The organism is Actinomycetospora sp. NBC_00405 (genome assembly GCF_036044095.1).
GTDB classification, from domain to species: Bacteria; Actinomycetota; Actinomycetes; order Mycobacteriales; family Pseudonocardiaceae; genus Actinomycetospora; species Actinomycetospora callitridis.
This window is the reverse complement of sequence record NZ_CP107938.1, coordinates 2498256-2555598: the sequence shown is the minus strand read 5'-3', so window position 1 is coordinate 2555598 and position 57343 is coordinate 2498256. Positions and strand designations below refer to the sequence as shown.

At 74.0% G+C, this 57343-nt stretch carries 55 protein-coding genes (2 of these 55 only partly in view); 28 read left to right on the top strand and 27 right to left on the bottom strand.

Annotated elements, in window-relative coordinates; translation table 11 throughout:
• Positions 1-508 carry the 3' portion of an SOS response-associated peptidase gene (locus OG774_RS12575; RefSeq protein ID WP_328309866.1) on the top strand. The gene continues 281 nt to the left of window position 1, outside the view, so only the last 508 of its 789 coding nucleotides appear in the window; its start codon lies off the left edge, out of view; its stop codon occupies positions 506-508.
• A complete protein-coding gene (locus OG774_RS12570; RefSeq protein WP_328309865.1) occupies positions 505-1143 on the top strand; it encodes an alpha/beta hydrolase family protein in 639 nt (212 codons plus the stop codon). The genes OG774_RS12575 and OG774_RS12570 overlap by 4 nt, the downstream gene beginning before the upstream one ends.
• On the opposite strand, the gene OG774_RS12565 is transcribed toward OG774_RS12570, so the two are convergent.
• A complete protein-coding gene (locus OG774_RS12565) occupies positions 1104-2075 on the bottom strand; it encodes a helix-turn-helix transcriptional regulator (protein ID WP_328309864.1) in 972 nt (323 codons plus the stop codon). The two genes, OG774_RS12570 and OG774_RS12565, sit on opposite strands and share 40 nt — an antisense overlap.
• 61 nt (positions 2076-2136) lie before the next feature.
• Here OG774_RS12565 and OG774_RS12560 point away from each other — a divergent pair, with 61 nt between their 5' ends.
• Positions 2137-3282 (top strand): epoxide hydrolase family protein, encoded by a 1146-nt coding sequence (locus OG774_RS12560; RefSeq protein WP_328309863.1) that lies wholly within the window; start codon positions 2137-2139, stop codon positions 3280-3282.
• A gap of 3 nt (positions 3283-3285) precedes the next feature.
• On the opposite strand, the gene ybaK is transcribed toward OG774_RS12560, so the two are convergent.
• Positions 3286-3771 (bottom strand): Cys-tRNA(Pro) deacylase, encoded by a 486-nt coding sequence (gene ybaK, locus OG774_RS12555; protein ID WP_442873982.1) that lies wholly within the window; start codon positions 3769-3771, stop codon positions 3286-3288.
• A gap of 319 nt (positions 3772-4090) precedes the next feature.
• Between ybaK and OG774_RS12550 the strand changes: the two genes are divergently transcribed.
• Both OG774_RS12550 and rsrA read left to right on the top strand, forming a co-directional pair.
• The gene (locus OG774_RS12550; protein ID WP_274193084.1) at positions 4091-4708 is read left to right on the top strand and encodes a sigma-70 family RNA polymerase sigma factor; all 618 of its coding nucleotides are present in this window, start codon (positions 4091-4093) and stop codon (positions 4706-4708) included.
• A complete protein-coding gene (gene rsrA / locus OG774_RS12545) occupies positions 4705-5043 on the top strand; it encodes a mycothiol system anti-sigma-R factor (protein WP_328309862.1) in 339 nt (112 codons plus the stop codon). The genes OG774_RS12550 and rsrA overlap by 4 nt, the downstream gene beginning before the upstream one ends.
• A gap of 104 nt (positions 5044-5147) precedes the next feature.
• Here the strand turns inward: rsrA and OG774_RS29820 are convergent, their stop codons facing one another.
• Positions 5148-5222: a 50S ribosomal protein bL37 gene (locus OG774_RS29820; protein ID WP_378034828.1), complete on the bottom strand. Its 75-nt coding sequence runs from the start codon at positions 5220-5222 to the stop codon at positions 5148-5150.
• Positions 5223-5308: 86 nt separating this feature from the next.
• Here OG774_RS29820 and OG774_RS12540 point away from each other — a divergent pair, with 86 nt between their 5' ends.
• Positions 5309-6823 carry a sensor histidine kinase gene (locus OG774_RS12540; protein ID WP_328310940.1) on the top strand — a complete coding sequence of 505 codons (1515 nt, stop codon included), beginning with the start codon at positions 5309-5311 and terminating at the stop codon, positions 6821-6823.
• A gap of 138 nt (positions 6824-6961) precedes the next feature.
• Here the strand turns inward: OG774_RS12540 and OG774_RS12535 are convergent, their stop codons facing one another.
• Together OG774_RS12535 and OG774_RS12530 are read right to left on the bottom strand one after the other, a co-directional pair.
• Positions 6962-7213, bottom strand: coding sequence for a WhiB family transcriptional regulator (locus OG774_RS12535; RefSeq protein WP_274191547.1), 252 nt, complete (start codon positions 7211-7213; stop codon positions 6962-6964).
• Positions 7214-7739: 526 nt separating this feature from the next.
• On the bottom strand, positions 7740-8660 hold the full coding sequence (locus tag OG774_RS12530; protein WP_328309860.1) for a diacylglycerol/lipid kinase family protein: 921 nt from the start codon (positions 8658-8660) through the stop codon (positions 7740-7742).
• Positions 8661-8771: 111 nt separating this feature from the next.
• Here OG774_RS12530 and OG774_RS12525 point away from each other — a divergent pair, with 111 nt between their 5' ends.
• Positions 8772-9119 carry a hypothetical protein gene (locus OG774_RS12525; RefSeq protein ID WP_328309858.1) on the top strand — a complete coding sequence of 116 codons (348 nt, stop codon included), beginning with the start codon at positions 8772-8774 and terminating at the stop codon, positions 9117-9119.
• Positions 9120-9140: 21 nt separating this feature from the next.
• Here OG774_RS12525 and OG774_RS12520 read toward each other — a convergent pair whose 3' ends face one another.
• Together OG774_RS12520 and sodN are read right to left on the bottom strand one after the other, a co-directional pair.
• Entirely contained in the window at positions 9141-9779 is a 639-nt protein-coding gene (locus tag OG774_RS12520; protein ID WP_328309856.1) for a histidine phosphatase family protein, read from the bottom strand.
• 112 nt (positions 9780-9891) lie between these two features.
• Entirely contained in the window at positions 9892-10305 is a 414-nt protein-coding gene (gene sodN, locus OG774_RS12515; RefSeq protein WP_274193090.1) for a superoxide dismutase, Ni, read from the bottom strand.
• A gap of 92 nt (positions 10306-10397) precedes the next feature.
• Here sodN and OG774_RS12510 point away from each other — a divergent pair, with 92 nt between their 5' ends.
• On the top strand, positions 10398-10739 hold the full coding sequence (locus tag OG774_RS12510) for a S24 family peptidase (RefSeq protein ID WP_328309854.1): 342 nt from the start codon (positions 10398-10400) through the stop codon (positions 10737-10739).
• 27 nt (positions 10740-10766) lie between these two features.
• Here OG774_RS12510 and OG774_RS12505 read toward each other — a convergent pair whose 3' ends face one another.
• Positions 10767-11378, bottom strand: a complete 612-nt coding sequence (locus tag OG774_RS12505; RefSeq protein ID WP_328310936.1) for a dTDP-4-dehydrorhamnose 3,5-epimerase family protein — start codon at positions 11376-11378, stop codon at positions 10767-10769.
• A gap of 132 nt (positions 11379-11510) precedes the next feature.
• Between OG774_RS12505 and OG774_RS12500 the strand changes: the two genes are divergently transcribed.
• The 7 genes from OG774_RS12500 to OG774_RS12470 all read left to right on the top strand — a co-directional run bounded on the left by OG774_RS12500 (position 11511) and on the right by OG774_RS12470 (position 20540).
• On the top strand, positions 11511-12761 hold the full coding sequence (locus tag OG774_RS12500) for an NAD(P)-dependent malic enzyme (RefSeq protein ID WP_328309852.1): 1251 nt from the start codon (positions 11511-11513) through the stop codon (positions 12759-12761).
• A gap of 489 nt (positions 12762-13250) precedes the next feature.
• Positions 13251-15938: a putative bifunctional diguanylate cyclase/phosphodiesterase gene (locus tag OG774_RS12495; RefSeq protein ID WP_328309849.1), complete on the top strand. Its 2688-nt coding sequence runs from the start codon at positions 13251-13253 to the stop codon at positions 15936-15938.
• A gap of 125 nt (positions 15939-16063) precedes the next feature.
• Positions 16064-17158: an ABC transporter ATP-binding protein gene (locus OG774_RS12490; protein ID WP_328309847.1), complete on the top strand. Its 1095-nt coding sequence runs from the start codon at positions 16064-16066 to the stop codon at positions 17156-17158.
• Positions 17155-17790 (top strand): ABC transporter permease, encoded by a 636-nt coding sequence (locus OG774_RS12485; protein WP_328309845.1) that lies wholly within the window; start codon positions 17155-17157, stop codon positions 17788-17790. The genes OG774_RS12490 and OG774_RS12485 overlap by 4 nt, the downstream gene beginning before the upstream one ends.
• A gap of 3 nt (positions 17791-17793) precedes the next feature.
• The gene (locus tag OG774_RS12480; protein WP_328309843.1) at positions 17794-18498 is read left to right on the top strand and encodes an ABC transporter permease; all 705 of its coding nucleotides are present in this window, start codon (positions 17794-17796) and stop codon (positions 18496-18498) included.
• Positions 18495-19421 (top strand): ABC transporter substrate-binding protein, encoded by a 927-nt coding sequence (locus OG774_RS12475; RefSeq protein WP_328309841.1) that lies wholly within the window; start codon positions 18495-18497, stop codon positions 19419-19421. The genes OG774_RS12480 and OG774_RS12475 overlap by 4 nt, the downstream gene beginning before the upstream one ends.
• Before the next feature lie 105 nt (positions 19422-19526).
• Positions 19527-20540 carry a CobW family GTP-binding protein gene (locus OG774_RS12470; protein WP_328309839.1) on the top strand — a complete coding sequence of 338 codons (1014 nt, stop codon included), beginning with the start codon at positions 19527-19529 and terminating at the stop codon, positions 20538-20540.
• Between the two features lie 203 nt (positions 20541-20743).
• Here the strand turns inward: OG774_RS12470 and OG774_RS12465 are convergent, their stop codons facing one another.
• Both OG774_RS12465 and OG774_RS12460 read right to left on the bottom strand, forming a co-directional pair.
• Positions 20744-22378: a flavin-containing monooxygenase gene (locus OG774_RS12465; protein ID WP_328309837.1), complete on the bottom strand. Its 1635-nt coding sequence runs from the start codon at positions 22376-22378 to the stop codon at positions 20744-20746.
• Positions 22379-22405: 27 nt separating this feature from the next.
• The gene (locus OG774_RS12460; protein WP_328309835.1) at positions 22406-23350 is read right to left on the bottom strand and encodes an alpha/beta hydrolase; all 945 of its coding nucleotides are present in this window, start codon (positions 23348-23350) and stop codon (positions 22406-22408) included.
• 213 nt (positions 23351-23563) lie between these two features.
• Here OG774_RS12460 and OG774_RS12455 point away from each other — a divergent pair, with 213 nt between their 5' ends.
• Positions 23564-25291 (top strand): sigma-54-dependent Fis family transcriptional regulator, encoded by a 1728-nt coding sequence (locus OG774_RS12455; RefSeq protein WP_328309833.1) that lies wholly within the window; start codon positions 23564-23566, stop codon positions 25289-25291.
• Positions 25292-25320: 29 nt separating this feature from the next.
• Here OG774_RS12455 and OG774_RS12450 read toward each other — a convergent pair whose 3' ends face one another.
• The 4 genes from OG774_RS12450 to OG774_RS12435 all read right to left on the bottom strand — a co-directional run bounded on the left by OG774_RS12450 (position 25321) and on the right by OG774_RS12435 (position 30813).
• Entirely contained in the window at positions 25321-25497 is a 177-nt protein-coding gene (locus OG774_RS12450; protein WP_274191560.1) for a DUF6104 family protein, read from the bottom strand.
• A gap of 22 nt (positions 25498-25519) precedes the next feature.
• Positions 25520-29386 carry a multifunctional oxoglutarate decarboxylase/oxoglutarate dehydrogenase thiamine pyrophosphate-binding subunit/dihydrolipoyllysine-residue succinyltransferase subunit gene (locus tag OG774_RS12445; protein ID WP_328309830.1) on the bottom strand — a complete coding sequence of 1289 codons (3867 nt, stop codon included), beginning with the start codon at positions 29384-29386 and terminating at the stop codon, positions 25520-25522.
• Between the two features lie 177 nt (positions 29387-29563).
• Positions 29564-30250, bottom strand: a complete 687-nt coding sequence (locus OG774_RS12440; protein ID WP_328309828.1) for a zf-HC2 domain-containing protein — start codon at positions 30248-30250, stop codon at positions 29564-29566.
• Positions 30247-30813: a sigma-70 family RNA polymerase sigma factor gene (locus OG774_RS12435; protein WP_328309826.1), complete on the bottom strand. Its 567-nt coding sequence runs from the start codon at positions 30811-30813 to the stop codon at positions 30247-30249. The genes OG774_RS12440 and OG774_RS12435 overlap by 4 nt, the downstream gene beginning before the upstream one ends.
• A gap of 249 nt (positions 30814-31062) precedes the next feature.
• Here OG774_RS12435 and OG774_RS12430 point away from each other — a divergent pair, with 249 nt between their 5' ends.
• The gene (locus tag OG774_RS12430) at positions 31063-31773 is read left to right on the top strand and encodes a CHRD domain-containing protein (RefSeq protein ID WP_328309824.1); all 711 of its coding nucleotides are present in this window, start codon (positions 31063-31065) and stop codon (positions 31771-31773) included.
• A 2-nt stretch (positions 31774-31775) separates the two neighbouring features.
• The gene (locus OG774_RS12425; protein ID WP_328309822.1) at positions 31776-32387 is read left to right on the top strand and encodes a sortase domain-containing protein; all 612 of its coding nucleotides are present in this window, start codon (positions 31776-31778) and stop codon (positions 32385-32387) included.
• Here OG774_RS12425 and OG774_RS12420 read toward each other — a convergent pair.
• The 3 genes from OG774_RS12420 to OG774_RS12410 all read right to left on the bottom strand — a co-directional run bounded on the left by OG774_RS12420 (position 32380) and on the right by OG774_RS12410 (position 37929).
• A complete protein-coding gene (locus OG774_RS12420; protein WP_328309820.1) occupies positions 32380-33033 on the bottom strand; it encodes a class F sortase in 654 nt (217 codons plus the stop codon). The two genes, OG774_RS12425 and OG774_RS12420, sit on opposite strands and share 8 nt — an antisense overlap.
• A 91-nt stretch (positions 33034-33124) precedes the next feature.
• A complete protein-coding gene (locus OG774_RS12415; RefSeq protein ID WP_328309818.1) occupies positions 33125-33916 on the bottom strand; it encodes a hypothetical protein in 792 nt (263 codons plus the stop codon).
• Between the two features lie 233 nt (positions 33917-34149).
• Positions 34150-37929, bottom strand: coding sequence for an ABC transporter ATP-binding protein (locus OG774_RS12410; RefSeq protein WP_328310934.1), 3780 nt, complete (start codon positions 37927-37929; stop codon positions 34150-34152).
• A 440-nt stretch (positions 37930-38369) separates the two neighbouring features.
• Between OG774_RS12410 and OG774_RS12405 the strand changes: the two genes are divergently transcribed.
• The 7 genes from OG774_RS12405 to OG774_RS12375 all read left to right on the top strand — a co-directional run bounded on the left by OG774_RS12405 (position 38370) and on the right by OG774_RS12375 (position 44503).
• The gene (locus OG774_RS12405) at positions 38370-38975 is read left to right on the top strand and encodes a cysteine dioxygenase (protein WP_328309816.1); all 606 of its coding nucleotides are present in this window, start codon (positions 38370-38372) and stop codon (positions 38973-38975) included.
• Positions 38972-39463 (top strand): rhodanese-like domain-containing protein, encoded by a 492-nt coding sequence (locus tag OG774_RS12400; RefSeq protein ID WP_442873981.1) that lies wholly within the window; start codon positions 38972-38974, stop codon positions 39461-39463. The genes OG774_RS12405 and OG774_RS12400 overlap by 4 nt, the downstream gene beginning before the upstream one ends.
• Positions 39464-39477: 14 nt before the next feature.
• Positions 39478-41157 (top strand): acyl--CoA ligase family protein, encoded by a 1680-nt coding sequence (locus tag OG774_RS12395; protein WP_328309814.1) that lies wholly within the window; start codon positions 39478-39480, stop codon positions 41155-41157.
• A gap of 175 nt (positions 41158-41332) precedes the next feature.
• Positions 41333-41884 (top strand): hypothetical protein, encoded by a 552-nt coding sequence (locus tag OG774_RS12390; RefSeq protein WP_328309812.1) that lies wholly within the window; start codon positions 41333-41335, stop codon positions 41882-41884.
• A gap of 38 nt (positions 41885-41922) precedes the next feature.
• The gene (locus OG774_RS12385) at positions 41923-42453 is read left to right on the top strand and encodes a hypothetical protein (protein WP_328309810.1); all 531 of its coding nucleotides are present in this window, start codon (positions 41923-41925) and stop codon (positions 42451-42453) included.
• A 68-nt stretch (positions 42454-42521) separates the two neighbouring features.
• The gene (locus OG774_RS12380; protein WP_328309809.1) at positions 42522-43862 is read left to right on the top strand and encodes an MFS transporter; all 1341 of its coding nucleotides are present in this window, start codon (positions 42522-42524) and stop codon (positions 43860-43862) included.
• A 20-nt stretch (positions 43863-43882) separates the two neighbouring features.
• Entirely contained in the window at positions 43883-44503 is a 621-nt protein-coding gene (locus OG774_RS12375) for a uridine kinase (RefSeq protein ID WP_328309808.1), read from the top strand.
• Positions 44504-44575: 72 nt separating this feature from the next.
• Here OG774_RS12375 and OG774_RS12370 read toward each other — a convergent pair whose 3' ends face one another.
• From OG774_RS12370 to OG774_RS12360, 3 genes are all read right to left on the bottom strand, one after another.
• Complete coding sequence (locus tag OG774_RS12370) at positions 44576-45571, bottom strand: ERCC4 domain-containing protein (protein ID WP_328309807.1); 996 nt, start codon at positions 45569-45571, stop codon at positions 44576-44578.
• Between the two features lie 92 nt (positions 45572-45663).
• Positions 45664-47277 (bottom strand): flavin-containing monooxygenase, encoded by a 1614-nt coding sequence (locus OG774_RS12365; RefSeq protein WP_328309805.1) that lies wholly within the window; start codon positions 47275-47277, stop codon positions 45664-45666.
• Positions 47278-47316: 39 nt separating this feature from the next.
• Positions 47317-48678, bottom strand: a complete 1362-nt coding sequence (locus OG774_RS12360; RefSeq protein ID WP_328309803.1) for an FAD-binding oxidoreductase — start codon at positions 48676-48678, stop codon at positions 47317-47319.
• Positions 48679-48749: 71 nt separating this feature from the next.
• Between OG774_RS12360 and OG774_RS12355 the strand changes: the two genes are divergently transcribed.
• Complete coding sequence (locus OG774_RS12355) at positions 48750-49304, top strand: dihydrofolate reductase family protein (protein ID WP_328309801.1); 555 nt, start codon at positions 48750-48752, stop codon at positions 49302-49304.
• 11 nt (positions 49305-49315) lie between these two features.
• Positions 49316-50116: a siderophore-interacting protein gene (locus OG774_RS12350; RefSeq protein WP_328309799.1), complete on the top strand. Its 801-nt coding sequence runs from the start codon at positions 49316-49318 to the stop codon at positions 50114-50116.
• A gap of 41 nt (positions 50117-50157) precedes the next feature.
• On the opposite strand, the gene OG774_RS12345 is transcribed toward OG774_RS12350, so the two are convergent.
• From OG774_RS12345 to OG774_RS12315, 7 genes are read right to left on the bottom strand one after another with little or no spacing between them, the layout of a single operon-like run.
• Positions 50158-50544, bottom strand: a complete 387-nt coding sequence (locus OG774_RS12345; protein WP_274193118.1) for a hypothetical protein — start codon at positions 50542-50544, stop codon at positions 50158-50160.
• A complete protein-coding gene (locus tag OG774_RS12340; RefSeq protein ID WP_328309795.1) occupies positions 50537-50908 on the bottom strand; it encodes a hypothetical protein in 372 nt (123 codons plus the stop codon). The genes OG774_RS12345 and OG774_RS12340 overlap by 8 nt, the downstream gene beginning before the upstream one ends.
• A 32-nt stretch (positions 50909-50940) precedes the next feature.
• Complete coding sequence (locus tag OG774_RS12335; RefSeq protein WP_328309793.1) at positions 50941-51198, bottom strand: acyl carrier protein; 258 nt, start codon at positions 51196-51198, stop codon at positions 50941-50943.
• A gap of 2 nt (positions 51199-51200) precedes the next feature.
• Positions 51201-52775 (bottom strand): amino acid adenylation domain-containing protein, encoded by a 1575-nt coding sequence (locus OG774_RS12330; RefSeq protein WP_328309791.1) that lies wholly within the window; start codon positions 52773-52775, stop codon positions 51201-51203.
• On the bottom strand, positions 52772-53815 hold the full coding sequence (locus tag OG774_RS12325; RefSeq protein ID WP_328309789.1) for an LLM class flavin-dependent oxidoreductase: 1044 nt from the start codon (positions 53813-53815) through the stop codon (positions 52772-52774). The genes OG774_RS12330 and OG774_RS12325 overlap by 4 nt, the downstream gene beginning before the upstream one ends.
• Positions 53812-54921 (bottom strand): GNAT family N-acetyltransferase, encoded by a 1110-nt coding sequence (locus tag OG774_RS12320; RefSeq protein WP_328309787.1) that lies wholly within the window; start codon positions 54919-54921, stop codon positions 53812-53814. Before OG774_RS12320 ends, OG774_RS12325 begins: the two co-directional genes overlap by 4 nt.
• Complete coding sequence (locus OG774_RS12315; protein ID WP_328309785.1) at positions 54918-56678, bottom strand: carbamoyltransferase family protein; 1761 nt, start codon at positions 56676-56678, stop codon at positions 54918-54920. The genes OG774_RS12320 and OG774_RS12315 overlap by 4 nt, the downstream gene beginning before the upstream one ends.
• A 276-nt stretch (positions 56679-56954) precedes the next feature.
• Between OG774_RS12315 and OG774_RS12310 the strand changes: the two genes are divergently transcribed.
• A protein-coding gene (locus OG774_RS12310) for an ABC-ATPase domain-containing protein (RefSeq protein ID WP_328309783.1) crosses the window boundary here: on the top strand, positions 56955-57343 show its beginning. Its footprint extends 1264 nt past the window's final position; only the first 389 of its 1653 coding nucleotides appear in the window; the start codon lies at positions 56955-56957; the stop codon falls past the right edge of the window.

The window sequence follows — 57343 nt, the reverse complement described above, 5'->3', positions numbered from 1 at the left end:
CACCAGCAAGCCCGCGTTCCGCCGCGCGGCCAAGGGCCGGCGCTGCCTGCTCCCGGCCGACGGCTGGTTCGAGTGGCAGCGCGACGGACCCGGCGGGCGCAAGGTCCCGTACTTCATCACGCTGCCCGGAGGGCGCTCGATCGCCTTCGCGGGCCTGTGGGAGACGTGGCGGCCGAAGGACGCGGCGAAGGGGACGTCGCCCCTGATCAGCACGACGGTCGTCACCATCGACGCCGCGGGCCCCCTCACCGACATCCACCACCGGATGCCGCTCGTGCTCCCGGCCGAGCGCTGGAAGGCCTGGCTCGACCCGGACCACGACGACCCCACCGACCTCCTCGAGCCGCCCCCGCCCGAGCTGCTGACGTCGTTCGAGCTGCGCCAGGTCTCGACAAAGGTCAACAACGTGAAGAACCACGGGCCGGAGCTGCTCGAGGAGAAGCACGACGAGCCCGAGCAGGTGGGCCTCGACCTGGACCTCGAGGCCGACGTCCCGGCCACGCAGTGATCGCGGTCGAGACCCCGCACGGCCCCGCCCAGGTCCACCTCGACGGGCCCGACACCGGCCCGCGCGCCCTTCTGGTGCTCGGCCACGGCGCCGGCGGCGGTGTCGAGGCGCCCGACCTGCTCGGCGCCCGCACGGCAGCCCTCGACGCGGGCCTGGCGGTCGCCCGCGTCCTCCAGCCCTACCGCGTCGCCGGGCGGAAGGCCCCTGCGCCGGCCGCCCAGCTCGACGAGGCCTGGGCCGCGGTCGTCGCGCACCTGAGCACGGCGTTCCCCGAGGTCCCCCAGGTGCACGGCGGGCGGTCCTCGGGCGCTCGCGTGGCCTGCCGGGGGGCGACGACGCTGGGCGCCGTCGCCGTCCTCGCGCTGGCGTTCCCCCTGCTCGCCCCGCCCCGCCGCGACGGCTCCCGCGCCGACCGGGGCCCCGAGATCGACGCCGTCACGGTGCCGGTGCTCGCGGTCTCCGGCGAGCGCGACCGCTTCGGGATCCCCGCGCCCACGGCCACCCGCGAGGTCGTCGTGCTCGCCGGCGACCACTCGCTCAAGGCCCGCGGGCCGGTCGCCGCGGCGGTGGCGCCCTGGCTGGCGCGCGTGCTCGCTCAGCCCGCCGACGCCGCCCCGGCCACCGCCCGCAGGTAGCGCTCGCCGGTCGTGCGCAGCTGGGCCACGAGCTCGGGCGGGCCGTCGACGTGGAAGTCCATGTCCAGCATCCCGATGTAGGCGGACACGGTGGCGACGCTGTCCGCGCCGGTCACGAGCACGCAGCTGTGCTCGTCGCGCGGCTCGACGACGCCCACCGCGGGGTTGATGTGCGCGAGCACCTCCGCGGCCGGGGCGTGGACCACGATCCGTGCTTGCACCGACCACCCGGACGCCGCGACCTCGCGGAGCACCAGGTCGGTGAGGTCCTCGGGCGGCGCGTCGCGCGTGAAGCGCCCGCCGCCCGGCGTGCGCAGCTCCAGGCCGTCGGCGCGCAGCACCGTCCAGCGGTCGTCCCGGGGGTCGCGCACCACCACGTACCAGCGGCGCTGCCAGCTCACGAGGCGGTAGGGCTCGAGGAGCCGGGTGGGTTCGTCGGCATCCCCGCCGACCCGCAGCGATGTCCGGTCGCGGATCGCCTCGGCGAGCGTGCGCAGCAGCGCCGGGTCGACCTCGGGGTCGGGCGCGTCGGATCCGGTGTTCTCCGGCCCGCGGTCGGTGGCCTCGGTGAGGGCGGCGAGGGTGCGGCGCAGGCGGTGGGGCAGCACCCGGTCGAGCTTGGCGAGCGCGCGGTCCCCGGCCTCCCGGGTCCCGGCGAGCCCGGTGCCGGCGCGCAGCCCGAGGGCGATCGCCACGGCCTCGTCGTCGTCGAGAAGCAGCGGTGGCAGGGAGGCCCCGATCCCGAGCCGGTAGCGCCCGGTCCGGCCCGTCTCCGCGTCGACGGGGTAGCCGAGCTCGCGCAGCCGGGCGACGTCGTTGCGGATCGTCCGGGTGCTCACCCCGAGGCGGGCGGCGAGCTCCGGTCCCGGCCACTCGGGGCGGGACTGCAGCAGCGAGAGGAGGGCCAGCATCCGGGCCGAGGTGTCGCGCACGAGGTCAATCCTGCCGTGAACGAGGAACGAAGCGTGCCTGGTTGGTTCCTATCGTTCTCCCATGAGCAGCGACACCAGCAGCAGCACCGTCATCGGCCGCTTCACCATCGAGGTCCCGCAGGCCGAGCTCGACGACCTCGCCGACCGGCTGGCCCGCACCCGCCTGCCGCGCCCGGCCCCCGGGGACGACTGGGACTACGGCACGCCGAACCACTACCTCGCCGCGATGGTCGAGCGGTGGCGCACGACGTTCGACTGGCGCGCCCAGGAGAAGCGCATGAACGCCGTGCCGAACTTCCTCACCGAGATCGACGGCCAGACGGTCCACTTCGTCCACGTGCCGTCGGCCGAGGCGGACGCGACGCCGCTGCTCCTGCTGCACACCTACCCGGGGTCGTTCGCCGAGTTCCTGGACATGATCGGCCCGCTCACCGACCCCGTCGCCCACGGCGGCCGCGCGCAGGACGCGTTCTCGGTGGTCGTGCCGTCGATGCCGGGATTCGGGTTCTCGACGCCGGTGGCGGACCGCGGCTGGACGATGGCCCGGGTCGCGCGCACCTACGACACCCTCATGCGCCGCCTCGGCTACGAGTCCTACGGCGCCCACGGCAGCGACGGCGGCGCGATGGTCGCCCGCGAGCTCGGCCTGCTCGACCCGCCCGGGTTCCTCGGCCTGCACGTCCTGCACCTGTTCAGCTTCCCGTCGGGCGACCCGACCGAGTTCGAGCGTCTCGAGCCGTCGGACTACGCCGGGCTCGAGCACATGCAGTGGTTCCGGTCGGTGGGCGGCTACAACCAGATGAACGGCTCGCGCCCGCAGACCGTGGCCGTCGGGCTCGCCGACTCCCCGGTCGGTCAGCTCGCCTACAACGAGCTGTTCACCAGCTTCGGCAACGGGACGAGCCTGGTCAGCGAGGAGCAGATCCTCACCCAGGTCTCGCTCTACTGGCTCACCAACACCATGGCGACGGCTGCGCGCTACCACTTCGAGGAGGCGCACTCGGGCGTCGAGCCGCGGGTCAGCGCCGCGCGGACCGGCGTGCAGGTGTTCGCCGACGACTTCCAGACGATCAAGGTGTTCGCCGAGCGCGACAACACGAACATCGTCCACTGGAGCCGTCACGAGCAGGGTGGGCACTTCGCGGCGCTCGAGCTGCCGGAGGTCGTCGCCGCCGACCTGCGGGTGTTCTTCGGTCCGGTGGACTGAGAGCTAGGAAGCCGCGATCTCGGCCATCTCGGCGCCGGTGGCGGTGACGAGGTCGTCGGGGGCCAGCTCCATCTGCAGCCCCCGACGGCCGGCCGAGCAGAACACCGTCCCGTGCTCGGCCACCGAGAGGTCGATCACGACGTCGAGCGGCTGGCGCCCGCCCAGCGGGGCGATGCCGCCGACCACGTAGCCGGTGAGGCGCTGGGCCACCGCGGGGTCGGCCATCACGGCCCGCTTGCCCCCGCACGCCGCCGCGAGCGCCTTGAGGTCGAGCGTCCCGGCGACCGGCACCATCGCCAGCACCGGGCGGCCGTCGACCTCGGCGACCAGCGTCTTGAGCACCCGCCGCGGGTCGAGGCCGAGGGCGTCGGCGGCCTCCGTGCCGTAGGCGGTCCTGCCCGGTGCGGTGTAGGGGTGCGTCGTGTACGGGATGTCCGCGTCGTCGAGCGCCACCAGGGCCGGGGTCGCCGCCGCCGCTCGTCGCGCCACGACCGGCGAGCGTAGCGACGCCCACCCCGCGACCGGCGGGAATCCCGCACCCCGAAACCGCGTTGACGCGGACATGCCAGCAGTGATGACGATGACGGAGGCCGGCACGGCCCCCGTGGCGCCGTTCCCCGGCGTGACGTCGTCCGCAGGGTGGGATGTCCGGGACCTGACGCGGGTAGTCTCCGCGGGATCCGTAGACGTCCCGACCGCGCCCCGGGCGCGGCCCGAAGGGAGCCCCGTGGCCGACGCGGCGAGGGCTGTGCCTGACCAGACCCCCGGCGACACCAGTAGTGACCAGGGGCGACCCGAAGCGGTCGACGTGGCCACCGAGACGCCCGAGGAGCGTGCCGCGCGTTTCGAGCGCGACGCGATGCCCCTGGTGGACCAGCTCTACGCGGCGGCCCTGCGGATGACCCGCAACCCGGCCGACGCCGAGGACCTGGTGCAGGAGACGGTGCTCAAGGCGTACTCCTCGTTCGCCTCGTTCACCCCCGGCACCAACCTCAAGGCCTGGATGTATCGCATCCTGACCAACTCCTACATCAACACCTACCGCAAGCGGCAGCGTCAGCCCCAGCAGTCGCCGACGGACGAGATCAGCGACTGGCAGCTCGCCCAGGCGGGTGAGCACACCTCGCTCGGCCTCCCGTCGGCCGAGGTCGAGGCGATGGAGAACCTGCCCGACACCGACATCCGCGACGCGCTCCAGGCGCTGCCGGACGACTTCCGGATGGCGGTGTATCTCGCGGACGTCGAGGGCTTCGCGTACAAGGAGATCGCCGAGATCATGGGCACCCCGATCGGCACCGTGATGTCGCGGCTGCACCGCGGTCGCAAGCAGCTCCGCGACGCGCTCACCGACACGGCCCGGGACCGCGGCTTCCTGCGGGACGCCGACGGCGCGCGGGTGACGTCCGGAGAGGGGGCGGCACGATGAGCTGCGGTGAGCCCCACGAGACCGACTGCTCCGAGGTGCTGGCCGAGGTCTGGCTGCTGCTCGACCACGAGTGCGACGCCGACCGCGACGCCCAGCTCCGGCGCCATCTCGACGAGTGCGGGCCGTGCCTGGCGCGGTACGGGCTCGAGGAGAAGGTCAAGAGGCTGCTGGGCCGCAGCTGCGGGGGTGAGCACGCGCCGGCGGAGCTGCACCAGCGGCTGCGTGACCAGATCCGGTCGACGGTGCTCGAGCAGGCCGAGGTCACCGTCGAGCGCGGGCCCGGCGGCACGGTCGTCGAGGTCAACCAGACGCGCGTCGAGTCCTGGCGCAGCTAGACGTCCCCCAGCGAGACGTCCCCCCACGAGACACACCGCACGACGCACGAGGGCCCGTCCGCGAATCTCCGCGGACGGGCCCTCGTGCGTGTGCGGGCAGGCGCTCAGGAGTTGGGGCGCTTGCCGTGGTTGCTGGCCTTCTTCTTGCGGTCCCGCTTCTGGCGCGCGCGCTTCGACATGCGTCCATCGTCGCACGTGGGGAGGCCGCGCACGGCGCGGTGGTTGGATGATCGCCATGCAGGGCAGCGGGAACCGCGGGCGGCCGGTGTCGACGCTCTCGAACCTCCTGGCGGCCCACACGGACCTGCCCGGGACGTCCGTGGCCCATCTGCAGCGCATCGTCGCCGAGTGGCAGCTGCTCGCCGACCTGTCGTTCGCGGACTTCCTGCTGTGGGTGCCCGTGACGAGCCCGCAGGGGGCGAGGCGGTTCCTCTGCATGGCGCAGAGCCGCCCGACGACGACGGCGACCGCCCACCCCGAGGACATGGTGGACAGCGCTCCAGCCGAGAGCCTGGTGCCGCAGCTGCAGCGGGCGATGGAGGACACCGCGCTGCGCCGCGAGGACCAGCCGCGGTGGCACCGTGGACGGTCGGTGCGCCGCGAGGTGGTGCCGGTGCGCGCCCCGCAGGCGCGTGAGGCCTCCGGTCGGGGTGAGGTGATCGCCGTCCTGGGGCGCGACACCAACCTCGCCGCCCCCCGGGTGCCGAGCACCCTCGAGATCACCTACCTCGCGGTGGCGGCGGACCTGCTGCAGATGGTCGCCGACGGCACGTTCCCGACGGCGCAGAGCAAGGACGAGGGCCGCTCGACGCCGCGCGTGGGGGACGGGCTGGTGCGCATCAGCTCGACGGGCCGGGTGCTCTACGCCAGCCCGAACGCCGCGTCGGCCTTCCACCGGCTCGGGTGGAGCGACGAGCTGGTCGGCGCGGACCTGGCGGGGGTGGTGCGCGAGGTCGCCGACGACGCCTTCGAGGGCACCGAGGCGGCCGAGCACGTGCGCGGCGCACTGGCGGGCACCCCGTCGCAGCGCGCCGAGCTGGAGGGCCACGGGGCGTCGGCCGTGCTGCGGGCCCTACCGCTGCACCCCCGTGGGGTGCCGTCCGGCGCGGTCGTCCTGGCCCGGGACGTCACCGACGTCCGCCGCCGCGACCGCGCCCTGCTCAGCAAGGACGCCACGATCCGCGAGATCCACCACCGCGTGAAGAACAACCTGCAGACCGTCGCCGCCCTCCTGCGGCTCCAGGCACGCCGTACGCCGCACGCCGAGGCCCAGGAGGCCCTCACGGAGTCCGTGCGGCGGGTGGCGTCCATCGCGCTGGTGCACGAGGCGCTGGCGGCGTCCGTCGACGAGCGGGTCGACATCGACGACGTGCTCGACCGCGTGCTGCCGATGATGAACGACCTCGCCCGCCCCGGCGCCCGGGTGGCCATGAGCCGGGCCGGCGAGGTGGGCGTGCTGCCGGCGGTGATGGCGACGCCGCTGGTCATGGTGCTCACCGAGCTCGTCGCCAACGCCCTCGAGCACGGGTTCGCCGAGCGGGCCTCGGGATCCGTCGTCATCACGGCGACGCGCACCGCCGCGGTGCTGGAGGTGGAGGTCGCCGACGACGGCCGCGGCCTGCCGGAGACGTTCTCGCTGGAGCGGGCCACGGGCCTGGGGCTGCAGATCGTGCGCACGCTCGTCGACTCCGAGCTGGCCGGGGCCCTGAGCATCCGGCCCGCCGAGGACGGCGGCACCCGGGCGGTCCTCAAGGTCCCGCTGCAGCACCGGGGGCGCTAGAGGGCACGGGACGGCCCCGCAGCAGCACGAAGGCCCCGGACCCGTCCGTGGGACGGGGCCGGGGCCCTCGTGGATCTCGGTCGTGGTCGGCCGCCTGGGGAGCGAGCGCCCGGCCACGATGCCGAGGTGTGCCGCCGATCAGGCGGTGTGCACCTCGGGCCGGATGCCGTGACGCTTCAGCGCACGGCGCTCGTCCTCGCTCGCTCCGCCCCAGACACCCGCGTCCTGACCGGACTCCAGCGCCCACGTGAGGCACTCGGTCATCGCGGGGCAACGCCGGCAGACGCTTTTCGCGCGGGCGATCTGAGAGAGAGCGGGGCCACTCGTGCCGACGGGGAAGAACAGTTCCGGGTCCTCGTCGCGGCAAGCAGCGTCGTTCCGCCAGTCCATCGTTCTGAGCTCCTCGGTGGGCGCGCCTCGGGGTGCGCGCCGGTCGTGGTCGTCATCGTCTCGACCTCGTCGTAGGCCCCGTGTAGGGCCCGCGACCTGTCAGGAGAGACTGAGGACGTCAACTCCCGTTCGAACTGTGGCGTCGATGCCACGGACGAATGCGGTGTCGCCGTCCCCTGCCTCGTGCCCGTCGCTCGCACATTCACGAACGTCGGACCCTCCGGTCCGGGTGCACGTCCCTCTCGGGTCGTGCGCCCTTCCCGGTATTCGCGGGGGATGCGACTCAATCTGCAGGACGTGACCAGGGAGATCGAGTGGCAAGCGGCTCGACGGGCGAACTCGGTCGGTGAGTGGAATAGCGCGGACCGTCATGAGCGCCGGGCTGCGACGAGCGACGATTCAGGCACGACGAACCGTCCACCTGTGTGAGCGAGCGCGACGAGCGGTCAGCAGGACGGCTCGATTCAGAACGCCGCCGGCCGCGACGGGATCTCACACGGCCTCCACATCGCGCTCGTCGGCGACCTCAGACGACCACGCGCAGGGCGTCCGGGACGGCCACGAACTCGACGTCGCTGCGTTCTCCGAGGTGGTCGCCGTCGACCTGGAGGTTGACGGGCTCGTCGCTCGTGACGCGGATCGCGGGCACGTCGTCGCGGCGCAGCACCGAGGGCAGCCCGGCGGCCCCGTCGCGGCGCAGGACCTGCCGGACGAGCCGCAGGACGGTCGGCAGCCCCAGGGAGTGCAGGGCGAAGAGCCCGAGGCCGCTGTCGAACGAGCAGCCGGGGTTGGTGCGCACCGGCCGGGCCCCGAGGTAGGTCCACGGGTCGGTGTTCGACACGAGCGCCAGGCGGATCCCGCCGACCGGCTCCTCGCCCTCGACCTCGACGGTGAGGTCCGGCGGGTCGACCCGGGCCCGCGACCAGCGGCGGATCGAGGTGGCCACGTAGCGCGTCGGCGTGGCGTCGTGGCCCCGCCCGCGGGCGCGCTCCATCGACGCGATGACGTCGGCGTCCCAGCCGAGACCGGCGTTGAAGCTGAACCACCGCTCGTCGGCGCGCCCGAGCCCCACGCTGCGCGAGCGGCCCTCGGCGATCGCGCCGAGCAGGGTGTGGGTGGCCTCGAGCGGCTCGCGGGGGACGCCCAGGGCGCGGGCGAAGACGTTCGCCGACCCGCCGGGCACCACGCCGAGCGCGGGCACCTGCTCGCCGGGCCCGTCCGCGAGCAGCCCGTTGAGGGCCTCGTTGACCGTGCCGTCGCCGCCGAGCACGACCACCAGGTCGACGGCCTCGGCCCGCGCCCGGGCGGCGAGCTCGGCGGCGTGGCCCCGGTACCGGGTCACGACGACGTCGAGCTTGATCTCGCTCGCGAGCGCGTGCGCGATGACGTCCTGACCGGCCGCCGTCGTCGTGGTGGCCGAGGGATTGGCCACGAGCAGCGCACGCACGGCCCTCACCGTAGACCGGGTGTCCCGTCCGTCCGGGGGGTGCCGGGTAGGGATGTCGCCGATGTCTCCACCGAGCGGTGGACCGCACACCCCGCCGCCTAGGCTGATCCCGTGACGACGCCACGCCCTGTGCGCCTCGCAGCACTCGGAGTGCTCACCGAGGGTGTCGTCGCGCTCGTCGTGGCGGCGCTGATGGTGGCCGCGGGCCTGACCTTCTCGGTCTGGGGCTTCCTGGTCCTGCTCGGGGTGGGCATCACCGCGGCCGGCGTCGCGCTGCTGCGCGGTGCGCGCGGGGCCCGCGGTCCGTCGATCGTCGTGCAGCTGCTGACCATCGGCTGCGCCTTCTACGCCGCGGTGCCCTCGGGCCGCCCGGACTGGGGCGTGCCGGTGCTCCTGCTGGCCGCAGCCGTGCTGGCCGCGCTGATCTCACGGCCGGCCCGGGAGTGGGCGGGTACCTGAGTTCCGCCGAGGGGACCAGCTCTAGTACCGGTCCGCCGGCGGCGGCGGCGCCTCGACGAGGCCGCCGGGGGCGTTGAGCAGGTCGATGCGCGGCACGCCGCGCTCGTGGCCCAGCACCGTCACCGACGCGGCGTCGAACGCGAAGCCGACCCCGGCCGCCGGCTCCAGGCCGAGATAGCGGGCGATGAGCACGCGCCCGGCGTGGCCGTGCCCGATGAGGACGACGTCGCGGTCGGTGAGCTCACGCTCGGCGTCGGCGAGGACGCGGTCGAGCCGGGCGGCCACCTCGGCGCCGGTCTCACCGCCGGGGCTCGGGTGGGTCCACACCGTCCAGCCCGGCACCTCCTCGCGGATCTCCGGGGTCGTGCGGCCCTCGTAGGCCCCGTAGTCCCACTCGACGAGGTCCTCGCGCACGGCGTCGGGCTCGAGGCCGGCCAGGCGGGCCGTGTCCATCGCCCGCTGACGGGGGCTCGTCCAGACGACCGGCGGCGGCGCGTCGAGCCCGCGCAGCGTGACCAGCAGCCGACCGGCGGTCCGGGCCGCGTCGCGACCCCGCTCGGTCAGGGGCAGGTCGGTGCGGCTGGTGTGCCGTCCCTCGCGGGACCACTCGGTCTCGCCGTGACGCAGCACGAAGATGCGTCCCGCCGGGCTCGCGCTCACCGCAGGCTCCTGGTCATCCGTGACTCCTACCCGCCCGGGGAGACGACGACGCGCCCGCCCCGCACGTGCGGGACGGGCGCGTCGTCGTGAACGGGCGCCGGCGAGGCCGGACTCAGCCCTTCTTGGTCTCCCAGAAGATGTCCGAGATCTCGGCGATGTAGTCGAGCACCTGCTGCCCGGTCTGCGGGTCCATGGACGACTTGGCGCCGTCCGCCCCGCCACCGGCGGCCTTGGTGGCCTTGTTGAACAGCTCGTGGAGCTGCGGGTACTTCTCGAAGTGCGGCGGCTTGAAGTAGTCCGTCCAGAGCACCCAGAGGTGGTGCTTGACGAGGTCCGCCCGCTCCTCCTTGATCAGGATCGCGCGGGTCCGGAAGGCCGGGTCCTCGTTGCTCTGGTACTTCTCCTGGATCGCCTTGACCGACTCGGCCTCGATCCGGGCCTGAGCCGGGTCGTAGACGCCGCAGGGGAGGTCGCAGTGCGCGGTGGCCTCCAGGCGCGGACGGAGGACGCTGGAGAGCAGTCCCATCTCGCCTCCCTCTTCCTCATGGGGAATGGTGATCGTTCCGACGACAGTCAACGTACCCCCGTGGTCGAGCCCCGACACGTGGAGCGCCGCCGGTGAGGACACCCCGTGACCTGCTGATCACGCTGGTGGGACGGCGTCCGCGCCGGGTGCTCGTCCGCGGGCCGTCGATGGCTCCCACGCTGCGCGACGGCGACGTGGTGCTCGCGCTGCCCGGGACGCGGGTGCGACCGGGCGAGGTCGCCCTCGTGCGCTGGGCCTCGCGACCGGGCCAGCTCTCGGTCAAGCGGGCGGCGCTGGAGGACACCGACGGCTGGTTCGCCGTCGGCGACGCCCCGGCGTCCTCCACCGACTCGCGCACCCTGGGGCCCGCGGAGGTGCTCGGTCCGGTGCGCTGGCGGCTCTGGCCGCACCCGGGGCGGGTGCGGGCGCGGTAGGGGCGCGGTGGGGGTCCGACAGCCGGCTCAGGGGGCCAGCAGGGCCCGGTGGCGCTCCCGGCACGCCGTCCAGGTCGGCAGCGTCCCCGCCGCGCGCGCCGCCCCGAGATCGGGGGCCGCCGCGTCCTTGTCCGACAGGACGAGCTCGTCGCGCGGGATCCACCGCTCCCAGGGCAGGGCGAGCACGGGGTCGAGCGGCGAGATGCCGTGCTCGGCGGCCGGCTCGTACTCCCGGGAACAGAGGTACGTCGTCACCGTGCCCTCCTCGAGGGCGAGGAAGGCGTGCCCGAGGCCCTCGGCGAGGTAGACCGCCTGCAGCGTCGCGCCGTCGAGGCGCACCGCGTCCCACGCCCCGAAGGTGGGGGAGCCGATGCGGACGTCGACGACGACGTCGAGCACGGCGCCCGCGCTGCACTGCACGTACTTGGCCTGGCCGGGCGGCACGTCGGCGTAGTGGACCCCGCGCAGCACGCCGCGCCGGGATACGCTCGTGTTCGCCTGCGCAACATGCAGGGGGTGCCCCACCGTGTCGGCGAACACCCCGGCCTGGAACGGCGCCGCGAACGCGCCCCGCGCGTCCGGGAACACCGGCGGGCTGAACAGCCACGCGCCGGGCACACCGAGCTCCCGCGCCTCCACGGACGCCGACCCTAACCTCGGCAGCGCCATGTCCCGTCGCGCGTGCAGCCCGGACCGGTCCGGCGCGACATCGATCCGACGCGGCACCGATCCTGGCTACCTGCCGCGACCCCCGACCCGCTTGGAGCCCCCGTGAGCGACCCCGTGAATGAGGCTGCCGACACGACCCCGTCCCTCGACGGCCGCGACATCACCGAGGAGGAGGTCTTCACCGCCCACGAGGGCGGCAAGCTCTCCGTCGCGCCCACCGTGGGCCTCGCCGGACGACGCGACCTCGCGATCGCCTACACCCCCGGGGTGGCCAAGGTGTGCCGCGCCATCGCCGACGACAAGGCCCTCACCGCCCGCTACACGTGGACGCACCGCCTCGTGGCCGTCGTGTCCGACGGCACCGCCGTCCTCGGCCTGGGCGACATCGGCCCGCGGGCGTCGCTGCCGGTCATGGAGGGCAAGTCCGCGCTATTCAAGGCGTTCGCCGACCTCGACTCGATCCCGCTGGTGCTCGAGACCACCGACGTCGACGAGATCGTCGACACGATCGTCCACCTGCGCCCGAGCTTCGGGGCGGTCAACCTCGAGGACATCGCCGCCCCGCGCTGCTTCGAGATCGAGCGCCGCCTGATCGAGGCGCTCGACTGCCCGGTGATGCACGACGACCAGCACGGCACGGCGATCGTGGTGCTCGCCGCCCTGCGCAACGCCGCCCGCGTCCTCGACCGCGACCTCGCCGGGCTCAAGGTCGTCGTCAGCGGGGCCGGGGCCTCCGGGGTCGCCTGCGCGAAGATCCTGCTGTCGGCCGGGGCGCACGACGTGGTGGTGCTCGACTCCCGCGGCGTCATCCACGCGGGCCGCGACGGCATGAACGTCGAGAAGATGTCCCTCGCCGAGATCACGAACCCCCGCGGCGTGCGCGGCGACCTCGCCGCCGCCCTCGACGGGGCCGACGTCTTCCTGGGCCTGTCGGGCTCGACGGTCCCCGAGTCGGTGATCGCGTCGATGGCCGAGGGCGGCGTCGTCCTCGCGCTGTCCAACCCCGACCCGGAGATCGACCCCGCCGTCGCACGCAAGCACGCCGCGGTCGTCGCCACCGGGCGCAGCGACTACCCGAACCAGATCAACAACGTGCTCGCCTTCCCCGGCGTGTTCGCCGGGGCGCTCGACGCGGCCGCCCGCCGCATCACCGAGGCGATGAAGCTCGCGGCCGCCGAGGCCATCGCGGACATCGCGGCCGGCGACGACGAGTTCGGTCCCGACCACATCGTCCCCAGCGCGCTCGACCCGCGGGTCGCGCCCGCCGTCGCCGAGGCGGTCGCCCGGGCCGCGAGCGAGGAAGGGGTCGTGCGCCGGCACGTCGCCGAGGTCGCCGTCGACGGGCACCACTGACCCCTGCTCCACCGCGAGAAACCCGGTTGGGCATCACGGGAGTGCCCTCCGCGAGAAGTGGGTAAGGCTCAGGCGGCCCTGCGCGCCCGGACGTCGTGTCGCCCGCCCGGAGCAGGGATCGGCCACGTTCGGCGGTGGCACGTCGTTCGTGGCCGGGAACGAACCGTTCGTAGCGGCAAGATCGCACCGACCGTGAGGTGTCGAGCCGCACGTGGGTGATCGTCCGTTCCATCGGTCGAGTCGCGATGGGCCACACGCCGTTCGTCGTGGACTCCGTCTGCTTCGGCGCGACGACCGGTCGGTGGACTCAAGGTTGAACGATCAGGTGATGCAGCACGACGCGTCCCGGGCCACGGTCGCCGCGCGACCTCCCCCACTCCGGTGATGTTGCCGATCCCCGACCGTGTCTCCTTCGTTGCTGAGACAGACGCGGACGGTCCGTTCCTCCCCGGGGAGCGGTGGGGGCCCGCGCGGCGGAGGAGTCGAGACGTGAGCAGTGCGGTGCCGGTGCCGGGCTCGCGGGGCCTTGCCGTCGTCCACGCGACGACGACGCCCCGCCGGCCCGACGCGGCCGCGGCTCCCGACGCCGGCGCCCCGGCCCTGCCGGCCGGTCCCGCGCTGCGCCACGACGCCCAGGGCCGGATCACCGAGGTCCGGGAGCAGGTGGCCCGTCTGGTCGACCCCACGGGAGGCCTCGACACGCGGACGATGCTCGGACGGCCCGTGCGGGAGCTGCTCGCCGACCTCGGCCCGGCCGACCAGGGCGCGGCCGACCAGGGGATCGGGGGCCTCTACACCGCCCGGCTGCGCCGCGTCGCCGGGGCGCCGCTGCCGGTGCGGGTGGTGGCCTGGCCGGACACCCACGGCGGTGCCGCCCTCGTGCTGGTGCCGGACGTGCCGGCCCCCGCGGCTCCCATCGTGCCTCCGGCTCCCGCGGCCCCGTCGCACCCCTCGGCCCCCTCCGCCGCCGACATCGAGCGGATCGCGGGCCTCGGGCACTGGGAGGTCGACCTCGCCACGGGGTCGGCGTGGCTCTCCCCGGTGCTCGCCGAGCTCCTGATGATCGACCCGCACGCCACCCGCAGCGCCGAGACGCTCCTCGCCGCCCTGCACGCCGAGGACCGCGACGGGCTCGCGCGCCGGTGGCAGGCCCTGGTCACCGAGGGTGCCCCGCTCGAGTGCGAGGTGCGCCTCGGCGACGGCAGCGGGCGCATCCTCGCCCTCCACGCCGCCCTTCGGGCCGGCACCGTGCTCGGCACGGCCGCCGACGTCACCGCCCGTCGCCACGCCGAGGAGCGGCTGCGCGCCTCCAACCAGCGCTTCACCGACCTGCTGGCCGTCGCCCCGGTCGGGATCGCGCTCTTCGACGACGACGAGCGGCTCGTCAAGGCGAACCAGGCGCTGTGCCGCCTGCTGGGCCAGGGCCCGGAGGCGCTGCGCGGCCGGCGCGCCGACGAGCTGCTCGACCTCTCGGCCGAGTCGGCCGCGGGCCCCGGCCCGGCGACCCCGCTGCTCGCCCGCCCGGCGGGCTCGGCGGGCTCGGTGAGCTGGTCGTGCACCCCCCGCGCGCTCCTCACCCGGGAGCGCGGCGCCGGTGGTGCGGTCGCCGAGCCCGTGTGGTGCGAGCTGCACGTGTCGGTGTCGGTGCACGAGGACGGCGGTGTCACCCACCTCGTGGTGTTCACCGACGTCACCGACGCGCGCCGGGTCGAGGCGAGCCTGCGCCACCAGGCCATGCACGACGAGCTGACCGGCCTGCCCAACCGCCGCGCGCTCACCACCACGGTCTCGCGGCTGCTGGCCGGCCCGACGTCGCGGCGCACCGGGGTGCTGTTCTGCGACATCGACAACTTCAAGCGCGTCAACGACTCGCTCGGCCACGACGCCGGCGACGAGCTGCTCGTCGAGCTGGCCCAGCGCCTCCGCGACCGCCTGCCCGCCGGCTGCGCGGCCTCACGCAGCGCCGGGGACGAGTTCGTCGTGGTCTGCGCGGACGTCGACCTGCACGGGGGCCTGGACGCCCTGTCAGCGACGGTGGCCGGCATCCTGCGCACCGCCATCCCCGTGCACGGCCAGCTCGTGCGCATCTCGGCGACGGTCGGCGCCGCGGTCGGCGCCACCATCGGGCTCGGTGTCGGGGACCCCGACAGCTACCGCGCCGACCCGTCGGGTCCCGACATCGACCCCACCGACGACCCGGTGGCGCAGGTGCTGCGCCGCGAGCGGGCCACGGAGCTCGCCGGGCTCGAGCCCGCGCCGGGCCACCCGGGCACCGGGGACCTCATGCGCTTCGCCGACGCCGCGCTGTTCGAGGCCAAGAGCGGCGGCAACGGGCGCTTCGCGCTGGCCGACGAGGCGATCATGAAGGGCGCCGACGAGGCGCTGCGCATGGAGACCCAGCTGCGCGAGGCGATGGTCAACGACGAGCTGGTGCTGCACTACCAGCCCGTCGTCGGGGCGGACGGGCGGATCCAGACGGCCGAGGCCCTGGTGCGCTGGCAGCACCCCGAGCACGGCCTGCTCTTCCCGGACAAGTTCCTGCCGGTGGCCGAGGCGGCCGACCTGCTCGGCGACCTCGACCGCTGGGTGCTGCGCGCCGCGGTCCGCGAGGCCGCCACGTGGCCGGGCACCGCGCCCGACGGGGTTCCGCCGTCGGTGGCGGTGAACCTCGCGGGCCTGCTGCCCGGCGACCCGGACTTCCTGCCCGTCGTGCGGGCCACGGTCGCCGAGTCCGGGCTGCCGTGGGACCGCCTGGTCCTCGAGCTGGTCGAGACCTGCCTCGCCGACCTGCCCTCGCACACGCTGCGGGAGATGAACGAGCTCATCGCCGCGGGTGTGCGCTTCGCGGTCGACGACTTCGGCACCGGCTACTCGTCGCTCTCGCGTCTCACCGGCCTGCCCGCGCAGATCGTCAAGCTCGACCGCGCCTTCGTCCGCGGGGTCGCCACCGGGGAGTCCGACCGGGCCGTGGCCCGCGCGGTCGTCGACCTCACCGCCGCGATCGGGCAGGTGTGTGTGGCGGAGGGTGTGGAGGACTCCGACCAGTTCGCGGTGCTGCGCGACCTCGGGGTGCACGCCTATCAGGGCTGGTTGTTCGCCCGCGCGATGCCGGCCGAGGCGTTCACCGAGCTCGTGCGCCGCGGCCCGATCGTCCCGGAGACCCGCGCGGCAGGGTGATCGCCGTCACACCGGGTGGTGGTGGCCGGTCGTGATCGGTCGCGGGTGTCCGGGGGCCGGGCTAGATTCACGCGTCGACTCGGTGGCCTACTCGTGGCCGCCGGCGGATCCCGGGGGCGTCGTACGTGATCGAGTTCCGGGACGTGGGGAAGCGCTTCGCCGACGGCACCGTCGGTCTGGAGTCGCTGTCGCTGACCGCCCGCGAGGGCGAGATCACGGTGCTGGTGGGCCCCTCGGGCTGCGGCAAGACCACCTCGTTGCGCACCGTCAACCGCATGGTCGAGCCCACGTCGGGCTCGGTGCTCCTGCAGGGCAAGGACGTCGCCGAGGGTGATCCGGCGCTGCTGCGCCGCGGCATCGGCTACGTCATCCAGCAGGCCGGCCTGTTCCCGCACCGCCGCGTGCTCGACAACGTGGCGACGGTGCCGGTGCTCCAGGGCCTCCCGCGCAAGGAGGCCCGGGCCCGGGCGGCCGAGGTGCTCGAGCGCGTCGGCCTCGACGCGTCGATGGCGCAGCGCTGGCCCGCGCAGCTCTCCGGCGGCCAGCAGCAGCGCGTCGGGGTGGCCCGCGCGCTGGCCGGGGATGCGCCGGTGCTGCTCATGGACGAGCCGTTCTCGGCGGTCGACCCCGTGGTGCGCGTCGAGCTGCAGGACGAGCTGCTGCGCCTGCAGGCCGATCTCGGCAAGACGATCCTGTTCGTCACCCACGACATCGACGAGGCCATCCGCCTGGGCGACCGCGTGGCCGTGCTGCGCGTCGGCGGCCGCCTGGCGCAGTTCGCGCCGCCCGACGAGCTGCTCGCGCGCCCGGCCGACGAGTTCGTCTCCGGGTTCGTCGGGCGCGACCGCGGCTACCGCCGCCTGGGGTTCGTGCCGGCCACCGCGCTGCAGCTCACCGAGCTGCCGACGCGCGCGGACGCGAACGGTGATTCCGGGGTGCCGGGGGAGTGGACCGTCCTGCTCGACGGGGCGGAGCGTCCCGCGGCGTGGCTCGGGCCCGACGGGGTGCGCCACGAGCTGGGCTCGGTCTATGTGACCGAGGGTGGCGCAGAGGGTGCGACAGCGGCCTCCGAGGCGGCCGGCACGCTGCGCGGCGCCCTGGACGCGGCGCTGAGCTCACCGGCGGGCCGGGGCGTCGCGGTCGACCGCGAGGGCCGCTTCCGGGGCGGGGTCGCCGCCGACGACGTGCTGGCGCTGCTGCGGCCGGACCCGGTCCCGTGAGGGCCTTCGGCTACGACATCGACGAGCTCGTGATCGCCCACGTCCTGCTCGCCCTGATCCCGGTGCTGGTGGGCCTGGTGGTCGCCCTGCCGCTGGGCTGGTGGGCGCACCGGTCGCCGGGGGCGCGCCGGGTGCTCGTGCCGCTGTCCGGCGCGCTCTACACGATCCCGTCGCTGGCGCTGATCGTGTTCATCCCGATCCTGGTGGGCACGCCGATCCTCAGCCCGCTCAACGTCGGGCTCACGCTGGTGATCTACACGGTGGCGCTGCTCGTCCGCAGCGTCGCGGAGGCCCTCGACGCCGTGCCGGCCACCGTCACCACGGCCGCGGTCGCCGTCGGCTACCGGCCGTCCGGGCTGTTCTTCGGCGTGCAGCTCCCGCTCGCCGTGCCGGTGCTCACCGCCGGGATCCGGGTCGCGTCGGTGTCGGCGTTCTCGCTGGTCACGGTCGGTGCCCTGGTCGGCGTGCAGTCCCTGGGCACCCTGATGACCGACGGTTTCCAGCAGGCGTACCCGGCCATGGTCGCCGCCGGCATCATCGGCTCGATCGTGCTCGCGTTCGTCTTCGACGCGCTGTGGCTCGCGCTGGGACGGGCGCTCACGCCCTGGGTCCGCGCACGGACGGGGGTGTAGAGGGTGCTGGGTCGACTCCTCGAGTGGTTCTCCGCTCCGGCGCAGTGGAGCGGGCCGAACGCCATCCCGGCGCGGGTGCTCGAGCACCTCGGCTACACCGTGCTGGCCGTCGTCATCGCCGCCGTCATCGCCCTGCCGCTCGGTGCGCTCATCGGGCACACCCGGCGCGGCGAGCTCGCGGTCGTCGGCGTGGCGAACGGCCTGCGCGCGCTGCCGGAGCTCGGCGTCCTCGTGCTCTTCGTGCTGCTGCTGGGTCTCGGGCTGCTGCCGCCGACGCTCGCCCTCGTCCTGCTCGCGATCCCCCCGATGCTCGCCGGCGCCTACTCCGGCGTCGCCGGGGCGGACCCGGGCGCGGTCGACGCCGCCCGCGGGATGGGGATGCGCGAGTCCCAGATCCTCCTGCAGGTCGAGGTGCCCTCGGCCGTGCCCCTCGTGCTCGGCGGGGTGCGGTTCGCGACGCTGCAGGTCATCGCCACCGCCACCATCGCCGCCTACGTCGGCCTCGGTGGTCTCGGGCGCTACATCCTCGACGGCTTCTCGGTCCGCGACTACCCGCAGGTGCTCGGCGGCGCCCTCGTCGTCGCCGTGCTCTCGATCGTCGTCGAGCTCGTCCTGCAGGGCCTCGGGCGCCTCGTCACGCCCGGCCCCGACCGCGCGCGGCTGCGCCGCACACCTCACACCGTCACCACCAGAGAGGCCTCCCCGTGATCCGATCCCCGCGTGCCCTGTTGGTCGGGGCCGTGCTGGCCGCCGGCGCGCTGCTCGCCGGCTGCGGCGGCGGCTCCGACCCGCTCGCCACCGCCCCCGCCGGACCTTCTGCCCAGGGCACGGTCCGCATCGGCTCGGCGAACTTCACCGAGAACCGGCTGATCGCCGAGATCTACGCGACGGCCCTCGAGGGCAAGGGCGTCACGGTCGAGCGCCGCTTCGGCATCGGCAGCCGCGAGACGTACTACCCCGCCGTCGAGCGCGGTGAGATCGACCTGGTGCCCGACTACACCGGCAACCTGCTGCAGTTCCTCGACCCGCAGACCACGGCCACGGCGTCGGACCAGGTCTACCAGCAGGTCTCCTCCAAGCTGCCGCCCCAGCTCCAGCTCCTGCAGCAGAGCCCCGCCGAGGACAAGGACGCGGTCGTCGTCACGCGGGCCTTCGCGACGCAGAACAACCTGCGCTCGATCGAGGACCTCGCGCCCCTGTGCCCGACGGTCTCCTTCGGGGGCCCGCCCGAGTTCCAGCAGCGCGCCTACGGCGTCCCGGGCCTGCAGCGGCTCTACAACTGCACCTTCAAGGAGTTCCGGGCCCTCGACGCCGGTGGCCCGCTCACCGTGGCGGCGCTGCGCGACGGCACCGTGCAGGCGGCGGACCTGTTCACCACCGACGCGTCGATCCCCGAGAACGACTTCGTGGTGCTCGAGGACCCGCGGTCGAACTTCGCCGCCCAGAACGTCGTGCCGCTGGTCAACCGCGCCAAGTCCTCCGACCCGCGCGTCACCGACACGCTCAACCAGATCTCGGCTGCCATGGACACCACCCAGCTGACCCAGCTCAACCAGCGCCTCGCCGGCCCGGACCGCCCCGACCCGCAGACCGTCGCCCGCGACTGGCTGAACTCCGCCGGCATCCGGTAGCCCCTGCCCCCCGGAGCGAACGAGCGGTTCGCTGCTTCTAGGCGCGCGAACTCCCCGTTCGCTCCGAGGTCCGGGGCCCGTCGGCCCTGTGTCAGGGTGGTCGGCGTGCCCCGTCGCGTCCCTGTGGTGCTGGTCGCCGGTCATCTCGGAGCCGGCAAGTCGACGCTGGTCAACCACCTGCTGCGCCGTGCCGACGGTGTCCGGATCGGCGTCGTCGTCAACGACTTCGGGGCGATCGGGATCGACGCGATGCTCGTCGCCGGGCAGGCCAGCGTCGTGACGTCGCTGGCCGACGGGTGCCTGTGCTGCACCACCGACGCCAACGGCCTCGCGGGGCTCCTCGCCGAGCTGACGGCCCCGGCCGCCCGCCTCGACCTCGTCGTCGTGGAGGCCAGCGGCCTCGCGGAGCCCCGCGAGCTCGTGCGCCTGCTGCTCGACGCCGTCGGGGGCGAGGCACGGCACGCGGCGTACGGCGGGCTGGTGGTGGTGGTCGACGCGGCTGGGGGTGCTGTGGCCTCCGTGGACGAGCCCGACCCTGCGGTCCGGTTCGCCGACCTCGTGGTGCTCAACCAGGTCGACCGCGTCGACGACCCCGCCCCGCTGCTCGCCTCCCTGCGGGCGATCGCGCCCGGCCCCGTGCTCCCCGTGGTGCGCGGGGCCCTCGACCCGGCGCTGCTCGTCGACCCGCCGGCCCGCCGTGGCCCGCCGCGGTCGGGTCAGTTGTCGTTCGACGCGCTGCTGCGCGAGGACGCCGGCGCCGAGCACGCGCACGCCGCCTGGGAGAGCGTCGCGGTCGACCGGGACGCCCCGCTGGACCCGGCACGGTTCGCGGCGTTCCTCGAGGCGGGCCCGACCGGGGTCTTCCGGTCGAAAGGTGTCGTGCGGTTCCCCGGCGCCGCCCCGTTCGTCGTGCAGACGGTGGGAACGGCGATTCGGGTGCGACCGGCGCCCCGGTCCGTCGACGTCGCCGGCGCCCGGCTCGTGTTCCTCGGCGTCGGGCTCGACGCGGCGGGCCTGCACGCGGCGCTCGACGCCTGCGCCGCCGACCCCGGGGCGAGCGAGCCCTCGCTGCTCCCGGTGCTGCGCTACGAGGAGTCCTACCGGGTCGACGCCGTCTGAGTGCTGCAGGCGTTGCAGCGAACGAGCGGTTCGCTGCTTCTACGCGCGCAAACTCCCCGTTCGCGGCCGTGGACCAGGGACGTCGCGACGATCAGGGGCGCGATGACCACCTCTGCGTGCCAGTGGAGGTGGTCATCGCTCTCCTGATCGTGCTGCTGCTCGTCGGCAGGTCCATCACCCAGCCCACGTGACGGCCGAGCCGTCTACGCGCGCGAGCTCCCCGTTCGCTCCGGGGTGCGGGTCAGCGTGAACCCCTCGTACCCGGCGTCGGCGACGTCGGCGAGCTGCTGGCGGTAGGCGGCGTGACCGGCCATGTAGAACATGACGGCGTTCTGCTTGCCCGGGATGTTCGCCCCGAAGATCCACGAGTCGCGCTGCGGGAAGAGCGTCGTGTCGGCGATCTCCCGACACGTCGCGGTCCAGCGGTCCTCGGCGTCCTTGGTCGGCTCGACCGTGCTCGACGCCGACTCCTCGGCCTGCCGCACGAGCTCGCCGATCCAGTCGACCTGGGCCTCGATGCTCGGCGGGAGGTTCGTGAACGGCCCGTTCGGTCCGAGGATCATGAACATGTTGGGGAAGTCGGCCACCGAGAGGCCCAGGTAGCTGGTCGGACCGGCTGCCCAGTGGTCGTCGATGTGCTTCCCGCCCCGCCCACGCAGGTTCATGGCCCGGTAGTTGCCGTCGACGGCGTCGAAGCCGGTCGCGAACACGAGGACGTCCAGCTCGTGCTCGACGCCGTCGGCGGTCCGGACGCCCCGTGGGGTGATCCTCTCGATCGGGTTCTCCGTGATCGAGACCAGCGTGACGTCGTCGCGGTTGAAGGTCTCGTAGTAGCCCTCGTTGCACAGCGGTCGTGTGGCGTACAGATCGGTCGGCGTGAGCTTGCGGGCCGTCTCCGGGTCCTCGACGATCTCGGCGATCTTCGAGCGGATGAAGGCGGCCGCGGCGGCGTTGGCGTCCGGATCGGTGGCGATGTCGCAGAAGGTGCCGAACATGAACCGGAAGCCGTTGCCCTTGTCCCAGTTCTCCTGGAACACCCGCTCGCGCTCCTCGGCGGACACGCTCATGGCCTCGACGCCGCTCTCCTCGAAACCGAACGCGACCACGGACCCTCGTACCTGCTCCCAGATGGCGCCGAAGTTCTCCTTGGTCGCGTCGACCTCGGACTGATCGACCGGGCCGTTGCCCGACGGGACGATGTACTGCGGCGAGCGCTGGAACACGGTCAGGTGCTCGGCCGTCGGCGCGGCCGCCACGATGAACTGGGTCCCCGTGGAACCGGTGCCGATCACGCCGACGCGCCTGTCCCGGAGGTCGAGGTCCTCGGGCCACGCGTTGGTGTGCACGAGCGTTCCGGCGAACTCGTCGCGCCCGAGGATGTCGGGGATGTTGCTCTTCGCGAGCAGGCCGAGCGCGGTGACGAGGTAGCGGCTGGTCATATGCTCACCAGCGCCGGTGGTCACGCGCCAGACGGAGGCGTCCTCGTCGAACTCGGCCGCGGTCACCTCGGTGTCGAGCTGGATGTCGCGAGCGAGGTCGAAGCGCTCGACGACGTGCTCGAGGTAGGCGAGGACGTCGGGCTGGTCGAGGTAGCGCGTGCTCCAGTCCCACTCGGCGAGCAGGTCGTCGTCGAAGGAGTAGCGGTAGACGAATCCTTCGGTGTCGGACTTCGCGCCCGGGTACCGGTTGAAGTACCAGGTGCCCCCGACCCCGCCGCCCTTCTCGAGGGCGCGGGCCTTCAGGCCGAGTTGGTCACGCAGCTTGTGCAACATGTAGATGCCGCCGAACCCGGCGCCGATCACGATCGCGTCGAGGTCCGGTGTGAGGTCGGTGCTCATGGCTCTCCTTCGGTGGCGCGAGGGCGATCAGCGGCGGTACCAGGCCGCGAGGGCGGCGATCTCGTCGTCGGCCTCGGCCGCGGTGCCGGCGAGGCACGGGAAGACGTGCTGCATGTCGTCGACGACCGAGAGGGTCACGTCCACGCCGGCCGCCTCGGCGCGGGCAGCCAGCCGCACGGCGTCGTCGCGCAGGGTCTCCGCGTCGCCGGCGTTGACGTAGAGACGCGGGAGCCCGGCGAGGTCGGCGTGCAGCGGGTTCGCCAACGGCGTCCGCGGGTCGATCCGGCCGTCGGCGAGGACGCCCGCGATCATGCTCTCGAGCAGGGGAACGCTGACGAGCGCGTCGGTGGCGGCGTTGGTCACCAGGCTCTCCCCGGTGTTCTCCATGTCGAGCCACGGCGAGAACGCGATCACCCGTCCCGGCAGCGGCCGGCCCTGCTCGCGCAGCGCCAGCGGGATCGCGACCGCGAGGTTGCCCCCGGCCGAGTCGCCGATGGTGGTGATGTCCTCCGGCCGGAAGCCGCGCTTGACCAGCGCCACGACGGCGGCGACGCCGTCCTCGACCTGCGCCGGGTGGGGATGCTCCGGCGCGCGCCGGTAGTCCAGCACGAACGCGGTCACGCCGAGCGCCCTCGCGACGTGACCGGCGAGCTTGCGGTGGCTCGACGCCGAGCCCACGGCGAACCCGCCGCCGTGGGTGTAGACGAGGACCTGGGTGCGGTCCGCGCCGATCGGCAGGACCCAGATCCCCGGTACCCCACCGATGGTCTCCTCGGCGTAGGTGACGTCCTCGGGCTCGCGGGTGGGCTTGTGCCACTCGTCGAAGATGCTGCGGAACAACCGTGTGGTCAGCCCGGGTGTCTCGGTGATGATCGTGGTCCAGTCGGCGTAGAGCGCGCGCAGCGCGTCCGACTCCGCCGAGCCGCCGGTGCTCGCCCTCTCGGAGCTCGTCGTGGCTGTCGTGTCCGTCATCGTGTGTCTCCTCGCGGCGTTGCTGACGCGTGTCGGGGACTGTCCACGGCATCGGGCCGCGGGAGGTGTGCCGATCCGGAACAGCGGCCGTGCGACTTACACGGCCCGACCGGCTGGCGTCGACGGTGTGACGTGAGGCACGGTGGAACGGGGTCTGTCCAGCGATCCGACGAGGCGACGATGCGTCGACACGAGATGCGCGAGCGTCCGACCATGACGTCGGCCCAGACGCTGCGGACGCGCCGCAGCCGGGAGGCGCTGGTCGACGAGGGTGTCCTCGTTGTGCCTCCGGGGCACGCCGGGGTGCCGTCGCACATCGAGACCAGCTGGCGGAGGTGCGTGGGCGAGGGCGTCCCGGCCGATCCGGAGCACATCCCGTACCGCGAGCCGGACGACGTCTCGTCCGTGCTGTCACGGGCCGCGGGCCCGGTCCTGGCCCGCTTGCGGGACAGCTTCGTCGACGTCCCGGTGGCGATGGTGCTGTCCGACGCGAGCGGCTGCATCGTCGTGCGGCACGCCGAGGACCGGCGCCAGCGCTCCGCCATGGACCGGGCGAGCGCCGCCGAGGGCTTCGACTTCTCCGAGCGTGCGGTGGGCACGAACGGTCTCGGCACCGTCCTCGTCGAACGTCGGCCGGTGCTCGTGCGCGGACCCGAGCACTACAACCCCCGTCTCGACGACCTCACCTGTGCAGGCACCCCGATCTTCGAGCCCGCCACCGGCCGGATGCTCGGATCGTTCTCGCTGGCCTGCGCGGTACGCGACGTGCATCCACTGATGGCCGCGATGACCACCGACATCGGACGGCAGATCGAGGAGCGGCTGCTCGACGAGGCGGGGGAGCGGCGGCGCCGCCTCGTCCGCTCCTACCTGGCCGTCGACCGCGCCGCGGAAGGGGCTTTCGTGGTCGACGAGGACACGGTGCTGGCCAACCGCCAGGGACTCGTCCACGCCGGCCCCGACCTCCACCCGCTGCTGTGGCGGTTCCTCGTCGAGCACGGGCCGGACCGGCCGCGGCGGATGGCGGTCCCGTTTCCCGACGGGCCGCGGGAGGCGGTCGTCGAGCCGATCCGGGACCGCGGGCGGGTCGGGTTCAGCGTGCGCCTCCTCCCGGCCCCGGGCCGGCCCGGGGCGGCGCATGCGGTCCCTCGCGGGTCGCCGACCGGAGCCGGCTCGGACCACGAGCGACTGCACCACGTCCCCGACGTCGACCGCCGGCTCCGCGAGGCGGTGCGCCAGGGCGAGCACGTCGCGGTGACCGGTGCTGACGGCGCCGGTAAACGCCACACCGGCCTGCGCGTCCTGCGCTCACGAGGCGCGGTCCATCCGCTGGTCATCGACGCGTCCGGAGACCGGGCGGAGTGGCCGGCGGCCGGCGAAGCCGCCGCGCGCGGCGTGCTCGTCCGGCGCGCCCAGGCCCTCCGGGGAGGCGATCTCTCCGCGCTGACGGCGATCGCCGAGGCAGGCGGGCCGCTCCTGATCACCTACGACGAGGACCACGTGGACGACGCCGTCCTGGGGGTGATCCGCCGGCACGCCGCCGTCGTCCGGCTCCCCACCCTCGCGCAGAGCCGCGAGCACCTACCCGCGCTCGTGCGGTCGATCCTCGCCGACCTCCCGCACCCGGAGCGCGCGACCCGGCTCGCACCGGCGAGCTGGGACCTCCTGACCGCCTGGCACTGGCCGGGCGACGTCGCCGAGCTCCGGACCACGGTGGTCGCACTGGCCCGCCGGGCGCGCGGCGATGTCGTCGAGCCCGCCCACATGCCCGACGAGCTGCGCATCCGCCGCCGGACGCCGGGACTGCTGGAGCGCGCCGAGCGCGACGCCGTGCTCGATGCGCTGCACGCCGCCGGAGGCAACCGCAGCAGGGCGGCCCGAGCACTGGGGATCGGGCGGACCACGCTCTACCGCAAGTTGCGCGAGTTCGGCCTGGGCTGATCTCGCTGCGGGCGACCTACTCGTCGTCGCTACTCGTCGTCGCTGTCGTCGCGCGCCAGGAACGTCGCGAAGCGGTCGGCGGCGCCCGCGTGCTCGGGGTGGGCGTCGACGAACGCGCGGAGGCGGTCGGCCAGCCAGGCCAGGCTGACCTCCTCCTCGCCCCGTCGGTCCTCGAGCTCCTCGATCCCGCGGTCCGTGAAGTACACGCGCGGCCCTAGTCGGCAGCCACTAGTCGCCCAGCGCCTCGGCGATGAGCGCCTTCTGCTCCACCTCGTGCACCTTGGCGACGCCGGCGGCCGGGGCGGCCATGCGGCGGCGGGAGACGCGCTTGAGGTGGGGCAGGCGGCCGTTCATGCGCTCCGGCAGCCACAGACCCAGGAACGGCCAGGCGCCCTGGTTGGCCGGCTCCTCCTGCACCCAACGGACGTCGTCCGCGTTCGGGTAGCGGTCGAGGACGGCCGTGAGCTCCTCGGTGGCCAGCGGGTAGAGCTGCTCCATCCGCACGATCGCGATGTCGTTCGTGCGGCCCGCCTTCTCGCGGGCGGCGACCAGCTCGTAGTAGAGCTTGCCGGCGCACAGCAGGACGCGCGAGACGCCGTCGGTGTCGCCGCTCGCGAACGCCGGGTCGTCCAGGATCGGCCGGTAGCCGCCGTGGGTGAAGTCCTCCACCGGGCTGACGGCCGCCTTGTTGCGCAGCATCGACTTCGGGGTGAAGACGACCAGCGGGCGGCGCACGCCGTCGATGGCGTGGCGGCGCAGCAGGTGGAAGTAGTTCGACGGGCTCGACGGCACCGCGACGGTCATCGATCCCTCGGCGCACAGCTGCAGGAAGCGCTCGATGCGCCCCGAGGTGTGGTCCGGCCCCTGGCCCTCGTGGCCGTGCGGCAGGAGCAGCACGACGTCGGAGGTCTGGCCCCACTTGGCCTCACCGGACGAGATGAACTCGTCGATGATCGACTGCGCGCCGTTGACGAAGTCGCCGAACTGGGCCTCCCACAGCACCAGGGCGTTGTGGTTCGCCACCGAGTAACCGTACTCGAAGCCGACCGCCGCGAACTCCGAGAGCGCCGAGTCGTAGGGCATGAACTTGCCCTGGTCGGCGGTGAGGTTCCGCAGCGGGACGTACTCCTCGCCGTTGTGGCGGTCGATGATCACCGAGTGGCGCTGGACGAACGTGCCGCGCCGGGAGTCCTGGCCGGACAGGCGCACGAGCTTGCCGTCGATGAGCAGCGAGCCCCAGGCGAGCAGCTCGGCGTACGCCCAGTCGATGCCCTCCTCGGTGTCCGTCGCCGCCGCCTTGCCGCGGCGCTCGAGGACGGGCTTGACGCGCGGGTGCGCCGCGAAGCCCTCGGGCAGCTCGGTGTGCGCGCGGGCGATCCGCTGGATCACCTCGAGCGGCACCGCGGTCTGCAGGGAGTTGGGGACGGCCTGCTCCCACTCGACCGACGGGCTGGGCTCCGGGTCGGCCTTCTCCAGCTCGCGGACCTCGTTGAACACGTGCTCGAGCTGGCTGCCGTAGTCGCGCAGCGCGTGCTCGGCCTCGTCCAGCGAGATGTCGCCGCGGCCGATGAGCGACTCGGTGTAGGTCTTGCGCACCGAGCGCTTGGCGTCGATGACGTCGTACATCTCCGGCTGGGTCATCGAGGGGTCGTCGCCCTCGTTGTGGCCCCGGCGCCGGTAGCAGATCATGTCGATCACGACGTCGGAGTTCCAGCGCTGGCGGAACTCGACGGCGAGGCGCGCCACCCAGACGCAGGCCTCGGGGTCGTCGCCGTTCACGTGGAAGACCGGGGCGTCGATCATCTTCGCCACGTCGGTGCAGTAGTGCGTCGAGCGGGTGTGCTCGGGCGCGGTGGTGAAGCCGACCTGGTTGTTGACGATCACGTGCACCGTGCCGCCGGTGCGGTAGCCGCGCAGCAGCGCGAGGTTGAGCGTCTCGGCGACCACGCCCTGGCCGGCGAAGGCGGCGTCGCCGTGCAGGGCGACGGGCAGGACGGTGAAGCCCTCGGGCCCCTTGTCCAGCACGTCCTGCTTGGCCCGCACGATGCCCTGCATCACGGGGTCGACGGCCTCGAGGTGCGAGGGGTTCGACGTCAGCGACACCGTCGTCTCGCCGTCGCCGAACATCCGGAAGAACTTGCCCTCGGCGCCGAGGTGGTACTTCACGTCGCCGGAGCCGTGCGCCTGGCCCGGGTCGAGGTTGCCCTCGAACTCGCGGAAGATCTGCGACACCGGCTTGCCGACGATGTTCGCCAGCACGTTGAGCCGCCCGCGGTGGGGCATGCCGACGACGACCTCGTCCATCTCGTGCGCCGCGGCCGTGTCGAGCACGGCGTCGAGCAGCGGGATGACGGTCTCGGCGCCCTCGAGCGAGAAGCGCTTCTGCCCGACGTACTTGGTCTGCAGGAACGCCTCGAACGCCTCGGCGGCGTTGAGCTTGGACAGGATGTACTTCTGCTCGGCGACCGGCACCTTCTCGTGCGGGCGCTCGATGCGCTCCTGGAGCCAGTCGCGCTTCTCGGGGTCGAGGATGTGCATGTACTCGATGCCGATGGTGCGGCAGTACGAGTCACGCAGGACCCCGAGGACGTCGCGCAGCTTCATGCAGCCGCGGCCGGCGAAGCCGTCGACGGGGAACTCGCGGTCGAGGTCCCACAGCGTGAGCCCGTGCGACGCGATGTCGAGGTCGGGGTGCTTGCGCTGCGGGTGCGACAGCGGGTCGGTGTCGGCCATCAGGTGGCCGCGCGTCCGGTACGCGTCGATCAGCTCGATGATCCGCGCGGTGCGGTCGATCTGCGACGACGGCAGGTCCTGGCGCCAGCGGATCGGCTCGTAGGGGATCCGCAGCGACGCGAAGATGTCGTCGTAGAAGCCGTCCTCGCCGAGCACGAGGTGGTGGATGCGCCGCAGGAAGTCGCCGGACTCGGCGCCCTGGATGATCCGGTGGTCGTACGTGGACGTCAGCGTGATGATCTTGCTGATGCCCATGTCGGCGAGCTTCTCCTCGCTCGCCCCCTGGAACTCGGCGGGGTACTCCATGGCGCCGACGCCGACGATCGTGCCCTGGCCGACGGTCAGCCGCGGCACCGAGTGGTTGGTGCCGATCGTGCCCGGGTTGGTCAGGCTGATCGTGACGCCGGAGAAGTCCTCGCTGGTCAGCGCGTTGTTGCGCGCCTTGCGCACCATCTCCTCGTAGGAGGCCCAGAACTGCGCGAAGCTCATGTTCTCGGTGCCCTTGAGGGCGACGACGACGAGCGTGCGCGAGCCGTCCTTGCCCGGCAGGTCCATCGCCAGGCCGAGGTTGACGTGCCCCGGGTCGACGACGGCGGGCTTGCCCTTGTCGTCCTCCCCGTAGTGGCGGTTCATGTTCGGGAAGTCCGCGAGGGCGCGGACCATCGCGTACCCGAGCAGGTGGGTGAACGAGACCTTCCCGCCGCGCGAGCGCCGCAGGTGGTTGTTGATGACGATGCGGTTGTCGGCCAGCAGCTTCGCCGGCACCGCGCGCACGCTCGTCGCGGTGGGCAGCTGCAGCGACGCGGTCATGTTCTTCGCGATCGCGTTCGCGGCGCCGCGCAGCGGCTTCGTCGTCTGGTCGGCGTCGGCGCCCGCGCCGGGCTGGGCGGCCTTGGCGGGGCTCGTGGTGCCGGCCGGCGGCTTGCTCGGGGTCTCGCCGCTGCGCGAGGAGGTGGTGCGCGCGCCGTCGGTCGACGGGGCGGACGGCGAGCCGGTGCCGGTGGTGCTGCCGGCGGGCGCGCTGCCGTTGGCCGACGAGCGGGGGGCGTCCTGCGACGCCGACGCGGAGCCCGTGGATGCCTTCCCGTTGCCGTCGGCCGGGGCCGACGCGGAGGCGGCCGACGCGGAGGCGGCCGACGCGGAGGCGGCCGACGCGGGCGCGGCGCCGTCACCGGCCGTGTCGGCGGCATCGTCGGCCTGCTGGTCGGCGCCGTCGGGCTGGCTGTCGGCAGGGGCGTAGTCGGCGAAGAACTCGTGCCACGCCTTGTCGACCGAGGAGGGGTCGGCGAGGTAGCGCTGGTACATCTCGTCGACCAGCCACTCGTTGGGTCCGAACTGGGCGGTCGGGCTACTACTCGACACGACTCGAAATCGCCTCAATCAGTCATCGCGGTGGCGTCGGAAGCGTGTCCAGATTAGCGCTTGACACCGCGCGGGGTGGGCCCCTGTCGCGCACTGCACCGGTCCACACGGCCGTTGCTCCACCTGCGCGGGGCTCGAGGGGTGTCCCCGAACCGGGTCTCACCACGGAGTGCCCGCTCAGGCGAAGCGCGAACGCAGCACCTCGTCGCCCTCGGCGTCGGTGACGACGAAGCCGCCGGCCTGGTCCCGGAGCACCGAGGAGTTGAGCCGACACACCATCTCGGCCGGGCCCGTGCCGCGGAACGCGCCCGCCGGGACGGGGCGTCCGGCGCGGTCGAGGACGGTGACGGCGTACGTCTGCCCCTCGGCGAACCCCGACGCCGTGAGCACCATCTCGACGCCCCAGGTGTGGTCGATCGTGCCCGCGGTGGCGCGGACCGCGGGGTCGAGGGACTGCACCGCGACCGAGTCGACGGGCGGCTCGCCCGCGGCGCCGACCGCGAGGCCGATCCCCACGCCGGCGAGCCCGACCACCGCCGCCACGGCCGCCGTCGCGAGCAGGGGTGCGGCCCGGCGCCGGGACCGGGGGGCCTCCCGCGGCTCGTCGTCGGCGCCGAGACGGTCGAGGACCGCGGCGAAGCCGTCGGGGGACGGCGGGGTCCCGCCCGCGGTCCGTGCGGCATCCGGGTCGACGTGACGCAGCGGCCCGGCGAGCGGCACCAGCTCCGCGAGCTCGGCGCGGCACGACGCGCAGGTGCGCAGGTGGGCGTCGACCTCGGCGCGCTCCTCGTCGTCGAGCTGCCCGAGCGCGTGGGCGCCGAGCTGCTCGCGCAGCCGCTCGTGGCCGTCGGGCGTCGTGGTCACAGGGGGACTCCCATGTCGTCCATGATCTGCCGCAGGTTCTTCAGGCCGTAGAAGACCCGGCTGCGCAGGGTGCCGATGGGGACACCCTGCTCCTCGGCCACCTCGGCGTACGGGCGGCCGCGCACCGAGGTCTCGACGATGGCGCTGCGCTGGCCGTCGCCCAGTCTCGTCAGGGCCTCCTCGATGAACCAGGCCGTGACGAGGTCGTCGCTGAAGTCGTCCCGACCCGTGCGCACGGACCGCTCCGACACCAGCGACAGGTCGCCGGGCGAGGTCGGTGTGCTCGGGCGGCTCCGCGCGTGGCGGACGTGGTCGATCACCACGTTGCGGGCGATGGTGAACAGCCACACCCGCAGGCTGGCCACCGTCGCGTCGTAGCGGTCGGCGTGGCGCCAGGCCCGCACGAACACCTCCTGCACCACGTCCGAGGCGGCGCCCGGGTCGCGCAGCTGCCGCAGCGCGAAGCGCTCCAGCTCGCCGGCGTGGGCGCGGTAGGCGGCCTCGAGGTCCTCGGTCCGGCGCAGGTCCACCGGCGCGCGCGCGATCCCTGCGGCCTCGCTCACCCGGTTCCCCCTGCGCGCTACGACGTCCGGAGCATCGTGATCGTTGAGGTGTGACCGCGTCGTGATGCGTGTGCGCGACGGGGCGGCGCGGAGCGGGACGGCACGGGTCACTCCCGTCGGTACGGGACGCCGGCCGGGGGCGTTCACCGACATCGGGGAGGAATCCGCGGCGGATCGCGGTGAACGCGGCCGCCGAGGGCTCCGTAGAGACGGGCGATCCGGACATCCGCCCATCCCCAGGAGGCCCTCGTGCACCGTGCACTCCCGAAGCTCGCCGCCCTGTCCGTGCTGACCGCCGGCGCGGTCCTCTTCTCGGAGGGCGCGGCCTACGCGGCCGACGCCGAGGTCGACGAGCCCGAGACCTTCACCAGCATGTTCACCGCGATGGCGACCCCCGACATGGTCATCGGCACGAACGGCCAGCCCGCCCCGGGGCAGCCGGGCGCCACCGGCACCTTCAACTACCGCATCAACTCCGACGAGGACGTCATCTGCTACGACCTCACATTGAGCGGCGTGACCGGTGAGTACATGAGCCCTGCGCGGACCGCGACGCACATCCACGAGGCCGCCGAGGGTGCCGCGGGTCCGCCGCGCATCGCCTTCCCGAACCCCGAGGGCGACGGCGACACCCGCACCAGCTCCGGCTGCCTGCAGGGCCCGTTCACCACCGGGGTGATGGCGAACGGCCAGGACACCGGCACCGGGTTCTCGGTCCGCGAGATCGAGGAGAACCCGGCGGCCTTCTTCGGTGACACCCACACCGCCGAGTACTCGGCGGGAGCGGTGCGCGGTCAGCTGATGGCGGTGCCGATGGGCGGCGTCGAGACCGGCGGGGGCGCCACGGCCGGCGCCACGACCGCCGGCGACGTCGCACCGGCCGCGCTCGGTGCGGGTGCCCTCGTCGCGGCCGCCGCGGCCGGGGCCGTCGCCCACCGCCGACGCGGCACCAGCTCCTGACGATGCGTCTCGTCGCGCTCGTCCTCGGGGCCGTCCTGCTGCTCGTCGGGTGTGCGGGCGGCCGGGCGGTCCCGGGGGCGGCGCCCGCCTCTCCGCAGGTCACGACCGACGAGCGGCCCGTGCCCGGGGCGGTCGTGCCGACCTCGGTGCGGGTGCCGGCCATCGACGTCGACGAGCCGGCGCTCCTCGGGCTCGGCGTCGCGCCGGACGGCAGCGCCGAGGTGCCGCAGGACTTCGGGCGCGTCGGCTGGTTCGACCGGACCCTCGCGGCGCAGCGCGCCGGGGCGGCACCCGCGGACGTCCCGGTGCCCGCGGGCCGGGGCCCGACCGTGCTGCTCGGGCACGTCGACTCCCGCACCGGCCCCGCCGTGTTCTTCCGCCTGCGCGACCTGCGCCCCGGGGACGTCGTCGAGGTCGGCCGGTCGGACGGGTCGGTCGCGCGCTACGCCGTCGAGCGCACCGAGCAGGTGGCCAAGGACGCGTTCCCGACCTTCGCGGTGTTCGGGGCGACCGCCACCGACGTCCTGCGGCTGGTGACCTGTGCCGGCGGCTTCGACCGCGGCGCGCGCAGCTACACCGACAACCTCGTGGTGCACGCGGCCCGACTCACGTGACGAGCCGGGCGAAGATGAGCGTGTTGTCGCGGTACGAGCGCGCAGCGTCGTCGAAGTCGCCGCCGCAGGTGATGAGGCGCAGCTCGGGGCCCGCGGTGTCGCCGTAGACCTCGAGGCGCGGGAACTCGTCCTTCGGGTAGGAGCGCACGGCGTCGACCGCGAAGGTGCGCACCGACCGGTCCGCCGAGGTGACCGTGATCCGGTCGCCGGGACGCAGCCGCCCGAGGTCGTAGAACACCGACGGGCCGTTCGCGGCCGAGTCGACGTGCCCGAGGATCACCGACGGGCCGACCCGTCCGGGCGTCGGCGAGCCGCGGTACCAGGCGGCGTGGTCGTACATCGGGCCCGGCGCCGGCACCTCGAGGGTGCCGTCGGGCTTCAGCCCGACCGAGTCCACCGGCGAGGAGACGCCGATCGCCGGGATCGCGATCGTGGCGGGGGGAGACCCGGTGGCCGGCTGCTGGCGGGGTCCCGCGGCGGCGGTGGGTGGGGTCGTGGGCAGCGGGTCCGCGGCGACGGCGGCCGCCGGGGCGGGCGGACTCGTTCCGAGGAGCCCGGCGCCGCCCAGGACGAGCCCGAGCGCCGCGAGCGCGCCGGCGGCCACCAGCAGCACCCGGCGACGGGTCGGTGCGGTGGGCTCGGTCATCGGATGCTCCCGGTGGTCGACGACTACTGGCTGGTATCGCTCGCTGAGCGAGCGACACCAGCCAGTAATCGATCAGTGGGTCAGGGCAGGGTCAGCGCTGGGCGCCCGCGCGGCGCCGGGCGGCGAAGCCCACGCCACCCGCGGCGACCAGGGCGACGACGCCCGCGGTCAGCAGGACGGGGGACGGTCCGCTGGTGGAGCCGCCGCCGGTCTCGACGCCGCCGGCCGGCATGGCCGGCATCTGGCCGGGCAGGTTGACGACGATGGTGGCGACACCGATGGTCAGGCCGCCCTGGATCGCGTCGGTGCTGAACGCCTGGTTGAGCGCGGTCGCGGCGGTCTGCGAGAGCCGCACCGTGGTGCCGGTCAGGGTGGCCGTCCCGGCCGCGGCGTCGGTCGAGATGGGCTGCAGGGTCGAGCCGTCGAGGTCGAACAGCACCGCCGACTCGGCGATGGTCTGCCCGCCCGCGCTGACCTTGCCACTCAGCGTCGCGGGGTTGCCCGGGTCGATGACGAAGTCGGTCAGCTCGACCTCGGTCTCGCCCTTGGTGAGGCTCAGGCCGCTGCCGTCGTGCTCGATGCGGCCCTGGACGTAGGGGTTGACGGCGCCGGGCTCGTAGACGGTGACGTTGCCCCCGGTGATCGGGAACTTGACGCTGCCGTCGGCGAGCGTGGCGTCGCCGATCGTGCCGGGCGTGACCTCGAGCTGGGTCAGGGCGTCGGTGAAGCCCGGGTCGAGCCGGACCGACGACGACTGGCCGGTGAGGTCGGGGATGGTGGCGACGGGGTCGGCGGCGGCCGCGGTACCGGCGGTGAGCCCGGCCAGCGCCAGGGCCGACACACCGCTGATGAGCAGGGTGGCGAACGTACGACGAAGGGTCACGAGAAGGCCTTCCGGAAGCGAGGTCAGCGTCGGTGCTGAGCTGATGTCCCTCGTCCGCGCACGGCGGCCGACCGGTTCGAAAATGGTCGGATTCGACGGGAAACCGAACTGATCCGGCCGCCGGGACGAATGATGCCCTCAGGTTCCCGGATTTCGTTTCCCGGACAATTGCCGGCGTCGTCCATGCTGGTCAGGGCCCCGGCGGCGCCGGGCTCGCTTCCCTCCGGGAACGGTCAGCCCGTGCGCGCGAGGTCGTCGTCGTCGAACGGGTCGACCGCCTCGATCGCGTCGTCCACCGTGCCCGCCCCGGCTCGCCACAGGCGGGCGTAGGCCCCGTCGCGCGCGAGGAGCTCGGCGTGCGCGCCCTCCTCGAGGATCCGTCCGCCGTCGATCACCACGATGTGGTCGGCGCGCGCGGCGGTGGCGAGGCGGTGGGCGACGACGAACGTCGTGCGGGGCGCCGCCCCGGTGCCGCGGGAGACGCGGTCGCCCGCGGCGAGCACGGCGCCCTCGGTGGCGGGGTCGAGCGCGGCGGTGGCCTCGTCGAGCAGCAGCAGCCGGGGGTCGACGAGCTCGGCGCGGGCGAGGGCGACGAGCTGGCGCTGACCGGCCGAGAGCCCGCCGCCCCGCTCGCCGATGGGCTGGCGGAACCCCGCCGGCAGCGACGCGATCATGTCCACCGCGCCCACGTCGCGCGCCGCCTGCTCGATCCGCGCGGGGGTGGCCCCGGGGTCGCCGTAGGCGATGTTCGAGGCGACGTCGCCGACGAACAGGTGCGCCTCCTGCGGCACGACCCCGAGGCGCCGGTGCAGCGTCGGGATGTCGAGGTCGCGGATGTCGACGCCGTCGAGGAGCACCGTGCCCGCGGTGGCGTCGTAGAACCGCGCGACGAGCTTGACCACCGTCGACTTCCCGGCCCCGGTGGCGCCGACGAGCGCGACGGTGCGCCCGGGCGGCACATGCAGGGAGAAGTCGGCGAGCGCGGGCGTGGTCGCGCCGGCGTAGGTGAAGCCGACGTCGCGCATCTCGACCTCGCCGCGCAGGTCGTCGAGCACGACCGGGTGCTCCGGCGAGGGCACCGACGTCGGCGTGCGCAGCAGCTCGCCGATGCGGGTGAGCCCGATGCGTGCCTGCTGGTAGCCGTCGAACACCTGCGAGAGCTGCTGGACGGGGCCGAAGAACATCGCGAGGTAGAGCAGGAACGCCGCGAGGATGCCGGGGGAGAGGCCGCCGGTGGCGACGCGGGCGGCGCCGACGCCGAGCACCGCGGCCTGCGCGAGGTCGGAGAGCATCGCGGCGAACGGGAAGTACGTCGCGATCATGCGCTGCGCGCGGACCCGGGCGCGGCGGTACGCGTCGCTGTTGTCGGCGAAGGTGGCCGCGGAGCGCTCCTCGTGGGTGTGCGCCTGGGCCACCCGCAGGCCGGCGACGTTCTCCTGCAGGTCGGCGTTGACGACGCCGACGCGCTCGCGCGCCTCCGCGTACGCCGCGGAGACCATGCGCCGGAAGATCAGCGTGGCGACGATCAGCACCGGCATGACGGCGAACGAGACGAGCGCCAGCTCGAGGTCGGTGACCAGCAGCGCCACGGCCACGCCGAGCACCGTGAGCAGGCTGACCACCGCCTGGGCCATGCCCGTCTGCAGGAACGACGAGAGCGCGTCCACGTCCGTCGTCATCCGCGTCATGATCCGGCCGCCGAGCTCGCGCTCGTAGAAGTCGAGCCCGAGGCGCTGGAGGTGCGCGAAGCTGCGCGTGCGCAGCAGGAACAGGCGTCCTTCGCCGATGCGGGCGGTGAGCACGGTCTGCGCCGCGACCACCACCCAGTCGACGGAGACCACCACCAGGCCGAGCCCGACGGACAGCCACAAGATGTCGAGCGAGCCCGCCTGGATGCCGCCGTCGACGGCGAGGCGCGCGAGCGACGGGAACGCCACGGTGGCCGCGGCGTCGAGGCCGAGGAGCACGACGGCGAGCACGAGGGCCCACCGCACGGGGCGCATCAGCCGCCCGAGCCGGAAGCCCGGGTCGGGGGCGGTGGGGTCCTCGCCGTAGAGCCGGGGCTCCTCGGTGGCGGGCGGCAGCTTCTCGAGGGCCGTGGTCATCTCGGTGGGCGCCGCCCCGTCGAGCCCGCCGGCCAGCGCCTCCGAGCCCGAGGAGACCGTGATCGGCCCCGGCGGGGGGACCGGGCGGTCGGGCGCCGGATCGTCGGGCCACAGGGCCGGGGTGATGGTCGCGCCCCGGACCTCGGACGCCGGCGCGGACGGCTCCTCGGGCACCCATCCCGGCTCGTCGATGCGCTCCGCGGGCCCGGCGAGCAGCTCGCGGAACAGCCGGCAGCGGCCCTCGAGCTCGGCGTGGGTGCCGACGTCGACCACCCGGCCGCCGTCGAGCACCGCGATCCGGTCGGCCAGCGAGAGCGTCGAGCGTCGGTGGGCGATCACCAGCGTGGTGCGCTGCGCGGTGACGGCCCGCAGGGTCTCGCCGATCGCGGCCTCGGTGGTGGGGTCGACGGCGGACGTGGCGTCGTCGAGCACGAGGACCCGGGGGTCGTAGAGCAGGGCGCGCGCGAGCGCCACGCGCTGGCGCTGGCCGCCCGAGAGCGTCAGGCCCCGTTCGCCGACGCGGGTGTCGTAGCCGTCGGGCAGGTCGTTGATGAAGCCGTCCGCCTGCGCGGCGGCCGCGGCGGCGCGGATCTGCTCCTCGGTGGCGTCGGGGCAGCCGTAGGCGATGTTGGCCCGCACGGTGTCGGAGAAGAGGAACGCCTCCTCGAACACCACGCCCACCGCGCGGCGCAGGGCGTCGAGGCGCAGCTCGCGCACGTCGACGGCCTCGCCCGGCGGGCCGATGCGCAGCGCGCCGCCCTGCACGTCGTAGAAGCGCGGGGCGAGCAGCGCCACCGTCGACTTGCCCGACCCCGCGGTACCGACGAGCGCCACCGTCTCGCCGGGCGTGATCTCGAGCGTCAGCCCGTCGAGCACCGGCTCGCTGCGCGCGTAGCCGAACCGCACGTCGTCGAGCTCGACGCCGAGCGGCCCCGCCGGGACGTCGCGGGCCGCCGGCGCGTCGACGATCTCGGGCTGGGAGTCGATGAGCTCGTAGACCCGCTCCACCCCCGCGCGAGCGAGCTGGCCGGTGACGACGAGCCCGGCGACGAGCCGCGCGGGCCCCACGAGCGCCGCGACGTAGGACGTGAACGCGATGAACACCCCGAGCGAGATCTGCCCGCTGACCGCGAGCGCCCCGCCGAGACCGAAGACCCCGAGCTGGCCCACCGTCGGCAGCGCCTGGAGCGTCGGGGTGAGGCGGGCGTTGAACCGCGCCGCCCGCAGCCGCTGGGCGTAGAGCCGCCGGGCGGCGTCGCGCAGCCGGCCCGTCTCGCGGTCCTCCTGCCCGAAGCCCTTGACGACGCGGACGCCGGTGACGGCCTCCTCGACGTGCTGGGCGACCTCGGCGGCGCTCTGCTGCGCGGCCCACGTCGCCGGGAACAGGCGTCGTCGCATGCGTGCGGTGAACAGGACGCCGACCGGCAGGATGATCATCGACGCGACCGTGAGCAGCGGCGAGAGCCACAGCATGATGCCGACCGAGACGACCAGCTGCCCGAGCGTGCCCGCGACCAGCGGGACCATCCCCAGCAGGCCCTGGACCTGCTGCAGGTCGGAGTTGGCGCGCGAGACGACCTGCCCGGTGCGCAGGGCGTCCTGCTTGGGCCCGTCGAGGCGCGAGACCGAGCCGAACACGCGCCGCCGCAGGTCGTGCTGGACCCCGAGCGAGAGGCGCCCCCCGAGGTAGCGGCGCAGGAAGGCGGCGCCGAAGCGGACGACGGCGATGGCGGCCATCGCGATCACCAGGGGGCCGAGGCCTGCGGTGGATCCGGCGACGGCGCGGTCGACCGCCGTGCCGATCAGCAGCGGTCCGACGGCCTCGAGGCTGACGCCCAGCACCGACGCCGTGAGGGCGGCCACGGTGAGCGAGGGGCGGCGCCAGCAGTCGCTCGCGAGACGTCGCATCCAGCCACGGGCGCGGCCGGTCGGCACGTCCTCACGCGCGGGGACGTGCTCGGTGGTGCGCTCCGTGGTGCCCTCCGGAGATGTGGTGGTGGATGGGGAGTCTTCTCCCAGATTAGGACGGCACCCCGACAGCCCGCCCGGTCGCGGCCCACCCCCGGGATCCCCGACCCAGCCAGATCCCCGACCCAGCCAGATCCCCGACCCAGAGGTGACGGACGACCGGCGTCGTGGTCGAATACCCGCGTGCGCCACTTCCTGCTCGGCCCCCTCTGGGAGAGCCGCCGCGCGCACGTGTTCGACGAGCGGTGTCGACGGGCCTGACGAGCCGATCGTCGCGAGCCGTCCGGCCGCGACGTCCCGTCGTCCGCGCGCCGCACCGATACTCCCTGACCCCCGGGTGCCGTCGCGCGTGGACGCCCGCACCCGGAGGAACGACCGTCGTGACCGCCCTGGTCGACACACCCACGCACGCCAGCCCGTTCGCCCGTCCCCGCACCCTGCGCGCCGACCGCCGCCGCTGGCAGGACGGCCCGACCCCGGCGAGCCTCGCCGACCTCGTCGCCCTCACCCGTGAGGTGGCCGACGAGGTCCATCTCGGCCGCCACACGGTCGAGGTCGACCCCGTGCACCGCTGGTCGCAGCGCCTGCACGCCGACGAGCACCTCGACGTCTGGCTCATCTCCTGGGCCAGCGACCAGGGCGCCGAGCTGCACGACCACGGTGGCTCGCTCGGCGCGCTGACCGTCGTGCGCGGCGGCCTGACGGAGTGGCGCTGGACCGCCGGCAGCGAGGACGACGACGCCTGCCGTGCCGAGGAGCTCGCCTCTCGCGGTCCGGGGCTGCGCCGCCGGGTCCTCGAGCCCGGTCGCAGCGTCGCGTTCGGCCTCGGGCACGTCCACGACGTCAGCAACCGCGCGCTCGAGACCGCGGTCAGCGTGCACGCCTACTCCCCGCCGCTGTCGGCCATGTCGTACTACGGCGTCGAGGGCGGCGTCCTCAGGCGCACGCGTTCCGAGCTGGTCCAGCCCGGGCAATCTCCCGAATGAGTGCGATCTCCGATCTCCTCGACCGCGCCCGGGTGCGCCTGCGGCGGCTCGACCCCCGCGACGCGGCCGACGCCGTCGGCGCCGGCGCCCTGCTCGTCGACATCCGTCCGGGCTGGCAGCGCCTCGACGAGGGCACGGTGCCGGGCGCGGTGGTGATCGAGCGCAACCACCTCGAGTGGCGCCTCGACCCGACGTCCGACGCCCGGATCGCCGAGGCCGACTCGTCCGACCGGCAGTGGATCGTGCTCTGTTCCGAGGGCTACACCTCGTCGCTCGCGGCCGCGGCGCTCCAGGAGATCGGCCTGCACCGGGCGACCGACGTCGTCGGGGGCTTCCGCGCCTGGTCCGACGCGGGGCTGCCCACGGCGCCGGGGTCCGACGAGCGCCCGGGGTACGCCCAGCCCCATCACGCCCAGCCACGTCACGCCCAGCCACGTCACGCCCAGCCACGTCATGCACAGGGCCCTGGCCCGTCACACGACGACTGAGCGATGATCCCGGGGTGGACACGCCGGAGACCTGGATCACCCCGCTCACGCCGCTCTCGTTCCTGCGCCGGTCGGCCGCGGTCTATCCGGACAAGGTCGCGATCGTCCACGGCACGGCGCGCCACACGTACGCCGAGTTCGCCCGCGACGCCCAGCGGTTGGCGCGCGGGCTGCGTGCGAGCGGGGTCGGGCCCGGCGACCGGGTCGCGTGCCTGCTGCCGAACGTGCCGGAGATGCTGGTCGCGCATTTCGGGGTGCCGTTGGGCGGGGCGGTGCTGGTCGCGGTGAACACGCGCCTGTCGAGCGAGGAGGTGCGCTACATCCTCGACCACTCGGGGGCCACGGTCCTGGTGGTCGACTCGACGCTGCGCGCGGTCGTCGACCCGGTCGCGGATTCGCTGGAGACGGTCCGGGAGATCGTCACGCTCGTCGATGCGCAGGGCCCGGATTCGGGCGCGTCGGTCGAGGGCCCGACGTGGGAGGACCTGCTGGCCCGCGGCGACCAACAAGGGGAGCACGCTGATAGGGATCTCCCGTGGGAGGTCGACGACGAGCGTTCGACGATCAGCATCAACTACACCAGTGGCACCACCGGGCGCCCGAAGGGTGTGCAGTACCACCACCGCGGGGCGTACCTGAACTCGCTGGGCGAGATCGTGCACTCCTACCACGACCCGTCGAGCGTCTATCTGTGGACGCTGCCGATGTTCCACTGCAACGGGTGGTGCACGCCCTGGGCGATCACCGCGATCGGCGGCACCCACGTGTGCCTGCGCGAGGTCCGCGGCGACGCGATCTGGGCGCTCATCGACGAGCACCGGGTCACCCACCTCAACGGCGCGCCGACCGTCGTCACCACCATCATGAACGCGGCCGAGGCCCGCACCCTGGACTACGCGCTGGTGGTGACCACCGCGGGCGCCCCGCCGAGCCCGACGACCATCCTCGAGATGGAGAAGATGGGCTTCCGGATCGTGCACGTCTACGGCCTGACCGAGACCTACGGGCCCTACACGGTGTGCCAGTGGCAGGAGGACTGGCGCGGCCTCGAGGAGCACGAGCGGGCGCGGCGGCAGGCCCGCCAGGGCGTCGGGATGCTGATCGCCGAGCCGGTGCGGGTGGTCGAGACGCTGTCCGAGGACGTCGCCGGGGATGCATCGGCCTGGGCGTCGGTGCAGCTCGTGGACGTGCCGGCCGACGGGCAGACGATGGGCGAGATCGTCATGCGCGGCAACAACGTCATGTCGGGCTACTTCCGCGACGACGACGCGACGGCCAAGGCCTTCGCCGGCGGCTGGTACCACTCCGGCGACCTGGGGGTCATGCACCCCGACGGCTACGTGGAGCTGCGCGACCGCGCCAAGGACGTCGTCATCTCCGGCGGCGAGAACATCTCGACCGTCGAGGTCGAGCAGGCCGTGCTGAGCCACCCCGCGGTGCTCGAGGCCGCGGTCGTCGGGGTCCCCGACGAGCGGTGGGGCGAGCGCCCGAAGGCGTTCGTGGTGCTGCGCCAGGGCAAGGACGCCGAGCCGGACGCGATCATCGAGCACGTCAAGGGCGCCATCGCCCGCTACAAGGCGCCCCGCGACGTCGAGATCGTCGAGGAGCTCCCGAAGACCTCCACCGGGAAGATCCAGAAGTTCGAGCTGCGCGCCAAGGAGTGGGGCGACAGCGGGACCCGCATCCGCGGCTGAGAGATGTCAGCGGCGTGGCGCCGCAGACGTTGAGTGTCCGAGTAGGGGGAGCACGCCGATAGGGCCACGCACTCGCACGCCGACCCGCGCACCGCGCGCATGGGAGGGGCCGGTGGCGGGAACGGCTGGCGGACGGCGGAGGATGTCCGTCGAGTCGCGACGAAGGCGAGGACGCGTGAGCGAGGAGTCCGTCGAACGGGGCGAGGCCGTCCTGGACAACGACATGACGGCGCTGGACACCGAGCCGGCGGTCGTGATGGACGAGGACCGCATGGGTGCCGATCCGCTCGAGGACGGCATGGACACCCCGGAGGGTTACAGCCGGGACGTCCGCCTCGGGGGCACCCAGGAGTGGGAGACCCAAGCGCCCAGCATCGACTACCGGCTGCCCCAGGAGGAGCCCGAGGCGGAGCCCGAGCAGCCGCCCGACCGGCCCCTGGCGGCGACGCCGATCGACGAGCTGGACGAGTCGGTCGACGATCCGGCGAACGCGGTCGACGGCGTCGGGGGCGGCGCGGTGCTCGACAGCGTCGGCGCCGACGGGGCGACCGAGGGCGAGCTCCTGGCCGAGGACGCGCGCGAGGTCGAGCTCGGTGTCTCGTCCGCCGCGGACGCCGTCGAGGCCACCGGTCTGCCCGCCGACGACGCGATCGGCGAGGTCGCGGGCATCGACAACGAGCCCGGCTCCGCGCTGGAGCAGGCGTTGCGCGTGGAGCAGGAGAACTGAGCGCGCGGGGGGTCGCGCGCCCGGAGGTGCCGCGACGGGTGGTGCTGGCCGCGGGCGCCGTGGGGATCGCGGTGCTGCTCGTGCTCGTCGGGGCCCTCATGGGCGGCTGGCGACCCTTCACCGCCGCGCCCGACGTGCTGACGTTCGGGCCCGGCGGCGACCTCGAGCAGTTCACGCTCTTCGACGGTCAGTGCGCCCGCGGGGAGCTGACCGGCGGCGGCATCTTCGGCGAGGCCGCGGACGCCCAGTGCGGCACGCCCCACGACGTCGAGGTGGTGGCCTCGCGGGCCCCGATCGACGAGGGCCGCCCGGTGGCCTACCCGGGCGAGGCCGCGCTCGCGGACTTCGGGCGGGCGTACTGCGCGCTCTTCGCCGATTCGGAGCTGCTCGTGCCCACCTCCGGGGGCGTCGACCGCGCCGACCTGCGGATGACCGCGGTGATCCCCTCCGAGGCCGCATTCGACGCGCCCCGTACGTCGGGGGCGTCGTCCTCCGGCGCCCGCCAGGTCAGCTGCGTCATCTCGCGTGCTGACGGTGAGCCACTGACCGATCGCTTCTCGGTGATCTGATCGGCCCAGTCGGTCAGGTCCGGGAGAGGTATTGCCCCGTGTGGGTGTGATGACGACCATGGGCGGCCATGAGCACCCTTCCCGCTGGCGCGAACCGCCGGACGCTCAAGCGCAAGGCGGTCGTCGCGAGCACGGTCGGCACCACCATCGAGTGGTACGACTTCTTCCTCTACAACACCGCCGCCGCCCTGGTGTTCGGGCCCTTGTTCTTCGGCAACAACGAGGTCGGCGGCGTCCTGCTGGCGTTCTCGACGCAGTTCGTGGGATTCGCGGCGCGTCCGATCGGCGCCGCGATCTTCGGGCACTACGGCGACCGCATCGGACGCAAGCAGAGCCTGGTGGCGACGTTGCTGATCATGGGTGGGGCGACGGTGCTGATCGGGTGCCTGCCCACCTACGAGACCATCGGCATCGCCGCGCCGATCCTCCTGACGCTGCTGCGGGTCATGCAGGGCATCGGTGTCGGCGGCGAGTGGGGCGGCGCGGTGCTCATGTCCATGGAGTGGGGCACCCGCAAGCAACGCGGCCTGATGGCGGCGTGGCCGCAGGCGGGCGTCCCCATCGGGCTGGCGAGCGGCACGGCCGTCGTCTACTTTTTCTCGGGCCCGGAGTTCCTCGAGTGGGGCTGGCGGGTGCCGTTCCTGGCCAGCATCGTCCTCATCGCCGTCGGGCTCTGGATTCGCCTCACCGTCCTCGAATCGCCGGCGTTCGCCCAGGTCAAGACCTCGGGCAAGGTTGCCAAGCTGCCGCTGGCCGAGACCCTGCGCACCCAGTGGCGCGACGTCGTCAAGGCCCTGCTGGTGCGCACCGCCGAGCAGGCGCCGTTCTACCTGTTCACCTCGTTCGTGCTCGTGTACGGCACCCAGCAGCTCGAGCTCGCGCGCGGTGACCTGCTGCTCTATCTCATCCTCGCGGCCTGCATCGGCATCGTCAGCGTGCCGTTCTTCGGCTGGCTCTCCGACCAGATCGGCCGGCGCCTCGTCTACGGGGCGGGTGTCGTGCTCACCGGCCTGTACGCCTTCCCGTACTTCGCCCTGCTCGACACGCGGGTCGGCGGGCTCGTGCTGCTCGGGATGATCCTCGGGCTCGTCTTCCACGACATGATGTACGGCCCGCAGGCGGCCCTGATCTCCGAGAGCTTCGGCACCGGCATCCGCTACACCGGCGCCGGCCTCGGGTACCAGCTCGCCTCCATCACGGCGGGCGGCCCCGCCCCGCTGATCGCCACCGCGATCCTCGCGGGCACCGGAGGGACCACCTGGATCTCCATCTACATCATCATCTGCGCCTTCGTCTCCCTCGCCGCGCTGCTGACGATGCACCCCCGCGATCCCGCGCTGGACGAGGCCGACTTCGCGTCCGAGGACGAGGCGGGTCAGGACACGAGCCGGGGCGCCGCGCAGGCCTGAGGCGCGGCATCCTGGACGGGATGCCGATCCGCCCGCTCAGCCCCGAGGCCCTGACCCACGAGATCGTGGCCGCCGTCGACGCGGCCGGTCCCGGGCACGTGCGGGTGCTCGTCGACGGGGCCCCGCCGGCCCGGACGGAGGTGCTCGCGGACGCCCTCGTCGACCCGTTGCGCGTGCGCTCGCGCCCCGTGGTGCGGGTGTCGGCCTGGGATTTCCTGCGTCCCGCCTCGGTGCGCCTCGAGCGCGGGCGCACCGATCCGGACTCGTTCTACGACGACTGGCTCGACGCGGGCGCGCTGGTCCGTGAGGTGCTCGCGCCGATGGGTCCCGGCGGGAGCGGCCAGGTCCTGCCCCGGCTCTGGGACGTCGACGTCGACCGGGCCGCCCGCGCGGAGCGGGTGGCGCTGCCGCCGTCGGGCGTCGTGGTCGTCGACGGGCCCCTGCTCCTCGGGCGCGGCCTGCCGGCCGAGGTGGCGGTGCACCTCGCGCTCTCGGCCACCGTGCTCGAGCGCCGCACCCCCGCCGACGAGGCCTGGACCCTGCCCGCCTACGCCCGCTACGACGACGAGGTCGACCCCCTCGCCGTCGCCGACCTCGTCGTCCGCGCCGACCACCCCGACCGGCCGGCGCTGCAAAGCTGACACCAGAGACACCCTCCGCGAGTGCAAGCCCTGCGTCCTCGCTTGCACTCAGCGCCAGAAAATCCGCTTCGATCACCCGGTCTGCGTCGCCTCGCGGAAGCGCGCCCAAATCTCGGGACGGAGCCGCCCGCGGTCGGGGACGTCGATCCCGGCGGCACGGGCCCAGGCGCGGACCTCGGCGGTCGAGGCCTCGGGTGCCGTGGTCGCGACCAGCTCCGTGGTGGCGCCCGGCAGCCGGGCGCCGATGGCGTGCTCGTCATGCGCCCACGCGAGGGCAGCGGCGAGGTAGCGGAAGGTCCACTCCTCGGCCAGCGGCCTCGTCTCGGCGAAGACTATCGGGACGTCCGGCCAGCGGACCTGCAGCTCGGCCAGCGAGTCCGCCACCTGGGCCGGGCGCACATGGCGTTGGGCGAACACCTGGGACCAGCGGTCCTCGACCACCACTGCCGCCCGGGGGAGCGCGGAGAGCTCGCCCAACGCGAAGCGCAGGCGCCCGTTCGCGACGCTCGAGATCAGATCGGGCAGCGACTTGCGCTCGACCGACGCCGCCAGCGACTCCCCGAGGACGACGCCGTAGTCGCCGGCCGGGAGGGCGCGCCGGACGGTGCGCGCCTGCTGGGACGCGAACCGGTAGGGGTAGCGCTCGTGGGCGTCGACGACGATCTCGATCTCATCGGTCCCCGTCCCGTCGAGAGCGGCCGGCCGGGCGGTCGGCGTCCGGACCTGCGGACGGGCCTGCTTGCGGGTCCGGGGCGACTGCCAGAAGACCATGTCCCGCCCGCGCCCGCGGGTGTAGACGATCTGGGAGCGGTTCTCCCGGGCACGGTCGAGCACGACGTCGATCGCCGCGCCGCGTCGGGCGCACGACCGCAGCGCGACGCGCTCGACGATCTCGACGGCGTCGCCGGCGGGCCATTCCTCGAGATCGGCGGGGTGGCAGTACAGCGCCTTGGTGCGCGGCCAGGTGTCCGATGTGCGGAACAGCAGACCGTCGCCCAGCGGAATCCAGACGAGGAAACCCAGCGACGATCCCGGATCGGGATTTCGGGCGATGACGAGGTCCGCCACGGCCGCGACCCTAGCCGGGCCGGGCTCCGCCACCGTGACGAGCACCCGGGTCCAGCGCCCTCGGGGTCGGGAGTCGCCCGCACGCGCTGATGTCAGGCGCTGGCCCGCTCGTGCCGCGCCCGCAGCGCGAACCCGGGGTAGCCGGCGGCCGCCTCGGCGTCGCACATCTCGCGGTAGCGCGCGAAGCCGCCGGCGTAGGGCAGGAACACCCGGGGCTTGCCCGGCACGTTCGCGCCGAGGTACCAGGAGCTCGCCGCCTGCGGCAGCAGCGTCGCGTCGGCCGCCTCGCGCACGTGCTCCGCCCAGCGGGCCTGCGCCTCGGGCGTCGGCTCGGCCTCGAGGTCGTGGTCGCGCAGGTGCCCGAGGAGGTCCGCGATCCAGTCGACGTGCTGCTCGATCGACGTCGGCATGTTGGTGAGCACCGACGGACTGCCCGGCCCGGTGATCGTGAAGAGGTCCGGGAAGCCCGCGACGCCGAGCCCGAGGTAGGTGGTGGCGCCCTCGGCCCACGCGTCGGCGAGCGACTGCCCTCCCGTGCCCCGGATCCCGAGCCGCAGCAGCGGCCCCGAGAGGGCGTCGAAGCCCGTGGCGAACACCAGGACGTCGAGGGGGTGCTCCGCGCCCGACGTGAGCCGCACCCCGTCCGGGGTGATCGCCGCGATCGGGTCGGCGCGGACGTCGACCAGGGACACGTTCGCCCGGTTGTAGGTCTCGAAGTAGCCCGTGTCGATCGGCGGGCGCTTGGTGGCGAACGGGTGGTCGCGCGGTGTCAGCGCCTCAGCGGTGACGGCGTCGTCCACCGTCTCGTGGATCTTCACACGGAGGAAGTCGGAGGTCTCTTCGTTGACGGCGGGGTCGGTGAGCACGTCGCGCACGGCCGCCCGGAAGCGCAGGCCGCCCCGCTCCCAGGCCCGCTCGAGGAGGGCCCGCCGCTCGTCGTCGGGCAGGGCGAGGGTGTCGACGTCGCTGACGACGAAGGGGTGCCCGTTGGTGGAGGCCTGCTGGAGCTCGCGGATGGCGGCGTAGTCGGCCTTGTAGCCCGCGGCCTCCTCCGGCGCGAGCGCGGCGTTGCGGGCGGGGATCGAGAAGTTCGCGGTGCGCTGGAAGACGGTGAGGTGCCCGGCCGACTCGGCGAGCACCGGGATGGCCTGGATGCCGGTGGACCCGGTGCCGACCACCCCGACCCGTCGGCCGGCGACGTCCACGCCCTCGTGCGGCCACTGTCCCGTGTGGTGCCACTCGCCGGCGAAGGACTCGAGGCCCGGGATGTCGGGCACGTTCGCCGACGACAGGCAGCCGACGGCGGTGACCAGCCAGCGGCACGTCCAGCGTCCGCCGTCCTCGGTGTCGATCACCCAGCGGTCGCCGTCGTGGGCGGCCGACACGACCGTCGTCGAGAACGAGATGTCGCGCCGCAGGTCGAAGCGGTCGGCCACGTGCTCGAGGTAGGACAGGATCTCCGCCTGGCCGGGGTAGCGCTCGCTCCAGTCCCACTCCTGCTCGAGCTCGGAGGAGAAGGCGTAGCAGTAGTAGTAGCTCTCGGAGTCGCACCGGGCGCCCGGGTACCGGTTCCAGTACCAGGTGCCGCCGACGCCCTCGGCGGCCTCGAGCCCGTGGACCGAGAGGCCGCGCTCGCGCAGGCGGTGGATCGTGTAGAGCCCGGCGAAGCCGGCCCCGATGACGACGACGTCGGGATCGTTGGCCACGCTCACGAGTGTCGGTCGCCACGCCGCGCGGGACAACCGTCAGCGCAGCGAGCAGCCCGGGTTCAGCGTGCCCTCCGGGTCCAGCGCGGCCCGCACGCGCCGCAGGACGTCCAGCGCGCCCGGGTCGCCGAGCGCGGCGAGGTGGTGGGCCTTCGCGCGCCCGACCCCGTGCTCGCCCGACACCGCGCCGCCCAGCGCGATCCCGGCGGCGAACACCCCGTGCAGCGTCACCGCCAGCTGCTCCGCATCGGGCTGGAACACCGCGAGGTGCACGTTCCCGTCCCCGGCGTGGCCGCAGCCCAGCACCCGCGAGCCGTGGGCGTCCCCGACGGCGCGGGCCCGCCCGAGGAACGCCGCCATCGCCGACCGGGGCACGACGAGGTCGACGATCTCGTCGGCGCCCGCCGCCTTGACCGCCCAGAACGCCTTCTCCCGCGCCTCGACCAGCCGCCGCGCCGACCCCGCGGGCAGGTCGAAGACCTCCGCGGCGCCGAGCGCGGACAGGGTGTCGGCGAGCTCCTCGGCGTCCTCGTCGACCCGTTCCACGCGGCGCCCGGCGAGCTCGACGAGCAGGTGGTCGGCGTCCACGAGGTCCTCGGGCAGGCCGAGGGTCAGGTCGGCGGCGGCGCAGACCGCGCGCATGGTCGGGCCGTCGAGGTACTCGCACACCGTCGGCGCGAGTCCCGCGCCGACGATGCGCCCGACCGCGGCGGTGACGGCGTCGGCGGACCGGAAGGGTGCCAGCACCGTGCGCCGGGCGGGCAGGTGCGGGTGCAGGCGCACGATCACCTCGGTGACCAGCGCGAGCGTGCCCTCCGAGCCGATGAGCAGCTGGGTGAGGTCGTACCCCGAGGAGATCTTCGCGAGCCGCCCGCCGGTGCGCACCACCGTCCCGTCGGCGAGCACCGCCTCGAGCCCCAGCACGTGCGCGCGGGTGACCCCGTAGCGCACCGCGCGCATGCCGCCGGCGTTGGTGGCGACGGTGCCGCCGAGCGACGCCGACTGCTCGCCGGGGTGCACGGGGTAGGTCAGCCCGTGCTCGCCCGCGGCGGCGTCGAGGACGTCGAGCGCCACCCCCGGCTGCACCACGGCGACGGCGTCGACGGGGTCGATCTCGAGGATCCGGTCCATGCGGCTGAACGACAGGAGCACCGCGCCGTCGTCGGGGGTCGCGGCGCCCGAGAGGCCGGTGCCCGCCCCCCGCGCGGTGACGGACACGCCGGCGGCCCGCGCGGCGCGGACGACGGCGACGACCTCGTCGCGGTCCGCGGGCCACACGACGTACGCGGGCTTGCCGGGCGGGACCCCGAGCGCCTCGTCGGCGCACAGGTCGGCCACCGACGGGTCGTCACCCGGGATCACGTGCTCGGCGCCGACGGCGTCGGCGAGCGCCTGGAACATCCCCGTGTCCTAGCACGATCCGCTACGCTCCGAACCGGTTGCGAAATGCAATCGGAACGAGGAGGCGTCGCATGGGCCGCTTGATGTACTCGATGATGACGACGCTCGACGGCTACACCGCGGACGCCGACGGCGACTTCGGCTGGGGCATCGAGCAGGACATGGAGCTGCACCGCTACTTCGAGGAGCTGATGCGCCCCGTCCGCACCTTCCTCTACGGCCGCCGGATGTACGAGACCATGGTCTTCTGGGAGACCGCCCACGAGCTGCCCGACGAGCCGCCCGAGATGGCCGAGTTCGCCCGGACCTGGCAGGCGACCGACAAGATCGTGTTCTCGAAGACGCTGGACACCGTGTCCAGTGCCCGGACCACGATCGCCCGCGAGCTCGATCCCGACGCGATCCGGGCGCTCAAGGAGGCCGGCGACCTCACCGTCGACGGCCCGGGCCTCGCCGCGGCGGCGCTCGCGGCCGGGGTGGTCGACGAGATCAGGCCGATCGTCCTGCCCGTCGTGGTCGGGGGCGGGACGCGCTTCCTCCCCGACCGCGTCCGTCTCGACCTCGAGCTCGTCGAGGAACGGCGCTTCGCCAGCGGGGCGGTCCACCTGCGCTACCGGACTCGTTAACGTCTCGGGCCATGGTGGTCCGCGACGCCCCGGTCGTCTCGCACGTCGAGCACTCCGAGCACGCCCGGCGGCCGCGGCGCGTCGAGGTGGTCGAGGTGCTCGACGTGACCCCGCGGATGCGCCGCGTGCGCCTCGCCGGCGACCTGCACGACCTGCCGGTCACCGGGCCGACCGACCACGCCAAGCTCTTCTTCCCGCCGGCGCCGGGGGAGGAGCCGCCGGAGCCGCGGCTGACCGCGCGCGGGCTGGCCGCCCCGCCGGCGGGGACGTCCCGGCCCTACCGGGAGTACACGCTGCGCCGTCACGACCCCGCCGCGGGCACCGTCGACGTCGACCTGGTGCGCCACGGCGGCGGGCTCGCCGGGACGTGGGCCGAGGACCCGCGCGGGGCCCTGTGGCTCTACGGGCCCCGCTCGAGCGCGTCGGTCGCGGCGCGGGACTGGTACCTGCTCGGGGGTGACGAGACGGCCCTGCCCGCGCTCGCCCGCTGGCTCGACCAGCTGCCCCCGGTGCCGGTCACCGTCGCGGTCGAGGTCGCCGACGCCGCCGAGGAGGCCTACCTCGCCGACGTCCCGTCGCACGTCACCGTGCACTGGCGCCACCGCGACGGGGCCCCGGCGGGCACCACGGGCCTGCTCGACGACGTCGTCGCGGGTTTCACGCCGCCGCCGGGCGAGGGCTTCGCGTGGATGGGGGCCGAGGCGGGCGAGCTGCGCCCGGTCCGGCGGCGCCTGCGGGCGATCCTGCCGAGCGCCGCGGTCGACCTCGACGGCTACTGGCGCCGCGGCGTGGCGGGTACGGGGCTGGGCTGACCGGCCCACGTGAGTGATGTTCACGGCGATAGCCGGGAACATCACTCACGTACGCGACCGATCCAGAGCAGGCCCAGGATCGGCAGGATCACGGGGACGAAGCCGTAGCCGACGCCGAAGTCCGACCAGACGGTCGGGTCGGGGAAGTCCTCGGGCCGCAGCAGGGACAGCGTGCCGATCCCGAGGACGCCGACGAGCTCCACCACGACCGCGACGAGCGCCACGCGCCGGGCCCCGCGGCCGAGGGCCACGGCCGCGACGAGGTAGACGGCCGCTGCGAACGCCGAGAGCAGGTAGGCCTCCGGCGCGCGCTCGAACTGCACCGCGATCTGGTAGATCGCCCGGGCGCCCGCGGAGATCGCGAACACCACGTAGACCACGAGCAGCACCCGGCCGGGGCCGGCCGACAGCGAGCGGGTCTCAGGCACCGGTCACCGTCCAGACCTGGCCCGTGCGCAGCGACAGCACCGCGAGCGTCACGCCCGCGACCGCGAGCACCACCGAGCCGTAGCGGGTGCGCTCGCCGTGGGCCAGCGCCGCGCCGATGGGCAGCACGACCAAGGTCGCGATCAGGTAGCCGACGATCTCGACGACGGCGCCCGCCGACCGCCCGCCCAGCACGACGAGCCCGACCACGAGCACGAGCGCCTGCACGAGTGCGACGGCCTCGAGCGCCAGCAGACCGATGCGGTGCGCCCTGGTCGGGGCCTGGCCGACGGCCGCGGACACCGCGCACCACAGCGCCCACGCCAGCGCGAGGGCGAGCACCGCGAAGGTGAGGCCGACGATCACGCGCGGCAGCCTACGAGCCGGTCATCCGGTGCTCAGCCCGTGACCCCGACCTCGGCGAGGAACGCGGCCATCGCGTCGACGCTGCGGAACCGCTCGATGTCGAAGTCGTCGAGCGGCAACCGGCACCCGAAGGTGTCCTCGATCCCGACGATCAGCGTCACCAGCGCCAGCGAGTCGATCAGGCCGTCGGCGACGAGATCGGTGTCGGACGAGGGCACCTCGACGCCGAGCCGGTCACGCACCAGGTCGATCAGCTGGTCGTGCACCGCTCCGGTGCTGGCGTCCGGCATGGTCAGCGTCCTCCTGTCGCCGCGCCCGCGGGGGTGAAGCGCTCCCGCAGCGCCGGGCGGTCGATCTTCCCGTTCACGTTGTGGGGCAGGTCGTCGAGCTCGGCCCACCGCGCGGGCACCATGTAGCGCGGCACGAGCTCCGCGACGGCGCTGCGCAGCTCGGTGGGCGGGAGCTCGTGGCCCTCCGCCACCGAGTAGGCGCAGCAGATCGTCGTGCCCTCGAAGCCGCCGGTGTCGACGCCGACCACGGCGCACTCCCGGATCCCGGCGACGGTGGCCAGCGCGGCCTCGATCTCCCCGAGCTCGATGCGGTACCCGCGGCTCTTGATCTGCGAGTCGGCGCGCCCGAGGAAGTGCACGACGCCGTCGACGTCGGCGCGTGCCAGGTCGCCGGTGCGGTAGAGCCGCTCGCCCGCGACGGGGTCGGCGCGGAACGCGGCCGCCGTCTTCTCCGGGTCACGCCAGTACCCGGGCGAGAGCCCGGCGCCGCCGATCCAGAGCTCGCCCGTCTCGCCGGCGGGCACCGGGGCCATGGCCTCGTCGAGGACGTGCAGCTCCTCGCCCTCGCACGCCCGCCCGATCGGCACCGGCAGGGTCTCGTCGGCGGGGACCTCGGGCACGTCGAAGAAGCTCGACGCGATCGTGGCCTCGGTGGGGCCGTAGAGGTTGGTGAACCGGACGTGGGGCAGCCGGCGCATCCACTGCGCGAGCACCGGCGTCGGCAGCACCTCGCCGCACCACAGGAGCCGCTCGAGGGCCGGGAAGTCGTCCTGGGCGACCGCGTCGAAGCGCGCGAGGTAGGTCAGCACGCTCGGCACCGAGAACCACTGGGTGAGCGCGCGGTCGCGGATGAACGACGCCGTGCCGCGCGGGTCGATGCCCAGTGACGCCGGGACGAGGTGCAGCTCGGCGCCCGCGGCGAGCGTGGCGTAGATGTCGAACGTCGACAGGTCGAAGTGCAGGGGCGGGTGCCCGGAGATCCGGTCGCCGGGCTTCGCGCCGAAATGGCGCAGCGCCCAGTCCACGAACGCGAGCACGGTGTCGTGGGTGATCATCACGCCCTTGGGCGCGCCGGTGGAGCCGGACGTGAAGAGCAGGTGGGCGAGGTCGGCGGGCGCCGCTCCGGGCGCGTCCGCGGGCGCCGCGAGCAGGTCGGCGCGGGTGAAGGCGGCCGGGGCGTCGTCGATCGCGCCGACCACCGGGAGCGGGCCGGGCAGCTCGGCGAGCACCTCGTCGAGCAGGGCCCGGGACCCGGCGTCGACCAGCACCACCTCGGGCTCCGCGGCGCCGATGATGCGCGCGACTCGCGAGGCCGGCCCGGCCGGGTCGACCGGCACGTAGGCGCCGCCTGCGCGCAGGGTCCCGATCAGCGCCGCGACCGTCCACGGCGCCTTCTCCGCGAGCACGCACACCCGCGCGCCCGGCGTCAGGCCGTGCGCGAGCAGCACGTGGGCGACCCGGTTCACCGCGGCGTCGAGCTCGGCGTAGGTCAGGGTCTCGTCCACGCCCACGAGCGCGGGCCGGTCGGCGTGCCGGTCGGCGGACGCGGCGAGCAGGTCCTGCAGGTGGCGGGTCATGCGCGGGCCGCCGCTCCGGCGCGGGCGAACACCTCGCCTGCGTGGCCGAGGTCCTCGGCCGCCGGCGGGATGTCGAGCACGAACACCTCGGTGCCCCACTCGACGTAGCGCGCGACCTCGGCGGCGACGCGGTCGTGCGAGCCCACGAGGTAGGGGCAGAACGACTGGTAGTTCTCGAACGGGCCGAGCCAGTAGGGCTCCGGCTCGGCGCCGAGGTCGGCCTGCGGCGCCGGGGCCGTGTCTCGTGCCGGATTCCGCGCGGCGGCCAGCTGGTGGTGCCAGTGCGAGTCCGAGACGCGCATGGCCATGGCGTGGGCGACCTGGCCGGCACGGTCGACCGGGAAGCGCTCGTGGGCCACGCGCCAGGCCTCGTCGGCGTCGTCGCGGGCGATGATGCCCATCCGGACGCCGCCGCCGGTGGGCGCGTCGGCGTCGGTGACCGAGCCCGCGCCGAGCGGCTCGGGGTAGCGGATCGGCGTCGCGCCGATCGCCTCGGCCGCGGCCCGGCCGGCGGGGGACGATCCGGAGATCAGCACCTCGGGCATGAGCTCGGGCGGCAGCGCCGGGGCCAGGCGCAGGTTGTGCACCTGGTGCCACCGCCCGTCGACCGTCACCGTCTCCCCGCGCAGCAGGGCCGTGAGGATCTGGGTGTACTCGACGGTCCGGGCGTAGCGGTCGTCGTGCTCGGTCTGGTCGCCGAGCGCGACGAGGTCGTTCTTGAACCCGCCCGCGAGCATGTTCAGGTGCACGGAGCGGCCGTGCAGGTACGCCAGCGAGGACACCATCGACGCCGCGGTGTACGGGTGCATGTACACCGGCTGGACCGCGACGAGCGGGGCGAGCCGCTGCGTCGCCGCGATCGCCGTCTGCGACACCAGCCACGGGTCGGCGATGCCGTTGTCGGTGTAGACGAGCATCCCCGCGCAGCCGGCCTCCTCGCTCCAGCGCGCGGTGGCGGCCACCGCGTCGAGGTAGTCGGCCGCCGGCACGTCCTTGGACTGCGGGCACGTCGAGTAGACCGTGAGTCCGGTCGGGGTCATGCGGCTTCCCTCCCACGCCAGAGCAGGTGGTGGCCCATCCACCACTCGCCGTCGAGCCGGGTCAGCAGCGTGTCGTCGGCGTCGAGCGCCGCGAGCACGCCGGTGTCGTCGGAGTCCACCAGGGCCCAGGCGCTCGGCCGGACCACGCAGCGGCGCCGGCGCACCGCGTCGGCGAGCGACGGCTCGAGCCGTCCCGCCACCGCCGCCGCGCCGCGCGCGTCGGCCTCGGCGATGAGGTGGTCGAGCACCGGGCCCGGGTCGGGACCGGTGGCCGCGAGCTGCTGGACCTGGGCGATCCCGCCCGTGGGCACGAACGCCACGTACCAGCCGAGCACCCGGCCGTTGCGGCCGCGCACCAGGCGGCGCAGCACCTCGCCGCGGACCGGGGCGACCGCGTCGAGCTCGGTGAACAGCCCCGCCAGGTACCGCTCGTCGTAGTCCGGGTGCAGCCGCCAGTGCCGCGGCGCCGAGGTCGTCTGCTCGAGCAGGGCCTCGACGGTCAGGGGCTCGGCGGTGACGTCCGGGTCCGGCGCCGGGGCCGGGCGGGCGCCGATGCGGGGGACCCGCCGCGCGAGCGCGTCCAGCCCACCGCCGACGCTGCGCAGCGGACCGGGGACGGGGCGCCCGCGCTCGCCGAGCAGCGACGCGACCGTCGAGGTCGGGCGCAGCACGCGGTACCAGCCGAACGACGGCGCCGTGCGGACCCGGCCGCGCAGCGTGCGCCAGATCTGGCGCATGTAGTCGGTGGCCCCGTCGGTGATCGTGAGGTCCTGCGGGCCCTGCATGTACGTACGGGTCAGCAGCGCCCCGATGCCGGGGTTCGACGGCTCGGCGACGAGGTGACCGGAGCAGCCCACGCGCAGCGCCCGGCCGTCGAGCCGCACCCGGCGCGGGTACGAGCCGAGGAAGCCGATGATCGCGCCGTCGCCCCCTTCGGCGACCAGCGGCGGGATGTCCGGGTCGGTCCACACGGCGTCCAGGCAGAGACGCTCGAGGTAGCCGGCGAGCGGCGCAGGCGGTGTGGCCCCGCCCGATCGGGCGACGCGCTCGTAGAGCGAGGCGACGGCGGGCAGGTCCTCGCGCGTCAGGGGTCGGATCGCGCTCATGCGGTGCTGTGTGTCCCCTCGACGACGTACCCCTCGATGTAGAGGCGGTCGAGCGCGATGCCGGCGAAGGTGTCGAGCGCCGTGCACGGATCCATGATCAGCGGCTGACCCTTGACGTTGAACGACGTGTTGACGACGACGCCGGCCCCGGTGCGGGCCCTGACCTCGCGCAGCAGCCGGGCGAAGCCGGGGGCGAGGTCGTCGCGCACGGTCTGGATCCGCGCCGAGTCGTCGGCGTGCACGATGCCCTCGACCACGGTGCGCGCCTCGGGCCGGACCTGCGCGGTGCAGAGCATGTAGCGGTCGGGCTCGAAGCCGCGGGTGACGAAGAGGCGGTCGACGTCCTCGTCGAGCACCGCGGGGGCGAACGGGCGGAACGCCTCGCGGAACTTCACCGCCCCGTTGATCCGCTCCTTGATCCGGTCGCCGTCGGGGCGGGCGAGGATCGAGCGGTTCCCCAGCGCCCGGGGCCCGAACTCCATGCGCCCGTCGAACCAGGCGACGATCCGGTCGGCCGCGATGTCCGCGGCGGCCCCGGCGAAGTACTCCGCGGTCACGCCGACGTGGGTCCACCGCAGGTCGGGGCGGGCCTCGAGGGCCGCGCGCACCTCGTCGGGGTCGTAGCGCGGGCCCAGGTAGGGGTCGAACGCGCCGGTGACCGGGGCGAGCCCGCCGCCCTCGCCGCGGGCGACGTGCCAGGCGGCGCCCAGCGCGGTGCCGTCGTCGCCGGAGGCGGGCTGGACGAACATCGCGTCCACACCGGGCAGGGCGGCGATCGACTGGTTGGACTTGCAGTTGAGGAAGGTCCCGCCGGCGAGGCACAGCTTCCGCTCGCCGGTGCGCTCGAGCCACACGGAGGTGAGCTCGACGAGCAGGGTCGTCAGGCGCTCCTGCAGGGCGGCGGCGAAGTCGGCCTCGTCGCGGTGGATGTCGCCGTCCGGCGTCCGCGGGGTGAACGAGGCCTCGGCCAGGAACGCGCGGGCGTGCGGGTAGCCCTGCTCGGCGTCGGCGAGGCCGTTCGTCGGCCAGTCGATGGTGACCGTGCCGCGGTCGGCGTCGACGCGGGCGAGCTTCTCGAACACCGGCCGGAAGCGTTCGGGGTCGCCGTACGGGGCGAGCCCCATGACCTTGTACTCGTCGTTGTTGAACTGGAAGCCGAGGAACCGGGTGGCGATCGAGTAGAGGATGCCCAGCGAGGACGCGATCGGCGTGGTGTGCAGCCGCTCGAGCGTCCCGTCGACGGCCCGGAACACCGAGAGCGACTCGGTCTCGCCCATGCCGTCGCTGACGATGCACAGCGCGCGGTCGAACCCGCTCGGTACCAGGGCGGACTCGGCGTGCGCCTCGTGGTGGCGCACGGGGCGGAAGCGCTCGGTCACGCGGGTCCAGCCCAGGCCGGTGAGCCCGTCGATCACGGTGGCGCTCGAGTACACCTCGTCGAACGGCGCGCCGGTGATCTCGAAGGCGCGGCGGTGGCGGTCGTAGTCGAAGCCGTGGGCGATCAGGTCGACGTCGTCCGGCGTGACCCCGGCCTCGCGCAGGCACCACGCGATCGCCTGCTCGGGCAGGCGCCCCGTGCCCTTCTCGCCGGTGAACCGCTCCTCGGACGCGGCGGCGACCAGACGGCCGTCGACGACGAGCGCCGCGGCGCTGTCGAGGCCCTGGACGATCCGCTCGTCGAGCGGCGAGAGGTCGGGGTGGGTGCGGCGCAGGTGCTCCTGCGCGCGCGGCAGGCCGGAGAGACCCAGGACGATCACGGAGCTTCCCCTCGGTCTTGCGAACACGACGTTGTGAGCGTTTCCACTATCGCGTGGGGGTCGGACTCTGTGCGTCCGGGGGGTGGCCCGTGGAACGGCCAGGGGCTGCGCCGGGTGACCGGACGGGACGGACCGGACGTTCCGGGCGACAGATCACACGCTCGGACCAACGGTCTGCGCACGGAATCCACGGTGCCCGGGCGCCGGTCGGACGGGCGTGAGGCGGGGCCCGAGGGTGGGGCGTGACGGGGGCGCGGGACGGGCACACTCCCGGCCATGGCTCCCCGCGACGATCTCGCAGCGTCCCTGCGCTCGATGGACGGCGCCAGCTACGGCCGCTACAAGTCGCTGTCGGGGCGGTGGGACGTCGCCGGCCTGGACCTCGAGGTCCTGCGCGTCCAGGCCGACCCGTTCGCGCCGCCGAGCCGGGTGCGGCTGACCGTCCACGACGCCGGCCTGCCCGCGGACCTGTGGTCGACCGCCGACCGTCGACGCGCCCTCGCGTCGTTCCTGCTCCGTGGCCTGCGCCGCTCGCTGCGCGGTACGCCGGTGAACGTCGACGCGGGCGGCCCCGAGGTCCTCGAGCGCAGCGCGGGCACGGTCCGTGACGACGGGACCGTGGTCCTCGAGGTCGGCGTCCCGTTCCCCGGGCCGAAGCGCCGGAT

Bases quoted from the DNA above. Each gene is read 5' to 3' on its own strand.
- OG774_RS12380 (WP_328309809.1), top strand. From the start codon at position 42,522: ATGAGCACCCTTCCCGCTGGCGCGAACCGCCGGACGCTCAAGCGCAAG.
- OG774_RS12320 (WP_328309787.1), bottom strand. From the start codon at position 54,921: ATGAGCGCGATCCGACCCCTGACGCGCGAGGACCTGCCCGCCGTCGCC.
- OG774_RS12360 (WP_328309803.1), bottom strand. From the start codon at position 48,678: ATGTTCCAGGCGCTCGCCGACGCCGTCGGCGCCGAGCACGTGATCCCG.
- OG774_RS12535 (WP_274191547.1), bottom strand. From the start codon at position 7,213: ATGGACTGGCGGAACGACGCTGCTTGCCGCGACGAGGACCCGGAACTG.
- OG774_RS12425 (WP_328309822.1), top strand. From the start codon at position 31,776: ATGCGTCTCGTCGCGCTCGTCCTCGGGGCCGTCCTGCTGCTCGTCGGG.
- sodN (WP_274193090.1), bottom strand. From the start codon at position 10,305: ATGGGACTGCTCTCCAGCGTCCTCCGTCCGCGCCTGGAGGCCACCGCG.
- OG774_RS12410 (WP_328310934.1), bottom strand. From the start codon at position 37,929: ATGCGACGTCTCGCGAGCGACTGCTGGCGCCGCCCCTCGCTCACCGTG.
- OG774_RS12350 (WP_328309799.1), top strand. From the start codon at position 49,316: ATGGTGGTCCGCGACGCCCCGGTCGTCTCGCACGTCGAGCACTCCGAG.
- OG774_RS12465 (WP_328309837.1), bottom strand. From the start codon at position 22,378: ATGAGCACCGACCTCACACCGGACCTCGACGCGATCGTGATCGGCGCC.
- rsrA (WP_328309862.1), top strand. From the start codon at position 4,705: ATGAGCTGCGGTGAGCCCCACGAGACCGACTGCTCCGAGGTGCTGGCC.
- OG774_RS12325 (WP_328309789.1), bottom strand. From the start codon at position 53,815: ATGACCCCGACCGGACTCACGGTCTACTCGACGTGCCCGCAGTCCAAG.
- OG774_RS12355 (WP_328309801.1), top strand. From the start codon at position 48,750: ATGGGCCGCTTGATGTACTCGATGATGACGACGCTCGACGGCTACACC.
- OG774_RS12460 (WP_328309835.1), bottom strand. From the start codon at position 23,350: ATGACGGACACGACAGCCACGACGAGCTCCGAGAGGGCGAGCACCGGC.
- OG774_RS12400 (WP_442873981.1), top strand. From the start codon at position 38,972: ATGAGTGCGATCTCCGATCTCCTCGACCGCGCCCGGGTGCGCCTGCGG.
- OG774_RS12335 (WP_328309793.1), bottom strand. From the start codon at position 51,198: ATGCCGGACGCCAGCACCGGAGCGGTGCACGACCAGCTGATCGACCTG.
- OG774_RS12420 (WP_328309820.1), bottom strand. From the start codon at position 33,033: ATGACCGAGCCCACCGCACCGACCCGTCGCCGGGTGCTGCTGGTGGCC.
- OG774_RS12560 (WP_328309863.1), top strand. From the start codon at position 2,137: ATGAGCAGCGACACCAGCAGCAGCACCGTCATCGGCCGCTTCACCATC.
- OG774_RS12455 (WP_328309833.1), top strand. From the start codon at position 23,564: ATGACGTCGGCCCAGACGCTGCGGACGCGCCGCAGCCGGGAGGCGCTG.
- OG774_RS12330 (WP_328309791.1), bottom strand. From the start codon at position 52,775: ATGACCCGCCACCTGCAGGACCTGCTCGCCGCGTCCGCCGACCGGCAC.
- OG774_RS12375 (WP_328309808.1), top strand. From the start codon at position 43,883: ATGCCGATCCGCCCGCTCAGCCCCGAGGCCCTGACCCACGAGATCGTG.